We start from the raw sequence: 56247 nt of genomic DNA, 5'->3' as shown, positions 1-56247 counted from the left end.
AGAACAACTTCACACTCTTTATCTAACTGTCTTTCTAAATATTTACTATATAACTCATTAGATAAATCTCTTAGCTCTTTTGCTCTTTCATCTCTTCTATATTCTGGAACTTTATCTTTAGCTTTATATAAAGCTGTATTTGGACGAGGAGAGAACGGAAATACATGAAGTTGAGTAAAACCATATTCTTTTAAGAATTCATAGGTTTCTTTATATTCATCTTCTCCTTCTCCAGGAAGACCAGATATAATATCAGCAGCAATAAAAGGATCATCCTTAATTGATTTCAATCTTTCAACAATATATGTTAAATGAGCTTTATCATATTTTCTATTTACTCTTTTTAAAACAATATCAGAGGCACTTTGAACAGGAATATGAAAATGAGGTTGCATCCTAGGATTTTTTAAAGTATTTAATAACCTATCATCCACATGGTCAGCCTCTAAAGAAGATAATCTAAGTCTAATATTTGGACCTAGAGCTTCTAATAATTTTTCTATTAATCCACCTAACCCATCATTTTCATGATCATACATTGTTAGATTAACCCCTGTTAACATTATTTCACTAAAGCCTTGTTTTTCTAAATCAAGAGCTCTTTCTACAACTATATCACTATCAAGGCTAATAGCTTTTCCTCTTGCAATATGAACTCTACAGAAATAACAATTATTATCACAACCATCTTGAACTTTTAAATAAGCTCTATTGTGATATGAGAAAGAAGCTGCTGCATAATCAAATACTGAAGCATCTTCATCTGTAAATGTTTCTATTGCACTTTTTAAGTTCATTCCACTTTGAAGTGCTGCATTAATATGTTTTGGTAATTCTAATAAATGAGCTTTTTTTGATAAAGGAACTACGACAATTCCATCTGCTAATGATTGTATATCTTTTGCATTTAACTGAGCATAACAACCTGTAACAACACAAACACCAACTTTAGCAAATTTTCTTATCATTCTTCTTGCTTTTTGCTCTGCTTTACTTGTTACAGTACATGTATTTACTATATATATTTCTGCTGATTGCTTATCATTTACAATTGAAAAGCCTTCACTCTTAAAGGCATCAGCTATTCCTTCACTTTCACATTGGTTTAATCTACAACCTAATGTATATACACAAACGTTCACCTAGTCCTCCTGGGATACTAAGTCCTGCATGACATAATCTAAAGCACCCTTTAGTCCCATTCTCATTTGTTTTGCATATGGATTATATTTTTGCAAATCATGAAATAATTGGATTGGGTCATTACAGGTTTGTTCAACAATAGACATCAACCTTCTATAACCTGTAGTAGCAAGTTCAGTAGGTTGAAGGGCAAGTTCATCTAACACTCTACCAACAAAGTGCGTAATACCTTGCGACCAAGCAGCTTCTCTATCATGCGAATCGGGAGACATCTCTAAAACTTCAAGCTGCCAAGATTTAAAATTATTTAATACTTCATTATAAATATCTTTAGGGCAAGATATAGGAAAAATCACAAGAGGTAAACCCTTTACCCCATTTTTTCCTGAATCTGGTCCAAACATTGGGTGAGATGCTATAGAATATACACCTTCAGGAAGATTTTCTCTCATAACTTTAGAGGGATAAACCTTTACAGAACAGGTATCTACGATTACTGTACCTTTCTTTATTTTATCTTTAATAGATATTATTACATTTTCAAATGAACTAATAGCAACACAAAAATATATTATATCTGAAGAAGCTAATAACTCATCTTCACTAACTTGTTTTACACCTTCAATTTCATCTTTTTTATGTCTACTATAACCGAAAACTTCACATTCACTATGTTTAGCTAATTCCTTAGCCCAAAATGCACCAAATCTTCCTAAACCATATACACCAATGTTCATATTTTCTATCTCTTCCTTATTAATGCAAAGATACATCAATAAAAACATATCATTCAAGATGAAAACAAAAATTAAAATATACTTTTATAATTTATTACATATTTTTATAACTATTTTTCATATTTAATCTATTAGAATAAACTTCTAAAACTTCAATTATAATTCACTTTTACTTAAACTTTTACTCTAATTAAATTATAATATAACAATAAGGTTATATTTTTTTATTAACACTACAATTAATTATCTATTTTTCATATTTTTTTATAAAAATAATGAATAAAGGTCATTTCAAGTAATTTATCAATAATTTTCAATATGATAGTATAACAACATTGAACTGTTAAATCTTAGGAGATAAAAATGACATTTGCAGAAAAGATGAAAATGCAAGCAAAAGAAGCAAAAAAGAATCTTGTACTTCCAGAAGGATGTGAAGAAAGAACTTTAAAAGCTGCTCAAAAAGTAATGGAAGAAAAGTTAGCAAATTCTGTTACTCTATTAGGAAAAGTTGAAGAAATCGAAGCTAAAGCTAAAGAATTAGGTGTTGATTTATCTAACTTAACTTTATTAGATCCAGAAAATAGTGAAAAAAGAGAAGCTTATGCTAACGAATATTATGAATTAAGAAAGCATAAGGGAATGACTCAAGAAGAAGCTTATTCTCAAATAGTTGAACCATTAAAATGGGGCTCAATGATGACTAGATTAAAAGATTCTGATGCTATGGTAGCAGGAGCTCTTAATACAACAGGTAATGTATTAAAAGCTTGTTTTACTATTATTAAATGTAAACCTGGAATCAAAAGTGCTTCAAGTTGTTTTGTAATGGCTACTGATAAAACAGATTTAGGAGCTAATGGTTCTTTCATCTTTGGTGACTGTGCAACTATTCCTAACCCTACTGCAGAACAATTAGCATCAATTGCAGAAGCTTCTGCTGAATCTTGTAAAACTTTCTTAGAAGCTGAACCAAAAGTTGCTCTTCTTTCTTTCTCGACAAAGGGATCAGCAAAAGGTGAATTAGTAGAAAAAGTACAACAAGCTACTGAAATGGTACAAGCTAAATGTCCACAATTAGCAGTTGATGGTGAATTACAATTAGATGCAGCAATCATTAAAGAAGTTGGCGAATTTAAAGCTAAAGGTTCTAATGTTGCAGGACAAGCAAACACTTTAATCTTCCCTGATCTACAAGCAGGTAACATTGGTTATAAACTTGTACAACGTTTAGCAGGTGCTCAAGCTTATGGTCCAATTTTACAAGGATTTGCTAGACCTGTTTCTGATTTATCAAGAGGATGTAGTGTAGAAGATATTGTTGTAACAAGTGCAATAACATTAGCTCAAGCAGCTACTTTAAACTAAATTAGATATAATATATAAAATTCCCCTTTATTTGAAATGCAGGTACATATCAAAAGAAGGGGATTATTTTTTATTCATAGAAAAGACCATAAAAGTTGATTAACTTAAATGGTCCTAATTTCTCTTTTCTTTATCATCACTCGATTATTTATATTTTAAGATAATATAAGGTTTGGTAATACCATCGATATCTCTGGTATAAATGTTACTAACATCAATACAATGAAGAGAGGAATAATTAATGGTATAACCTCTTTAAATAATTTATTCATATTAACTTTTGCTATCTTATTAATTACAAATAAAGACATTCCAACAGGTGGAGTAGAAAGACCTATCATAACATTTAAAACAACCATTATTCCCATATGAACTGGATTCATTTCAACAGCTCTAATTAAAGGAATTAAAAATGGTACAATAATTGTTAATATTGATAAACCTTCCATAAACATTCCCATTACTAATAATATTACATTCAATAATATTAAAATTAAATATTTATTGCTTGTAACAGAAAGAATAAATTCAGTTACTAATCTTGGAATCCCCTCAACTGTTAATATCCAAGAAAATGAAGTTGCTGCCCCTATAATAAATATAATTGTTGCACTATTTATAATAGTATTAAATAAAATTCTTTTTAATTCTTTTAGATTCATTTCTCCGTATGCTGTAGATAATATAAAAGCATACACTGTTGCAACTATTGCAGCTTCTGTTGGTGTAATTATACCTGTTAAAATACCACCTACTATGATAACTGGAGATAACATAGGTAAAATAGCTTTTCTTGCTATTTTGACACCTTCTTTAGCACCAATTTTATCTCTTGTTGGATATTTTCTTTTTACAGAAATATAGTAAATCATTGCCATTAATGATAAACCCATTAACAATCCTGGAATAATCCCTGCAATAAATAAAGATCCAATAGAAACCTCAGCCATAGCACCAAAAACAACTAATGGAATACTCGGTGGAATAATTGGCCCAATCGTTGCAGAAGTACAAGTAACAGCAGCGGAAAACTCTTTATCATATCCTTTATCTGTCATCGCTTTCATTTCTATCATACCCAATCCACCAGTATCAGCTACTGCAGAGCCGGACATTCCAGAAAAGATAATACTTGCAACTACATTAGTATGTCCCATACCACCTGGAATTCTTCCAACAATTAAATTAGCAAAATTAAAAATACGGTTAGTAATACCACCAGTATTCATTATTTCTCCAGCTAAAATAAAGAAAGGAATAGATATTAAGACATAACTATCAACACCAGCCACAATTTTATGTACTATTGCTAATGTTGGATAAGAATTAAAAATTACACAAACAGCCATAGATGAGAAACCCATTGCAACTGCTATAGGGATTCCTGAAAGTAAAAAAACAATAAATAATATTAATAGTGAAATTCCCATCATAACTAAACTCCTTTATCTTCTTCAACATGTAATAGTGGATTCTTTTTTTCTAGCAAACCAGAAAAAATATGAATAATTGAAACTAAGGCACATAAAGGGAATGGAATGTAAAACCAAGCTGTTGAAATATCTATAGTATTATATTGTTGAGCCCAAGTGGTTGATATAATTGTTATTCCATTTTTGATTACAACTAATAAAAAAATTATTGTAAAAATATTTCCAAATATTGCAAAGATTTTTTTTAATTTTTTTCTATGATTTCCAAATAAATCAACTCTAATATTTTCTCCTGTTTTAAAGGCCATAGATATGCCGCCAAATATAATCCAAGAAAAAAGGACTAAAGTTAATTCATAAAGCCAAACTAAAGGATTATTAAATAAATATCTAGAAACAACACCTGAAAAAGTTAGAACAGCAAGAACTAATAATAAGATAATATCTAACTCTTTAAATAGTTTATATAAAAAATCACTTAACGAAATAATAATTTTTTTCATCACTTTTCCTTTAAAAAAGCTACAGAAAAAGCACTCTCTCCTTCTGTAGCAAATTAATAATCTTTAAATTAATTACCTTGAGCAGCTTTTACAACTCTGTTAATTAAATCTTCACCTAATGTTGCTTTCCATTCATCATAAACAGAAGCTGTTGCTTCTCTAAATGGAGCTAAGTCTGGAGAATTTAATTTCATACCTTTTGCTTCTAAGTCAGCTCTTAATTCTTTATCTTGATCAGCAAACATTTGACGATTGATTACAGCATATTTCTTTGCAGCATCACTTAATATAGTTTGATATTCAGGTGATAATTTCTTCCAAGTTTCTTCACTAATTATGAAAGGTTTACCTTCATATTTATGGTTAGTGAAACTAATATATTCTTGTACTTCATTTAATTTTGATGCATGAATATTTACAACTGGGTTTTCTTGTCCATCAAATACACCTTGAGATAGTGCCATATATAATTCACTATATGCTAATGGAGCTGGGTTAGCACCTAAAGCTTCAAAAATAGAAATTGTCATTTTGTTATCTGGTGTTCTTATTTTCATACCTTCAAAATCTGAAGGAGTTGTAATTGGTCTTACATTATTAGTTGTTTGTCTTAAACCATTTTCCCAATATGCTAAAATTCTAATACCTTTAGAAGGTAAATCTTTTGCAAGTTCTTCCCCCATAGGTCCATCAAGTAATTTAGCTACTGCTTCATTAGAATCAAATAAAAATGGTAGTTCTAATGCAGCTAATTTTGGTTCATAATTTGCAACAACACCTTGTGGTGCAATTTGCATATCTAAAGTATTCATTTTAACCATTTCTGCCATTTGTTTGTCAGAACCTAAAATTTCAGAAGGGAATAATTCAATTGTAATATTACCATCAGTCTTTTCATATACTTCTTCAGCCATTTGTTCTGCACAAATATACCAAGGATTAGATTCAGGGGAACTGAATCCTAATTTTAATGTCATTTTCTTTGCTTCTGTGCTTCCTTGAGCAAAAACAAACATTGAAGATGCACTAATTATCATTAATCCGACAACCATAGTTTTTAAAATTTTTTTCATAAAAATCTCCTTTTGTAAAAAATAAAAAAAATTGTTTATAATAAAATAATAAAAGCAATATTTTAATTTCGTAAGAATTCAATTTCTATAAAAATAGGTAGATAAAACTATGATTATTATATATTTAATATTCAGAAGGTAGACAATTTTTATATTTTTTAAAAATTTTAGAAAAATGTTTCACATCCTTAAAGCCAACTTCATTAGCAATATTATGAATAAAAAGGTTAGAATTTTTAATTAAAAAACAAGCTTTCTCTATTCTTTTATTTGTTAGATAATCTATAAATCTCATATTCATTTCACTTTTAAATTTTGCACTTAAATAGTTAGGAGAAATACCTATTAAATACGATATCTGTTTAATTCCTATATCTTCACTAAAATGCTCATCAATATAGTTAATAACATCTGAAATTTGTGGGGATAATGATGGTAAAGTATTTAATAATTGAGAATAATTATATTCTTTATTATCATCTACAATATAATAATTATTATCTGATAATAAACACATTAAATTACTAAATATAACATTTGCTAATAGTAGATCTTTTTCTCTAAATTCATTTAATATACTAATTATTTCTTTTAGTTTATTCTTTTTCTCAATCTGTGAATTAGTTTTTGTAATTACTCTATAATTTTCTTCAATTTCAATAGGTATATTTATAGAATAATCATCAACTTTCGATATAGAAAAACTATTTTTACAAATCCAATTTGATGAATAATCAATAAGTTTATTTACAGAATCTAAAAAAATTGTATTTTGTTTCATAAGTTTTAAATTAAACATCCAAAACAGATAATTATCCTTTTTGTTTAATAAGTTATAGATATCATTTACATTAAGATCATCTATTTTATCTTTCTTTGACTTTATAACAAGTAATAAATCCCTTTGAGATATTTTCAATAGAGCATAATCATATTTATTATCATAGAATATTAATAAATCTTCTTTAATCTTTATTTTTAATAATCCCATTTCTCTTTCATCAAGTTTTTCTATATGAATTAACAATAAAAATGCCTTATCTATAATATAATCAACATTTCTACCATGAAGTGCATCTCTAACTTTTTGTTCAAATAATGCATTTCTCCTATTAATTTGATTATTATATTGATTAATTGCTTTCTTTAAAGATTCTTTTAATTTAGTAGGTCTTAAAGGTTTAACTAAATAATCACAAACCCCCATACTTAAAGCTTTTTTAGCATAATCAAATTCAGCATATCCTGTTAATATTAACCACTGTGTTAAGGGAAGAAGTTCTTTTAGCTCTGAAATAGCTTCTAAACCTGTAAATCTTGGCATATTTATATCAACAAAAGCTAAATGAGGACGAAATATAATTGCTTGATTTATTAATTCCTCACCATTAGTAACTTCGCAAATTTCAAAATTTGGAAAAATATCCTCTATCATAGATCTCAATGTAACCCTTGCTAAATGTTCATCATCAGCTATTAATATTCTCATCACAGACCTCCTTTAGTGGAATTAATATTTCAATTTTTGTACCTACTTCAATTATTGATTTAACCTTCATTTCACTTCCAACATATCCAAATTTCAATCTTTCTCTAACATTAGATAACCCTATTCCTCCACCATTTATAGAAGTATCAAAACCATTTCCTTTATCTTCAACAATTATTTGAAGATACTTATGATCGATTTTATCTATTTTTACTCTTACTAATATCGGAACTAATGACTTTTCTACATTATGAACAATAGCGTTCTCAACTAATGGTTGAATCAATAATTTAGGAATTCTATAATCTTTTGTATCTATATTATAATCTAACTGAAATTGTAATTTTTCTTCAAATCTCAACTTTTCAAGATGTACATATTGGCGAATAAAATCAACTTCTTCAGAAATTGAAGACCATCCGCTATTATTTTCATTCGAAAGAGAATAACGCATCATATCTGTTAAATCTAAAATTGCTGTTTCTAATCTTTTTGTATCTTTAAGTCTATTTAAACCCACAATACAATTAAGAGAATTATATAAAAAATGTGGTTTGATTCTTGATTGCAGAGCCCTATATTCTGCTTTTTTTTGACTAATAACCAATTTATATTCTTTTTCTATTAAGTTTTGTAATTCATCAATCATTTGATTAAGTTTTATACCTAAAAGACTTATTTCATCTCTAGATTTATAATTAAAATGAACATTTAAATTACCTTTCTCAACTTCAGCCATTACATGACCCATCTCAGAAAGAGGTTTCAACATATATTTGATACTAATATATCTCAATACACTAAATGAAAATAAAATTGTAATTAATGAAGAAATAATACAAACTAAATAAATCAGTTTTATCCTATTTTCTATATTCTCTGTTGATACTATTATTGCAATAGTCCAATTTCCAATTGGAATTTTCCTATATACTATTTTATTTATATTATTATCAGTTAATAATTCATTATCTCTATTTTTTAAAGATTCTAAAACATTATCGTTAATGTCTTGAGAAGAATAAATTACATTACTATTAGAATCTAATAAAATTGAAGTTGTATTTTCATTCATATTCATAGCAGCAAAAACTCTATTAAATATTGAACTTTCAGAATCTATAATTATAGTACAAAGAGAATCTTTTTCATATGGATGACTAACTTTTTTTACATAAGAAAAAACTTTAGGATTTTTTTCATCAAAATAATCAGAATAATGAGCTCCTAAATAATAAGGATCAACTATATTAGGATTTGAATATTTAGAGAAGTCATAACTCTCTTTTATAGTATTATTTTGATTTCGATGATAATAATAAATATTACTATTTTCAGCAAGAATTATAACACTGGTTATATCGTTATATAAAAACTTCATATAATTAAATACAGAAACTTCACTCGAAAGATTTATTATTGAACTATCGCCTTCTTTAATTAATTGTTCATAAATCTCATTATCTGAATAAGGAAGTATAGATATCTGTTGTAAAGAAAAAACTGTATTCACTAACTCATTAGAAACTGATACAAGTTTACTTTCAACATCATCAAGCAATTGAGTATTCATTTCCCTCCTAAAAAAAGAAGGAATAACCACAATAAAGCAAACAACAGGTATTAATACACTAATTGAAAAAATAATATATAATAAGAGTCTTAGAGTTACTGGTTGCTTTTTCATACTTTTCATAAAAGAAATACTATCCTATGAAAAATGATTAGTCAAATTTTAAATACAAAATTTTTTATAGTGAAGAAAAAATAGGAACAATTAAATCGTCCCTATTTACTAAAAGATATAATTAATTTTCCTTTAATTAAGACTAAACTAAAACTAAGTTAATTTTAAGTTAACTCAATTAATTCTCTATTAATCATTTTCTACTCTATTTATAAAACTTCAACAGCTAAAATAAAAGCAGGCGCAACAATTAATAAAGAAGCCATAAGTGTAATAATTTTACGCACTTTCTTCTCCTAATTACTTTCTATATCTAAATAAGCATTTATATTATAAGCATAAAAGAAGTTTCTGACAATAGAGAATATAACAAAATAGAAATTTTTATATATTTCTAAAAAAATAGAGCACATTTCTATATATAGTAAAGAAATGTGCTATAAAGATGTCTTGTCATAAGAAGAGCTATAGGCCTTTAACTTTAGAAGTTACTTAGCTAACTTGCTAATTTCCCTTGCAATTTCGACAAAATCGCTAATTTTTAATTTTTCAGCTCTAGCTTGTAAAGAAATCCCAGTATTTTCAATTGATTTAATAAGCATTTCTTTCTCATAAAGTTTGCCACATTTTCCACTTATTATATTATTTTTTATAGTTTTTCTTCTTTTTGAGAAAAGGTCTCTTACGACCATAATAAAAGTTTCTCTAATTTCATCATCTACTAAAGAGTTTTTTCTTTTTCTCATTTCGATAACACTACTAATTACATTTGGAACAGGATAAAAAGCTTGATTATTAATATCCATTACTATATTTACTTCATAATCTATTTGAGCCAAAATTGAAAATGAAGAAAACAGCTTACTACCACTTTCTGCACAAATTCTTTGTGCAACTTCTTTTTGAAGAGTATATACCATCATTTTGGGATGACATTTATTTTCTAATAATTTTGCAATACAAACACTTCCAACATTATATGGTAAATTACCACAAACAACATCAGGAACACCTTCTTCTTTAAAAGTTTTTAATGTTGTTTTTAGAGCATCTCCCTCAATCAATCTAAACTTTCCTTCATCTTCAAAAGCTTGATTTGCTAATAAACGGCAAAAACCATGATCAATTTCAAAAGCTGTTAAAAAAACATCCTTTTCTAAAATTATTTTAGTAATTGCTCCAATACCAGGACCTACTTCCCAAACCTTCATATCTTTAGAAAGATTCATATAATTTACGATTTTTTTTCTTACATCTTCTGATAGTAAAAAGTTTTGTCCAAACTTCTTACTCATTGCTAATTCATTTAGTTCTAACAATTCAACAATTGCACTTTTACTTTCATATTGGAAATTCCAACTCATCTATTGCATTGCTCCTATTTTTTGGCTGTCCTTAGAATACAAATACACAATAGTAGAGGTCAATACTATTATAGCAAAGATAAGATAACCTTTATAACTAATTAGCAATTTTGGCATTTTATGATTAATTTTATCAAAGATTTCAAATATTTTTCTAATCAATCTCTCATTATAGTGAATTAAATATTGTAAATAATAATTAACTTCCTTAATTAAGTTTATAAATAGCTTTATTATTGATTCTTTAAAACTAAATATATGTCTAAAATTATAATAAAGCCCAAAATCAACTAATACAGAATTAATTACAACAATTAAAGATATTATCATTTCTAATGTAATAAAAACAGTTAATAAAGGAGCTAAAACAACTGAAAAAATACACCAACTACCACCTAAAGAGATTGATAATGGATAAGTAATTAAAATGGCAAAAACTGTAGTTAAACACATATTTAATATATAATTATTAATATTAAATATCGAAGAATATATAAAGATTGCACTCAATGCACCATAACTAAATAAACACCCCGCACTAATAAAAGTAGAGGGAAAGATAATGGCTTGTATCATTGCAGTAAATAATAATAATTTTTCTTTTTTTATTTCACTTTCTTTAATAATTATATTTAATAAATACATGATATAACTTCTAATTAAACTTGGTATAAATCCTGTAATATATAAAAAATAAGATAATACAATTAAAGAAATATACTTTGCTTTTTTCTTAGTTATAATCTTAGAAAAGAAAAAAATAAAGAACATAGATATCACTGATAAATGCATACCAGAGAGAGCTAATAAATGTGCACAACCTAGAGAAAGCGCGTATTGCTTATATATAAAGCCTTCTTGATCACTTCTTCCTAATATCAACATTCTTGATAATGGACATTTTAAATAAGTTTTTACTTTTTGTATTAAATATTTACGATTATCGCGTACATAAAAAACTGCTTTTTTTTGAAAAGACTTTAATTTCGTAGTTTTAGATAATATTTCTATGTCTTTAACTTTGTATAAATTTATATCATCACAATATTCAACTCTTGCTCTAATAGGAGTTAAAAATAATAAATTATAATCATCTTTTACTAATAAAGAAGTCTGCCCTTTAATACTTATTGAAGTTTTATCACTCAAATAACCTTTTTTACAATTTATCCTTAAATAGTAAGAATCTGATTTAGTTTTACTTTGGTCTTTTATTACATACCCTTCTATTTGTTTAATATCATCAGGTGCAAAAGATGGATTAAATATTCGTTCAGAATTTAAATTTAATACTATTAAATAAAAAATAAATACAAAACTAACAATGAGTATATATTCTTTTTTCGATCCAATAACATTTAGAATTGATATAATTAAAAAAGATATTATTACAAATAATATGGGACAATAAAGAATCTCATTATTATTATAACTCAAATAAAATATAATTATTATTTGAAATAATACATAATAACGAGTTATTATTTTTGCATAAAAAAAGCAATTAGTATTATAAATTCTCATTTACTATACTAACTGCATTCCTTTCTATTTTGCCTTATTTTTCTTTAAAGCTATTAATAGAGCAATTAAAATTAATCCAAATTTATCATTTTTGCCAAATTCAATTAATTTTGAACTTAAGGCTTCATCTTTTTCATTTGATTCTTGTACTTTAATTACTTTATTGAACAATGCTTTTGATGAAGGATATATAGAAAACATTTTATTCTTTAATATTGAGTAAATATTATCTGAAATTAAACTGTCTTCTTCATTTATAATAATTTTATCAAGTTCGCCCTCAACTAAAGTTAATGCATCAGCGATATCTAAATTATCACATGATTGTAATTCATGGATATATGCTTCAATATTATTTAGTATATCTAATTCATTGTATGTTGCTTTATTAACTTGTCTTTTAATTTCTAATTTCTTTTTTTTAGCAATAGCGCTCTTAACATCCTGTTTTGAAAAATACCACCAAGCAAAAATTGCAAAAGCTAAACTTCCAACCATTTCATCAACTAAAGGGATTGGATCGCGAATAACTAAAGATAAAAAGAAATACATTATAAAAAATGCAAAAGCAGAAGCTATTAATCTTCGATAATATCTTTTTTCTTGAATCCATAAATTTACACTAGTATCAATTTCTAAAAAACATTGATTTTCTATATATTCAATATCTTCCTTTGTTAATGTATTTGCGCTATAAACTGTAATTGGTTCTTCACTATCAAGCTCACCAATTTCTTTATTTTTAAAATAAGGATTGAGTAGAATAGGTTTTAAACTCTTTAAATAATATAGGTACACCATTTTTCTTTGCTCCTTACATACATAATATAATTATATAAGTAATAATAAAAGAAAAAAGTGCACCTTTTTATATTTATCTATAAATTTGATTTAAATTCATCAACTATTTTATCTAAATTCATAGTCAATTCGTCTCTCTCTCCAGTTAAGAAAACATAATATTTTATTTTTGGTTCCGTTCCACTTGGTCTAATTACTAGTTTTTCACCTGTTTCAAATTTAATTATTACTACATTAGCTTTAGGGAAACCTGTTCCTTCATTTAATAAATCTTCAACACTTACTATTTTTCTATTAACTAAAGTATCACCAACTTTGATGTTATGGAAAGATGTCATTATTCTATCCATTTCAATCTTTCCGCTTGCACCTTCATAATCTCTTGCAAATACTACTTCTGTGCTAAAACCGTACTTTTCATAAATAGAATCTAGTCTTTGTTGTAAAGTAATATTCTTACTAGCTAAGTAACACATCATCTCAACTGCTAATACAGTAGTAGAAACTGCATCTTTATCCCTTACTTGAGGAACACTTAAGAAACCATAACTTTCTTCACAACCAAATAAGAAATATTTTTCATCATTAGTTTCAAGACTCTTAATTTGTTCAGCAATGTATTTAAAACCTGTTAATACATCTTTAGCTTCCCCACCATTTTGTTCAGTAATTGTTTTTACTAAATCTGTAGTAACTAAGCTTTTTGCTACAAAAGGTATACCTTTTCTATTTTGCTCTTTGCTAGTTTCTAATAAATAATCGCATAATAAAGTTGCAATTTGATTACCACTTAATAATTGATATTCACTCTTTTCTTCATTTTTAGGAATAGCAATTCCTAGTCTATCGGCATCAGGATCTGTTCCTAAAACAATATCAGCTTTTTCCTTAATAGCTAACTCAATTACTTTTTCCATAGCTTGTGCACTTTCAGGATTAGGTAATTTTACAGTTGGGAAATTACCATCTGGTAATTCTTGCTCTTTTACAACTACAGTATTAATCCCTAATTGTTTTAGCATATGTCTAACAGGTACATTACCTGAACCATGTAAAGGTGTATATGCTACAGTAATATTAGATTCATCTACTAATTTTCTTCTTCTAATAGAAGAAATCACCATATTATAATAAGCTTCATCTACTTTTGAATCTACACTTACTAAGTATCCACTTTCTCTAGCCTTATCTTCTTCAACATCTTTGATATCAACAGCTTTCACATTATTAGCCATATCAGCAATACCAATATCATGAGGAGGAGTAACTTGTCCACCATCAGACCAATATACTTTATAACCATTATATTTACTTGGGTTATGAGAAGCTGTAATAACAATACCTGCGCTTGCTTTTAACTCTCTAAGGGCAAAAGATAACATTGGTACAGGTCTAAGACTGTCATACAAATATACTTTTACTTTATTTGCAGCTAGTACCAAAGCTGCAGCTTTAGCAAAATCACTACTATAGTTTCTTGAATCGTATGCGATTGCAATTGAAGGATTATCTATCTTCGAAGTTAAATATGATGCTAAACCTTGTGATACTTTTTTTACCATAAATGTATTTATTCTATTAGTACCACCACCAATAACACCTCTCATTCCAGCTGTACCAAAGGCTAAAGTTGTATAAAATCTGTCATAAAGATCATCAATATCATCCTTTTCAACTGATAATTCAACTTCTTTTCTAAATACTTCATTCTTTTCAGCACTTATATATTCCTGTGCCTTTTTTAAGATTTCTTCCTTATTAATTTTCATTAATAATCCTCCGTAATTGATCTACTGTATCTACTATTAAAGAATCAAACTTAATTAATTCTTCTCTATCTCTATATCCCCAAGTCACTAAAGCAACTTGGCAATTTGAATTCACTGCTGTATTATAATCAACTTCACTATCACCAACAAATAATAAGTTCTTAGTATTTATGTTCTCTTGATTACAAAATTCTATTACACTTTTAGGACTTGGCTTTAATATACCATTTTTTGCCCCAGAAATAAAATTAAAATTAATTTTTGGGAAAACTATAGGGATTATTTGTTGAACTATTTTATCGTCTTTGTTAGATAGAATTCCAAAAGGAATTTTAATATCTTGTAAAAAATCTATAATTCTTTCATAAGGCTTAGAATATTTAGCGGGATTTTGATTATAATATTCATGCAATTCACTAAGAGCAATATCCAGCTCTTTTTCATTTGCTATATATCCACGATCTAAAAAACAACCTTTTATAGTATTTCTTAACCCATTTCCAACATTTTTTCTGCACTCTTCAATAGTTAGTAATTCTAATCCTCTATTTGCCAAAGGAACATTAACTGAAGCTCTTATATCTTCAAGTGTATATAGTAAAGTCCCATCTAAATCAAATAGAACTCCTTTAATTGCAACTTTTTCCATAATGTTATTATTAACAACTGTATTTATTTAATCAACTATTGTTTTGACAATTAAAAGAAAAAACTCTATTCTTTGAACTATGAACACTATTAGTATAAAAAAGGGTAAAGAAAAACAAATTAAAAACCATCACCCTTGGGTTTTTTCAGGTGCAATAGACAGATTAAATTGTGATTCCCCATCAATTTGCACAGTATTAGATTCAAATAATAATTTTATAGCATATGGGTATTATGATAAATTATCACATATTCCTATTCACCTTCTTTCTTGGAAAGAAAATGAAGTAATATCTACTTCTTGGTGGAAAGATAAAGTTACTTCTGCAATTATTAAAAGAAAGAATGTTATTAATTTTAATAATACTAATGCTTTTAGAATTATTTTTTCTGAAGCAGATTTTATTCCTGGAATTGTTGCTGATTACTATAATGGATTTATTAGAGTAATTATTAGCTCTAGATGTGCTTTAGCAATTAGAGATATTGTAGTTGAAACTTTATATGAGACATTAAAACCAAGATTAATAATCATTAATACTGATAAGAACTTTTCTGGTCTTGAAAGAATGAAAGAAGAAACTCTTTATTATAATAAAGATGGATATTTCCATCCTGAAACAAAATTTGAACCTATTGAATTCTTAGAAGAAGGTATTAAATATGAAATTATACCTGGAACAGGACAAAAAAGTGGGTTCTTCTGTGACCAAAGAGATAACAGATTAAAAATTGAAAAATACTGTAATGATAAAGTTGTACTAGATGGTTGTGCTTATTCAGGAGGATTTACACTCCATGCTTTAAAGGCAAACGCTAAACATGTAGACGCTTTAGATTCCTCAAATGTAGCACTCAAATCTCTGTTGAAAAATATACACATAAATATTAACAATAAAATTTTAAGTGAAGGTTCAAGAGAGAAAGTTGAGACTAAAGTTTGTAATATTTTTGAAGAATTGAGAGTAGTTGAAGAAAATTTATACGATGTTATGGTTTTAGACCCACCTAAATTGGCTAAGAAAAAAAGTCAAGTTGAGGGGGCTTCAAGAGCTTATAAAGATTTAAATAGAGTTGCAATGAAAAAAATAAAAAATGGTGGAATAATTGCAACATTTTCTTGTTCTTCAGCTATTTCTCCTGAAATGTTTAAAACTATTTTATCTTGGGCAGCTATTGATAATAACTATGAAATCCAAGTTTTAGAAAGCTTAAATGCAGCAAGCGATCATCCAATCCGTCTCTCATTCCCAGAAAGCGAATATCTTTGTGGTTATATAATAAAAGTTATAAAATAGAAAATATAAAAACCTTTATTAAACAATAAAACCTCCAAAGTCATAAATTTTATTATTTTTCTATGGAGGTTATTATAATTTTAATCAACTTTTATATTAGCTATTAAAAAGTTCATCAAATTCATTTATTTTTTCAATTATTTGTACCTCTAGATGATATTTTATACTTGTTTGTGCATCTAAATATTTTAACAAGCCTCTCTTATCTAAATCACTTAAACCATCTATAAAATTACTTGATGGTTCAAGACCTAAAACATAATCTTTCTTCTTCATCAACTTCCATTCAACAAAGTTATCTAAAGTATCACAATCAATCTTTATTGCAACACCTATATTGATATTAGGATTGAATACACCAAATACAGCATCACCATCTTTATTAGTTTTTAATTTATGATAGTAACATGCTTCTTCATACTCATCTTTAGGTTCTTCGATTTGTTTATACATATCTAATAAATCTTCAGCTCTTTTTGTACGAGGAGTTACCTTTTCACTCTCAAGATACATTTCACTATCTTCAGATAAAAGTGGATACCCAAAATTCATATGATATAAAATATTGTGAATAGCTTTATTATATCCTTCGTTTGTTACAGTATCATCTATTATTAATTTATTTTCTTTATAATAACATTTAATCTTTCTATCTAATCTGAGCTTATCTTCAAAAATACCACTATCAAAAAGAGTCCCATTTAATTCTACAAAACTTCCCTTTTCATCATTATCAAATTTATAATAATAATGATCAGATGGAATATTAGAAATATTGCCATGAAGGCCATAATCTTTTTTATTTAATGTTGTTGGTGTTCCTATTGATTTTAAACCACAAGTTGTAAGAAACCCCACATTAAAGCTTTTTAAAAAGCCTAATCCTTTATCATCAAAATATGCAGGGGCAACATTACCACAAGGAGAAATATAATTAAGATTTATCCCGTTATATCTTAAAGTTGGAATATCAAATCCTCTATCAATATTAACTTCAAAATAAAGTCCTGAACTATTACTAACTTCAAGCATTCTTACATTGTTAGATTTACCTTCAACTAGTTTAACTTCTCTAACACTAAAAAGTTGATCTTTATTACCTACATATTTTAAGTCATCAAACATTATTTATATCTCCTCATTTACATTTACTTTATAATACTATTAAAATCAAATTTTAAAAACAATAAATTATATGTTCTTGATAAAATCAGCAAGATATAAAAAGAACTGTCATTATAACAGTCCTTATTAATACTATGATTATTGTCCATAATAAGCATTTTTTCCGTGTTTTCTAAAATAATGCTTATTTTGAATATTTTTGGGAGCTTCTTTTATATTTTTTTCTATGTTTTCACTAAAGTATGCCATTTTAGCAACTTCTTCTAATACAACAGCATTATGCACAGCATTAATAGCATCTTTACCAAAAGAAAATGGACCATGATTAGGAACTAAAACACTAGGAACTGCTATTGGATCTATATATTTAAATTTATCAGCAATTAAAACACCTGTATTTTTTTCATATTCATCTTCTATTTCACTACTAGTTAAACTTCTAGTACAGGGAATACTACCAAAAAAATAATCAGCATGAGTTGTTCCATAACAAGGAATATCTCGTTTAGCTTGAGCCCATGAAGTTGCATAAGTTGAATGTGTGTGGACAATACCATTAACATTATTAAAAGCTTTATATATTTCAAGATGAGTTGGAGTATCAGATGATGGCTTTAATTTACCCTCTAAAATGTTGCCTTCAATATCTAAAATTACAATATCATCAATACTCATATTATCATAATCTACACCAGATGGTTTTATTGCTATTACATTTTTTTCTCTATCTATTTCACTTACATTTCCCCAAGTGAAAGTAATTAACCCATATTTCGGTAAATCTAAATTTGCTTTTAAAACTCTTTTTTTTAACTCTTTATACATTTTTATCTCACTATTGTAATTTATCTAATATATTTCTTGCTAAAGATGAAGCTTCTTTATTTCTATCTTGCCAATCTTCATTACCAACATACCACAGTTCAGTAACATATCTTCTAATTCCCAAGTCCCATGCCTTATTTAATATAGTATTAAAATCTACACACCCTGTATTAAAAGGGACTTCTCTATATTTTTTAGGTACAGTTTCCTTTATATGTAGAGCAATAAGATGACCTTTACCTTTTTCTAAATCCTCAGATACAGAATGATTATAAGCTAATGCAGAATTATTCAAATTACCTATATCTGGATAGACTCCTAAATATGCTGATTGCATTTTATTTACATAGTTCATAGCTTTTTCAACAGTGTCCATAAATGGAGTTTCCATAGTTTCAAAACCTAGAACAACACCAGCTTGAGATGCTAAGTTAGTAGCATACCTAAGATTTTTTTCAAATCTTTTTAAAGTTATACTAGATGATTCTTGATAATAAACATCATACCCCGCTAATTGAATAACAGGAATTCCTGCTTCAAATGCAAAATTAATAGCCTTTTCCATTATATCTAAAGAAGTTTTTTCATCTTCACCACCTAATGGATATTTTCTATGCCCACTTAAACAAATTGATCCAATCTTCATGTTTTCAAAATTTGCAATGTTAACTAATTGGTGTATTTTTTCATTACTCCATTCAAGTCTAGATAGTTTATTTTCACTCTCATCAATACTCATTTCTATATAGTCAAAACCAGCTTTTTTAGCAAACATAAATTTTGAATCCCAACCATAATCATTAGGCATAGCTTTTTCATATAACCCTAGTTTATATCTTTTGTTCATATATTATACCTATTACCAAAGTTGATTTAATGTTTTAGAAATCTCTTTATATTTTTCATATTTTCTTTTATAAATTTCTCTTTTTTCTGCTCTTGGATATGTTATCTCTCCAACCTTTGACATATTTTTTGCAGCTTCACTCAAATTCTTATAATCACCACAAGCAACTGCAGCACTCATTGCAACACCTAAAGCTCCTAGTTCTTTAATATCAACTACTTCTATTGGATAATTTGTTATATCAGCAAACATTTGTAGCCATACTTTAGAATTTGCAGCACCACCTGCTAATCTTATAGTTTCTAATTCATTATTATTAGATAATAACTTTTCAATATGTACCATATGACAGAAAACTATTCCTTCAAAAACAGCTCTAAGTGAATTTGCTACAGTATCTCTAGAATCATAATTTATGAAACATGCTTTAGATTTTGCATTATAGTTTGATCCATATATATATGGGAAAAAGAATACTTCATTATCTTCAGGTTCTATAGAAGAGACAATCTCATCACACATTTTATAAATATTTTTATCTTTATTATTTAACTTTATTAATTCATTATTTAAAAAGTTTTGAATATACCATTCTAAATTACCAGCAGATGTTGGAGAACATTCTTCTACTAAAAAATAGTCATCCATACAATAATAGGAATTCATCATTACACTATGGTTTAATACTGGTTCTTTCGAAATATACTCATTAATACTCCAAGTTCCAGCTATTACACAAAGATTTTTTGAATCAGTTACATTCATTGCAATACAACAAGAATCTATATCAAACATGCCTCCTGCAACTACAACATCTTCACTTAATCCAGTTTTTTCTGCAATCTCTTTAGTTAAATGCCCACATATATCACTAGATTTTTTTAAAGGAGGTAATGCTTCAAATACTTCTTCAATACCAAAAGTTTTTAATAAATCTTTATCAAAAGATTTTGTTGATAAATTAAGTAAATTTGAGCCCGAATAATCAGTTATTTCAGCATAAGCCTCATTAGTTAAACAATATCTAATGTAATCTTTGCATTCGAATACCCATTTAATATTATTATAATTTTCAATTTCATTTTCTTTCAACCATTTTAAAATTGAAACAGGTTGGGAAGCTAAAACACTTTGATAATTAGTTTTAAATATCTTATCACAAACACCTTCTTCTTCCCATTTTTTAACTATATCTGTAGCTCTATTATCAGTCGATACTATCCCATTTCTAACAGGTTTATTATCTTTGCCCCAAAGATATAATCCTTTACCATGACCACTAATTGATATAGCTTTAATTAAGGATTTATTAATATTCGAATTATTTACAACATCTATAATACATTCTAAATTCTTTTCTAATAATTCACTTAAATCTCTTTCAGTTTGTAGTGGTGCTACTCTTAACATCTCTAGCATTCTACTTGAAGAACATATTTCAGTCCCTTTATTATCAAAAAGAACAGCTTTAGTTGATGTTCCACCATTGTCTAATCCAATATAATAACTTTTATTCATTATTTTCCCTTTATGCTAAGATATCTACAGCAGCTCTTTCAATTGAAAGACCTTTAATAAACCTTTTAAAGAATTCATTAAACCCTTCAACATCTGCTTTCTCTGGAGTAACGATGTTAACATTTGATTCGTTAAATACTTTTTTATTTAAGAAATCTGCTAAAGTTAATTGTTTAGATTTTGCACTAAAAGCTGCTAATATAGCAATCCCCCAAGCACCACCTTCACCAGCTGTTGATAAGATTGCACAAGGTGCATTAAAAGCACTTGCCATTATTTTTTGACCTACACCTTCTGTTTTAAAAAATCCACCATGTCCATTTATATAATCTAAATTTACTTTTTCATCTTCAAATAATATATTCAATCCTACTTTCATCGAACAAAGAGAAGAATATAATTGACATCTCATAAAATTAGCTAAATTAAAATTAGAATTTACGGTTTTAACAAATAAAGGAGCACCTTTAGAAAAACCTGTTACATGTTCTCCTGAAACATAGTTATAAGATAAAAGGCCTCCACATTCTTTATCTCCAGCTAATGCTAGATTTAATAAATCGTCATATAGTTTACTTGTTTTTATAGAGAAACCTGTTGATTCAATTACTTCTTTAAATAAATTAATCCAAGAATCATATTCACTAGTACAATTATTAGTATGTGCCATTGCTACTAACTTCCCATCTGGAGTTGCAACTAAATCAATTTCTTCATAAACTTTTGATAATTCTTTTTCTAATACTACCATTGAAAAAACTGAAGTACCTGCTGAAACATTACCTGTTCTAGGTGATATACTATTTGTTGCAACCATACCTGTTGCAGCATCACCTTCAGGAGGACACATAATAGATCCACTATTTAAATCCCCATCTTTATCAAGTAAAGAAGCCCCTTCAATACTTAACTTTCCAGCAACATCTCCTGCTACTAATACTTTAGGGAAAACATCTCTTATCTTCCAATTATACTTATTTTTAATAATTTCATTATCAAACTTTTCAACCATATTTTGATTATAATCATTTGTGTTAATATCAATTGGGAACATACCTGAAGCATCACCAACACCTACAACTTTTTCACCACTCAATAATCTATGTACATATGTTGATAAAGTTGAAACAAAATCTAGTTTATTTAAAAACTCTTCATTTTTTTCTATTGAATATAATAAATGAGATATACTCCATCTCTGTGGAATAGGATAATTAAACAATTTTATTAATCTTGAAGCTTGATCAGATGTTATATTATTTCTCCAAGTTCTAAAGGGGGATAATAAATTATTATCTTTATCAACTGCTATAAAACCATGCATCATAGCACTAATACCAATTGATTTAATATTTTTTAATACAACTCCATATTTTTGAAAAACATCTTCTTTTAGACTTTTATAACAAGAAGCTAATCCTATTTCTACATCATCTAATGAATAAGTCCAAATCCCATCAATACAAGAATTTTCCCAATCAAAATTTCCTGATGCAATTGGGGTATTTGTTTCATCAATTAATATTGCTTTTATTCTAGTTGAACCTAATTCAATTCCTAATACTGAATTACCTTCTTCAATAACTTTTACTATTGATTTTTTATCCATTATTTATCTCCTGTTTTCAAAAGGAATTTCATGTTTATCAAAAATATCTAACATTTGTTGTTTTAAATAGGGATTTGTGACTAATGGAAAATTAATTACATTTTGCCCCTTTCCTTCCATATCACATACAATAGCGCCAGCTTCTTTTGCAATTAATAAAGCTGCCGCTACATCATATAAATTTACATTCATTTCCCAGCATGCATCTAATTTCCCACATGCTACAAATGCTATATCACTTGCAATTGAACCTAATCTTCTAATACCTTGAACTTGTTTTGCGACATCATTAAATATCTCTAAATTATTTTTCTTCCATTGAGATCTAAGACAACAAAAACCTGTACAAACACATGCTTTATCTAATGTATCTACAAAACTTGGATTTATTTTTTTATTATTTAAAGTAGCACCTTTACCTTTTTCTGCAAAAAACAAATAATTATATGCAGGATTGTAAAGAGCACCTAAGACAACTTCATTGTTAATTGATAAGGCTATTGATACACCCCAATGATGTTGCCCATGTAAAAAAGAAACAGTCCCATCAATTGGATCAATTATCCATTTATAATCATTACCGTTATCTAAACCTTCTTCTTCACCTAATATTGAATGAAGTGGATACCTATTTTTTATTATACCCCTCAAATATTTCTCAACTTCTATGTCAGCATTACTAACTACATCTACTCCTAAACCTTTACTAAAAGATTTATTTTCAATCTCTTTATTAAAATATTCTAATGCTATATTTCCAGCTTCTTTTATAATGGTAAGAAGAAATTCTTTTAACTCTTTCATATAATTAATCCAATTAATTAGCACATTTATATAAGTTTTATGCTTTATTAATCTATATTTAGTTAATAAAGCATAAACTTAATTTCTTAATATTAGAAAGTTAAAGCAACTTTATAATCGCCATATTTTCCTGTAGCATAATCAAAAGCTTTTTCCCATTCTTCAATTTTGAAAACAGAGCTTACAACACCATCAGTTTTTAATGTACCATCTCCAATCTTTTCAATTACATAAGGGAAACAATATGGAGATAAATGAGCACCTAATACATCTAGTTCTTTTCTATCACCAATAATTGACCAATCAAGTGTTGTTTCTTTTCCAAATACAGAGAATTCAACAAATCTACCTAATTTTCTAATCATTTGCATACCTTGAACTACTGATGCAGGGGCACCTGTTGCTTCAATATATATATCACAACCATAGTCATCAGTTAATTTCATAACTTCATCAACTACATTTACTTTACTAGGATTTAATACTAAATCAGCACCCATTTTTTTTGCTAATTCTAATCTTTCATCTTTTAAATCTAATACTATTAATAATTTAGGATTTCTTTGTTTAGCATATGTAACCATACCAAGACCTAAAGTACCAGCACCAGATAATACAACTACATCTTCACATTGAATTTGAGCTCTATCTACACAGTGTTTAGAACAAGCATAAGGTTCTACTAATACTGCTTTTTCCATTGGAATTGTTTTAGGAACTTTATGTATAACGGAACCTTTAGGAAGTTTAACATATTCTGCCATACCACCATTTTCACTATCAAAGAAACCAAAAATATGATGTTTTTGGCACATCCAATAATGTCCATCTTTACAGAATTTACATTCACCACAAGGTACAATTTGATCAGGTGTAACTCTATCACCTAGTTCAAAACCTTTGATATTTTTACCCATTTCAACAATTGTTCCTAAAAACTCATGACCTGGGATAAATGGTGGTTCTACCCATGAAGGTTGTGTTTCATCACCCCAAAACATTGCAGCACCATGCATACACTTTAAATCGCCAGCACAAATACCACAAGCCTCGGTTTTAATAATAACATCATCATCACCACAAACTGGAGTTGGATAATTTTCTTCAAATCTATAATCAGTTTTGCTATAAGCTACTAAAGCTCGCATTGTTTTTGGAATACTCATATTTTTTTCTCCTACTTAATTATTTGTTATTTATTTTTTTGTTTCTCTTTTTGAACTTAAGAAAATAGCTGCAATAATAATCATACCTTTTACAACTCTTTGCATGTATGGTGATACACCCATTAGATTTAGCCCATTATTTAAAACACCAAGCATCAATGCACCTAATAATGTTCCAAATATATGACCTCTACCTCCAGACATATCAGTACCACCTAATACAACAGCTGCGATACTATCTAGTTCAAAACCAACACCAGCATTAGGTTGACCACTCATTAACCTTGAAGTTAAAATCAAGCTACTTGCAGCAGCAGTTAGCCCACTGAATACATAAACCATTAATTTATATTTCTTAACTTTAATACCTGATAATCTTGAAGCTTCTTCATTACCACCGATAGAATATACATAACGTCCAAATACAAATTTATTTAAGATAAAGTATGCTACAATATATAAAATTATCATTAATAAAACAGGTGTTTGAATGCCTAAAACACTTCCTTTACCTATAAAACCAAATGATTTTGGTAGACCACTTAATGGATATCCACCTGTATAAAGAAGAGCTATACCTCTAGCAATTTCCATCATAGCTAAAGTAACGATAAATGCTGGTTGCTTACCATAGGAAATTAAAATACCATTTAAAAACCCAAATACTAATCCAGTTAATAATCCGATAATAACTGCAATGACTGGATTAACACCAGAAAGCATAGCACCGGCCATAAATGTACTAGATAAAGCCATAACTGGTCCAACTGATAAGTCAATTCCACCTGTTAAAATAACCATTGTCATACCAATAGATATAATTGCATTAACTGAAATTTGTCTTAATATATTATTAATATTACCAATTTCAAAGAATGTATCTGAAATTACACCCATAAATATACATAACACTACAAAAGCAATAAATGTAAAAGTTGCAGGCTTTGTGAATAAATCTTTAGCTTTTTCTTTATTTATTGAATTTAATAATGGCTGTATTGTTATCTTTTTTTCATCTTTCATTATTTAGCCCCTCCTGTTGCATAACTCATAATTACTTCAGGATCTATTTCATTTCCTTTTAGCTCTGCAACAATTTTGTCATCTTTTATAGTAAGAACCCTATCACTTAACCCTACAATTTCTGGCATTTCACTTGAAATCATAATAATTGATAAACCTTGTTTAGCTAGGGTTCGAATTAATTCATATATTTCTGCTTTTGCACCAACATCAACACCTCTTGTTGGTTCGTCAAATACTAAAACATCACAATCTGTTGTTAACCATTTTGCGATGGCCACTTTTTGTTGATTTCCACCACTTAAATTACAAACGTATTGTAAAATCGATGGAGTCTTAATATTAATTTTTTTAACCATAGAAGTACTATTTTTGATATTAGCTTCTTTATTTTCAAATACTTTAGCTTTAGCTTCTGTTTCTAATGAGTTGATTACAATATTATCTTTTATTGTAAAAGGTAGTATTAAGCCTTGAGTTTTTCTATCTTCAGGAACTAAACCAATCCCATTATTTAAAGCTTCATTTGGAGTTCTAAGTTTGATTTCTTTTCCATTTTTGATGATTTTTTTATAATAAGCTTTATCAGCACCAATTAATGCTCTAAAGAGTTCAGTTCTACCAGCTCCAACTAAGCCGGCAACACCAAGTATTTCACCCTTTCTTAAGGTAATATGTTGTTTTTCTAACTTAGATAACCTTTGTACTTCAGCCTCTAAACAAATTGGTTGTTTTTCTACTTCTTCAATACTTGGTTTTTGTGGGAACTCTTGTTCTACAGTTCGTCCAACCATCATATTAATTAATTTATCTTGTTTTATTTCTTTTACAATATTTGTTCCAATGAATTGGCCATCTCTAAATACTGTTACATTATCTGCAATTGTATAAATATCATCTAAATGATGAGAGATAAAAATCATTGAAACTCCTCTCTTTTGAAGTCGTCTCATTAATAAAAATAATTGTTCAACCTCTCCTGGAGTTAATGTTGCTGTTGGTTCATCTAAAATTAATACTTTTAATTCATCACTTACAGCTTTTACAATTTCACAAAATTGTTGTTTTGCAATGCTTAAATTTCTTACTGTTTCTTTAGGATCAATATCAACACCTAAATCACTTAATTTTTCAGCTGCAATTTCAATCATTCTTTTGGAATCTAAAATTCCATTTTTTTTCTTTAATTCTCTACCTAAAAAGATATTTTGATATACTTTTAAATCTGGAATTAAACTAAATTCTTGATATATTATTCCAATACCTGCATCTCTTGCTTGTTGAGGATCTAAAAATTTAACTATTTCTGAATTAAATTCAATTGTTCCTGAGGTTGGTTGGTGAACACCTGAAAGAACTTTCATAAGAGTAGATTTACCAGCGCCATTTTCGCCAACTAATGCATGAACTTCACCTTTTAAAACATTCAAATGAACATTTTCTAAAGCTTTTACTCCACCAAAGTGCTTTGAGATATTCGTCAATTTCAATATATATTCACTCATTTTCTCACCTATTACTTTATTTTGTCTGCTAGAATAAATTCTAGCAGACAAATACATCTACATTTGTAATAATCTATTAATTATTTACTACCATGAGAAATCTGCTGAGTTAGTACTATCTAGAAGTACAACATCTACAGGGATTTCTGAAGGAACATTTGCTCCCCAGTATTTAGCTAATGCAATACCTAAACCAATACGAACTTGGTCTCTTGGGAATTGAGCACTAGTTGCTTTGAAAGCACCACCAGCATTAATAGCTTCAACTGCTTCAGGAGAACCATCAACTGATACTAATGCAATGTCTTTACCTGAACCTTCGATTGCTGCTAAAGAACCCATTGAACCACCATCATTAACTGAGAATAAACCAACTAAGTTAGGATTTGCTTGAATCATGTTTTCTGTAACATCCATAGCTACTGAACGTTCTTGTTTACCGTTTTGTTTGTCAACAATTGTAATATTTGGGTAATTTTTCATAGCATCTGTGAAACCTTCTACTCTTTGTAGGATAGGAACAACAGGAATACCATCAAGGATAGCTACATCACCACTACCACCAATTTCTTTAGCTAAATATTCACCAGCCATGTAACCAGCATCATAGTTCTTTGAACCACAGAATGAATCTAATGGACCTGATGCTTGAGCATCAATAGCAACTACAACAACACCAGCTTCTTTAGCTGTTTCAACTGCGCTTTGTACACCAACTGAATCAGTAGGGTTAATTAGTAAGATATCTATACCTTTTTGTACCATATCTTCAATATCACTAATTTGTTTAGTAACATCATGTCTTGCATCAGTTACTAATACTTCAGCTCCCATTGAATCACATGCATCTTCTAGTGCTTCTCTCATTACAACAAAATATAAGTTGTTTAATTCTTGGAAAGACATACCAATTTTTAAATCGGATGCGCTTGTTGTTACCTCTGCCTTTGCTTCTGTTGCAACTGGTGCAGCTTTTTCTTCTGTTTTAGCAGAACATGATACGAAAGTGAGTGAAATTGCAACTACCATCACAAAAAATAAGTTACATAACTTTTTCATTATAAAACCTCCATGTTTTATTCTTTTATTGTTTCTTTTATTCATCAATCCTTCTTAATTAAAAACTTTTCAGTATTTTAACTGAGGTTTTTGAACTTAAATAAACAATATAATGAGTTTTAATTTCTGTCAAGAAAAATTTTACGTAAAATTTTCGTATTTTTTTCCTTGATTTAAATAACCTTTAACAGTTATAATTAAAACAACAGAAAGACGAGGTACTCATAATGAAAAAAAAGAAAAAAGTTCGCTTGCAAGATATTGCCGATAAAACAGGATATTCTATAGCAACAATTTCTCATTTTATTAACAAAACAAGAAAGATTGAAGAATCTACACAACAAATAATAATAGAAGCTATTGAGGAATTAGGTTATAAACTACCCTCAAATAGAAGCTATTCTAAAGGAGATTTAACAATAGGTGTTATCATCTCTGATATTAGGGTAGATTTTTTCACCGACTTAATTAGAGAGCTTGAAGACTTTGCATACGACAATGATATAAATATTATATTTATGGATAGTGAAGAAAATTCAGAGAAAGAAATTCAATGTATTGAGCATATGATTAACCATGGAGTAAAAGGTATTATTTTAGCACCAACCAATACAAAAGCTGATCATTCAAAATATGCACAATTCCCTATTGTACAAATAGATAGAAGAATAGACTCTGATATTTTTGATTTTGTTGGAATTGATAATTTAACTGCATGCTACTTAATAACTAGAAAGCTTTTTGAAGCAAATCATAACAATGTTGGTTTTATAACATTTAATGATGATAATTACTGTGCTAGAGAGAGAAATAGAGGGTATAAATTAGCTTGCATAGATAACGATAAATATAATCCATCTCATATTTTAACAATTCCTTTTGATGCAGGTATTGACGGAAAAAACATTAAAACTTTCTTACTCGAGAACTCTGAATTAAGTGCCGTAGTTTGTACATCAACAAATATTACTAATGAAGTAATTGATGCAATTTATAAACTTGGAGACAAAACTAACATAACAAAAATTAGTACTTTTGATAATAATAAATGGCTTGATCTATTAAAAATACCAGTTGATTCTATACTACAACCCATTAATGCTATTGCAACAACTGCTGTTAATTTACTATTAAATAAAATTAATAATGAAGAATATTCTAAAGAAACAAAGAAAATATTTTTAAACTGTGAGACAATACAAAGAAATTAATTACGTAAAAATTTAACTATTATTTCTTTAAAAACCAACAGACCATTGTAATTATACAATAGTCTGTTTTTTTTGTATATAAATTAAGCGTAAATCAATTTAAAACATATAAGAATTAATTAAATTCTTTAAGTATTCTTGTTTTCCTGAGATTTTTTTACATTCCGCAGTTTCACCCATTTTTGCAAGATCTTCTAATTTAAATTTTCCATCTTCAAAAGCTTTACCATTACCACTATCAAAAGAGGAATATCTTTGTTTTAAGAATTCATCAATTTTACCATCTTTTTCAATTTTATCAGCAATTTCTAAGCCAAGTGCAAAGGTATCCATTCCACCAATATGAGCAATAAATAAATCTTCTAAATCTGTACTATTACGTCTTCTCTTTGAATCAAAATTTAATCCACCTGAATGTAATCCACCATTTTTTTGAATAATCATCATAGCTCTAGTAGTTTCATAAACATCTGTAGGGAATTCATCTGTATCCCATCCATTTTGATAATCACCTTGGTTAGCATCAACACTTCCTAACATATTATTATCAACACATACTTGTAAGTCATGTGCAAAAGTATGTCCAGCTAATGTTGCATGGTTCGCTTCAATATTACACTTAAAATCATTTTCTAAACCAAATTCTTTAATAAAACCAATAGCAGTTTGTGCATCATAATCATATTGGTGTTTAGATGGTTCCATAGGTTTAGGCTCAATTAAGAAAGTCCCATTAAATCCAATACTTCTAGCATAATCTCTTACGATATTATAGAATTTACCTAAATGTTCTCTTTCTCTCTTCATATCTGTATTTAGTAAATACATATATCCTTCTCTTCCACCCCAGAATACATAATTTTCACCACCTAATTTTACATTAACATCTAAACAAGTTTTAACTTGTAAAGCAGCTCTAGTTAAAATATCGAATTCAGGGTTTGTAATTGCACCATTCATATATCTTGGATTTGAGAAAGCATTCGCTGTATTCCATAATAGTTTTATGCCTGTAGCTTTTTGTCTTTCTAACAACAAGTCAGAAATTTCATTAAAGTTTTTCAAATATTCACTAGTATTATTTCCTTCAGGCGCTACATCGGCATCATGAAAACAATAATAAGGTGTCCCTAATTTTGTGAAAAATTCAAAAGCTGCATCTGCTTTATTTTTTGCATTTTGCATTGGGTCTGCATCTGAAAAAGGGAATTCTATAGTCGCATTTCCAAATGGATCAGTACCATTTGCACAAAAACTATGCCAATATGCTGTAGCAAATCTTAAATGGTCTTCCATTGTTTTACCATTAATTACTTTTTTTGCATCATAATATTTAAATGCTAAAGGATTATCACTTCCCTTACCTTCAAATTTAATTTTACCAATGTTCTTAAAATATTCTTTATTTCCTACAAAATAATCCATGTGCTTCTCCTTGTCTTATTTAAATAAATTACTTAATGACGAATCATATTTTTGATATTTTTCATAACCTTTTTTATACAAATCATAATTTTCTTTATTCGGAGTAAAAATCTTCTCCTTGTTAAATTGTGTATGTATATCAGTTATTTCTTTTACACTTTTCTTCTCTAAAGTTGCTAAACTTTGTAAGGCTCCACCAAAAGCTGCTGTTTCTGTAATTAATGGCGTCATAACATCTAAATTAAACATATCAGATACTATCTGTGCCCAAATTTTAGATTTAGCACCACCTCCAATTAATATAATTTTTGCTGGTTTAAAACCTTGTTCTTTAAATGCTTCAAGACCAACTTTCATAGAATAAATAGCACTCTCTAATGAAGCTCTTGCTATATTTGCTCTATTTGTATTTGTCATATTCATGCCAGCGATTACAGCTTCAGCCTTTGGATAGTTTGGAGTTCTCTCTCCATTAAAATATGGTAAGAAAATTATTCCATTAGCACCTGCTTTACTCTCATTTGCAATTAAATCAAGTTCTTTAACACCAAGATCAAGTAAAGTTCTAATTTGCTCTGTAGCAACAGTACAATTCATAGTGCATAGAAGAGGTAAATAACCACCACTGCTTGAAATAAACGCTGCTAATCTATTCTTTTTATCAGCTATGAGCTTTTCACTATAACCAAATAATGTTCCACTAGTGCCAAGACTCATTACTAAATCTCCATCGGATGTACAACCAGCACCAATAGCACCCATCATATTATCGCCACCACCAACAGAAACTATAGCATCTTTATTAATTCCTAATTTCTTAGCAACTTCTTCTCTAATAGTTCCAACCACTTCAGAAGTCTTTAATATTTTAGGTAAAGTTTCTTTTAAATCTCTCTCACTATCGATTGCTTTTAATACTTCATCTGACCATTCTCTTTTTTCTACATTATAGAAAGCAGTACCACTAGTATCACCATCCTCCATAACATATTCACCTGTTAAATAGTAGTTAATATAATCATGAGGTAATAATATATGGGCTAGTTTAGAATATAAGTCAGGGTGATTTTCTTTTAGATATAATACCTTTGATGCCGTATAACCTGCTAATATTTGGTTTTGAATTAATGAAAAAACTTTTTCTTCTCCACCTAATCTTTCTGTCAAAATGTCACAATAATTAGCAGTAGATGTATCACACCATAATTTAACATTATAAAGAGGGTTGCCATTTTCATCTAAAGGAACAAAACCATGTTGTTGACCAGAAACCCCAATTGCTTCAACTTTTTGTTTAATTTCACTAGGAATTTGGTTAAAACAAGTTATAAGTGCATCTATATACCAAGATGCCTCTTGTTCTCTAGTTCCATCTTCTTTTGAAATCATATCATGAGGGGCTGTAGTAATTGAAATTACTTCCTTCTTAATTGAATCATAGCATAAAACTTTTGTACTCTGAGTACCACAATCAATACCTAGTGTTATAGCCATTTTTGCTTCTCCTAATATTTTATATCCTTATATAAACATAGAAAAAATGAAAAAAACATGGACAAAATATATATTATATATATAATATTAACTTATGGATATTTTAGATTGTGTATCAGTATTACAGCTTCATGAAGAAGAAGCCTTAGCATGGCATCAAAGATTACATTCTCACAAAAAGAATCAATTTGAGGTACATTACTTTTTAGAAGGCGATGGTATTTTCTTAACTAATAAGAAAAAATATAGGATTAAAGAAAATCAAGTATATATTACCTCTGAGTATGTTGATCATAAAATCACAGCAGAAAAGGATTCTTTCATTTCTTATTATGCTGTATTAATGGAATTTAATGAAACTGATAAAGATTTAATTACTTATTTAAATTCTTTAGGACCTATTACGCTTACTGAAAACAGAAGATTTTTCTTTGAATGGATTAAAGATAATGGTATGAGTAAAAATAAAAACCTTAGATTAGCAAGTTGCCATAAATTATTAGGATTTTTATACAGCTTGAATCAAAACTACGTAGAAGAAGAAAGTATTAATGTACCTGTTGAAAAAGCATTAAAATATATGAGATTACATCTCTTTGAAAGTATAACCCTAGAGGAATTAGCTTCTTATGTTTGTCTAAATCCTATATATTTCAATAGATTATTTTGCAAAAAGATGAGTTATCCACCAATAAAATACTTTTCAATGCTAAAATTAGAAGCTGCTAGATCACTTCTAGCTACAACTTCTTTAAGCATAAAAGAGATTTCAGCTAAATTAAATTATAATAGCCAATTTCATTTTTCAAAATGTTTTAAAGACAATACAGGACAATCTCCTTCCTTTTATCGAAAAACACATTATCAAATTATTGGTGAGAATAAGTAAAAATTTATTGCTTTAATAAAGGATATAATATTTTATTAAATAAAAATTCATCATTAATTTTATTTGCTATTATTGCCTTCATACATTTAGGTTTATATTCTTTATAAGCAAAAGCTTTTGAATAATTTGAATTTAATTCAGTTTCTATATCAATATATACACCTTTCTTTTCTTTATTGTTATCATTATTCCAAGATATAACAATAGAGGGATTAATAACATAAGAGGCAGCTAAAACATCCCAAATATTAAAAGGAGCTACCATACCATTACTTTTTAACAATAAAGTTTTAAATTCAGGATAAGTTTCTTTTAATATCTTTTCATATAATGCTTGAGGCATTCTTTTAGTATTTAATGCTGTTTCTAGAGAAAATATTATTTGATTATTAAAATCATTTTCTTCTTTTCCCCACTTCGAATTTATACATATTTTAGTAGCATCAGGATCAAACCACCAATTAAACTCGGCATTTTTAGTTGAATTACCATCAACAAAAAAAGCTCCACCCATATATACAATTTCTTTTACTTTTGAGGGAAATGAGGGATCTTTCTTTATTGCTTTTGCTATATTTGTTAATGGACCAATTGATAATATTGTTATTTCATTAGGGTATTTATTTACTTGATTTATTAAAAAATCAACAGCATTATCAATTCCTTTTTCATCTACTTTATTAGGGTAGTAAATATTTTTATAAGTACATTCATTTTTATAAAAGAAAGAATATACTTTTTTAAAATCGGGAAATTCAATCTTCTCTTTAGAATTTATATATGAAGTCAAAAATCCAGAATATCTTATCTTACTTACAAGATTTTCTTCTTCTCTAAAAAAATCATATTTATATCTATTTTCATTTATTCCTAAAAGATTACCTTTATAAATAGGAGTAGTTGAATTTATTATTTCTAATTGTTTTATTGCTGTTGCAATAGATACTTCAACATTAGAATTACCACTTACTGTGGTAACTCCAAGTAAATCAATATTAGAGGCTTTTTCCAAAAGCAAGAGTGCAACTCCATCGTCAAAACCCTCTACCATATCTGAATCTAATATTACTTTTTTCAAAACTTAACCTCATATAAAATAATTAAAAATATATTAATCATGATAATTGTTTTTTAAGTTTTTTCTTTTTCTTTTTATCTTTTTTATGCTTTTCTTCTATCGAATTGGCTCTTTCTACTAAAGAAGTATTACGTTTATCTGAGATGAACCAAGATCCAATTATTGCAGAACAGATACAACCTACCAACAACCAAAACCATACAAAAGGTATTGTTGAAAATGGTAATTTTACATTCATTCCATAGAAACTTACGATAAAGGTTGGGAACATGAGTGCAATAGAAATTATTGTTAATCTTTTCATTATCACATTCATATTATTACTAATAACAGAGCCAAAAACATTCATTGTACCAGCTAATAAGTCAGAATAAATATTAGCCATAGAAATAGCCTGTTTATTATCAACTATGGTATCTTCTAAAAACTCAACTTCTTCTTCACTTTCTAACTTAAAATATGGTGATTTTTGCAATTTTTCTAATAATAATTCATTAGTAGTTAAACTAGTTTTAAAGAAAACTAAACTTTTTTGAATTTGCATAAGTTGTAATAACTCTCTATTCATTACAAATCCAGAAAGCTTCTCTTCAACTTGGTTTTTTTGTCTATTTATATATTTTAAAAGTCTGATGTAAACTAAAGCAGCTCTCTCCATTATAGAAATAACAAAACCTTCTTTAGTTTCAACAGGATATTGTCTAAACCTTTTTCTTGCAAAATCTTCTAATACTACTGAATCACTTTGACAAATTGTAATAACCATATTTTTATATAGGATAATACCTAAAGGAATGGCATATTGGTTTACCCCTTCACAATCATCATCCTTAGCAGGAAGTCTAACAATCAAAGCGGTATAATCATCTTCTTTTTCAATACGTGCTTGTTCATCTGGGTCCATAATATCTGCAAGAAGTTCACTATCTATAGCATATTCTTCTTCTAAAATAACAATATCATCTCTATTGATATCTCTAGCATCAACCCATACATAATCTGTTTCTTTTGGAGTATCACCTGGAACGCGTGATACTACATTATTTCTAATTGTAATCATTTTTTGTCCTCCAAGACGTTTCCTCTTAAAGAACAATCAAAAAAAACTTATATTAATTTGAAAGAGGAAACGGTGAATTTATTAGTTATATGTCTAGGCAAAGGACTGCCACTATCATCTGACATCTATTTTCCTCCTCTAAAGATTATTTAAAAATTTATTATAAAATAATATCCCTTAAAAACAATATATTATAAAGTTTTTATATTTTCAACCTCAAACAAAATAGAATTAGTTAGTTGCGAATAATTAGCTTGTTTTATTTTTAATAAAAATATTTGAGACACTTAAAATATTAACTAAAAATGCCTAAATATAAGTTATAAACAGTTTTTACTTAGATTATAATACTTGTTTACTCTGTTATCTCACTATCTTTTTCTTTGCTTATTTTTTTCTTAGAAAGTTCTAACCTTTGTTGTTTTTGTATTTTCTTTTCTCTTTTTATTCTTCTTCTTTCAAGCTGTTGAGTTAATTCATAACTAGTAGGTATTGATTTATCATTCATTTCTTTAACATACAAAATACCACTATAATCTAAAACAACTAAATAATGATAAAATTGGCTCTCTTTTTTATTTATTTTATCCTCAATAATTAAATGAATATGATATACACTGTTATTTGGTTCATTAATATTGTCTATATCTAAATAATTATCAATCATTTCTTTAAACCAATCATCCATTCTTATATGATCAACTAATGCTATATTAGTTAGCCAAGGCCTTATATATATATCTTTATTCTTAACTAAAGGATATATTTTTAAATAATGAGAAAATTTCACAACTGATTCTTCTCTAAACATTTTATAAAATGGATTTTTACTAATCTCCCTTCTTACATCTCTCACTTTTTTATTTACAGTATTTTCAGTTTTATATTGTAGATTATTTTTTGCAGAACAAACTTTTTTACCAGTTCTAGGAGATATATATGAGTATATTTCATCAGCAACAAGACTTGGTTGAAATATATTAAATATTCTTTTTATCGCATCTTTGATTCTATCTTTAAACACATAAATGATAATTACTAATAATTCCCAACGAATTGTCTTTTCAGCAAAATAAGATTGAGCAAAAAAAGTTGCAATCAAAGTAAAGGTCATAGCTAATGATGCAGCAACTCCTGCTACTATTTCATTTATCCGTTTGGGAGTTTTAGAAACCATGGGTTCAAGTCTTAATACACTTTTACTCCATTTTCTAAGAGATTCTCTTCGATAAGCTAAAGATTCTAAATCTTTATTACTTTCATACCCCATATTTTTTCTTCGTCTATTTTCATGATTAATAATCTTAGATAAAATATTATTTACTTTTCTATATTCTTCATTTTTTTCACAAATACCAAGTATTTCACTAGTGTATTGTTCACTTGTTAAACTACAAGCTTCATCTGCCCATAACAAAGCTTGCAAAAACATATTGTTTTTTAATTTTAATTGCTTAATATCATTAATTAATAGAGTAAATTTAGATTCAATAATCTTACGTTTTTTTCTACAATCTTTGATTTTTAAATATAATTCATCTTTCTTTTTTTCTTTAATTAAACAATAACAATCAGATTTTAAATTAACTAATTGATGTCGAATTGTATTTACTGTAGCTTGAGCTTCATGTGTAAATTCAATATCACTTATTTCTAAAGTTTCCCCAGATTTTAATAAGTCGATATACTCGTTTAGCTTAAATAAAGGACTAATTTTATTATTTTCATTAATTAATTCATCTAAAGATAACTCAGGTGAAGCATATCTTCCATGTGTTTTGAATTTATGCCTCATAGATTCTAAAGAAGTTGTAGTTGCATTTACATTTAATTGATCTGGAGTAAAAAGATAATAAGTTATATTTTTTTTAAGTACTTTCTTTTTTGCAAAAGGTAAAATAAACTTTATCTCTAAATGCCTTGATGAATATTTTCTAACTTCAACCATCATTATTTCTCCTCTCTTTTTATTATTTAAGAGAAAAAATATTTCAAATTATCTTCTTTGAGATTGAATTTACTAATAGTTCTGTTACTTATTTCTCAAAGAAATAAATGCATCATAAGGATATTCTTTAGAAGCTTCATTTGATATTTCTCTTAATTTAAAAGCTTGCTTAACATTAAAATTTACACCTTCTTTATCAAGATTGAATATTTTATAAACATTTCGTCCCATTAAATCTTTTATTCGATTTTTAGAAACTTTTTTTCCCATTAATTTTTCAATCAGCAATAAAGTTGAAGAAAATCCTGGTATACCACTAGCTCCATTTTTCTTATCTCTTATTGTATGTGGAGCATGATCACTTTCGATAAAATCAATACTTCCATCTTCTAACCCTAACATTAAAGCTTCATTATCTTCTTTTTCTCTTAAAGGGGGGTTCATTTTAGCATACGAAATGTTATTAGCACTTTTTTCATCTAATAATACATGATGAGGAGTTACTCCGCAACAAATTTTAAAAGACAAATTTTCCATCTTTGCTTGTTTTACAAGTTCTAATCCTTCTTTTGTGCTGATATGTGCTATATGAATAGTTCCTTCAAATTCTGCTTCTTTTGCAAAATTAATCATATCTTTAATACTTTCTATTTCAGCTATTCTAGGTCTAGCAATACTTTGGGTTGAAAAATCACTTTTGTTAAATTTTGAATTATCTAATAAAGATTCTTTTTCACAATGTATTGCTAATACACCTTTATAGTTTTCTTTTTTTAATACTTCAAAAATATGTCTTTGTTTTTCTTCATTAATTATCCCCATATTCCCTGTAGAATGACCTGCAAATAACTTTAACCCTATAACCATAGGAAATAATTCATTATATGTTTTAACTATTTCTTTTATTTGAGTTTCATCATTTGTTACACCCGCATAAACATGATAAAAAATATCTTTCTTTTTTAATTCCATAATTGCCAAATTAGCATCTGACAACCTATCTAAAATAGTTTCTCTATCAGTTAATGGAGGATTAGTGTTTGGCATATCAAAAACTTCATTAATTCCACAATCATATGCTACTTTTAAGCCATGAAGTATTGTTTCTTTTTCACTATCATTCCAATCTCTTAAATGAACATGGGGATCTACCATAATTACCTCTTTATTGTGTCTGCTTCAAATTCTTCTAAATATTCATATTTTACAAAAGTTCCGTTTTGACAAGTTAATGACTCTCCACATACGCACTCTCCACACATGCCGACACCACATCTTGTGCTTTTTTCCATCGATAAATATAATCTTGATTTATCAAATCCTCTAGCAATCAACTTATTAGCAGCTACAGACATAAATATTTCTGGACCTACTAGATATATATTAGTATCTTCTAAAATTTCAAAATTATCAATTTCATTTAATACTCTTGCAACAACACCATTATCACAAACACATTTAAAAGGGCCATATGGAGTTAATGCATATTCTAACAAAGCATCTTTTGCATTCTCTTCTGTTGTTCCAACATATGTTCTTATTGAAGTATTTTCTTTTTTTAATTTTTTACATAGGGCAGGAAGAACAGCAACTCCAGTTCCACCAGCAATTAATATAGCATTTTTACTAGTTTCGTTTTGAATTTCTTTACCGTAAATACCTCTTACATATATTTTATCATTTACTTTTAAATCCCAAAGAGCTTTAGTAAATTCTCCACGTCTTTTAATAACAAAAGTAACAGGACTATCATTAGCTAATGTAAAAGGTTTTTCACCAATCCCTGGTAACCAAAGAAAAGCAAACTCACCTGCCTTGCATTCTAAATCTTTGTCTAATTCAATTATTATAGTATCTTTGCCATAATAACAAATTTCTTTAACAAACATCTCTTTGTATTCCATTTGTCTTTCATTAATTAAAAAATCTTGTGAGACTAATTGTTTAGTAGAATATTCTTGTTTTACTAATGATAAGAATTTGCTCCAATTTGGTTGTTTTACTCTAGCAAAAGCTGAACCTATTCCTACAGCATCACAACCGGCTTCAACCATTTTTCTAGCTTTAATACCATTATCAACACCACCCATACCTAATATAGGGACTTCATCACCAATATATTCTCTTATTTCTTTAATGCATTCAATTGCTCTATCATAAACCCAATTACCACTTTTACCACCTTTACCACCTAGTTTGTTTTGTAATATAGGAGTATTAGATAATGGATCCATATGAACTATAGGACCTACAGTATTAATTGCTACAATACCATCAGCACCATTGTTAACACAGGCTTTAGCAATTTCTCCAATATTGTCAACATTTGGAGTCAATTTAATAAATAATAAACTACTGAAATCTTTTATGCTTTTTTTTATTTCTTTGACATATGTACTTGCAATATTTAGATCACATCCAATTGAAGCTCCAAATCCTTTTGAAGCATGAGGACAGGAAAAATTTAACTCTATTGAATCAGCTAAACCATTAAAAGCTCTACATAATGTTATAAAATCTTCTATTGTACTAGCTGATACACTAACATTTAAAAAAGCATTTAAATTATTAGCTTTAAGTGTTTTTACATCTTCAATAGCAACATCCAAACCTGGATTTCTTAACCCTACAGAATTACCAAAATTTCCAGCCTCTGTCTCACATAGAATTGGTTCTCGATTTCCTAAATTTGGTGTAACTTGATAACTTTTTGTAGTAATAATATCAATTTCTTTAACATTTTTATCAACAAATTTAATAATTTTTTTGTTGGTAGTTATTACTCCACTTACAGTTGATAAATATAATGGAGCATTCTCTTTACAATGGTTTTTATATAATGTTTCTAATAGTGTCTTTTTCATAATGTTATAATTTTGTCTCTTCTAATAAATCTCTTATTTGTGTAATACATAAATCCAACCAATTTTCAGGAGCATATCCTTTTTTCCAAGGATGAGTTAATGCACTAGAACTATTTATTCTTGCTAAATACAATGGATAATTAGCTTCATTTAAATTAGCAATTACTTCTGTTGCACTTCCCCCTTGAGATCCAACACCTGGAATTAACATTGGTATCTCTTTATCACTATAATATGTTGAAATATCTAATAGTTCCTTCATTGAAGTTGCACCAACTACAGCACCAATACCTTTTTCTTTTTCACTCCAGCTGACAATTTTCTCACTAACATTTAGATATAATGGTTTATCATTTTCACAAACTAAATTTTGTAAATCCTTTCCACCTGGATTACTTGTTCTATTTAATACATATAATCCTTTATCCTTAACTTGGAATGGAGAAACTGAATCACTTCCCATATAAGGAGATACTGTAGTTGCATCACAATTCCATGTATCAAAAGCTTCAATTGCATAATTTAAACTACTTCTTGCAATATCTCCTCTTTTAGAATCTAAAATAACAGGAATAGATGGGAAATAATTATCTAACATATCTAATACATCGCCTAAAGCTAATGATCCATCAAAATTCTCATCTCTAGGTTTATCAAGAGCTTGATAATATCCAATATTAGGTTTAAATGCAGAAGGGATTAAACCAGATAAACTCATCCTTCTAAATAGTTGATAAAAATGTTCACTTATTTTTTCTCTAACATTTTTGTCGGAATCTTCTAATACTTCAATTTTAGGATCTAATCCCATACATGCTATATTATTAACATGTTTTGCACTTTCTTCTAATTTTTGTATGTAATTCATTATAAACTCCTATTTTTCAACTTTTTTAAAGCCACGATTTATTCCCCAACTAAAAGGATCTTCTCTCCATTCTCTTAAATCTTTAGCCTCTTCTTCATTTATATATTTTATTTCTACAGCTCTTTTAATCATTGTATCATAATCTAAAATTGTAAAAGCTTCACATTTAGGATCTAATGAATCAAATGCTTTTAATGAAGCATCAAGACCATAAGTAAAAATAGCTAGAGTATATGGGCAAACTCCGTTAGTTTCAACTATTGCTTTAACTGCATTAATTGAAGATCCACCTGTTGAAATTAAATCTTCAATTAATAGTACTTTCTTACCTTCATAGCTTTTAGAATTACCTAAACCTTCGATTTTTTGATTTAATCCATGATCTTTTGATGATGATCTAACATAAGATAAGCTTTTACCCATTTTATCAGCTAGAGTTGTTGCATGAGGTATACCAGCAGTTGCTGTTCCTGCAATATTATCTGGATCAAAATCTAAGGCTTTTGCCATTTTTTCAAAAGCACTAGCTATTAATAATCTAGCTTCAGGACTTTGTAATAATCTTCTATTATCATTATAAATTGGCATCCTATATCCACTAGCCCAAGTAAAAGGATCTTTTACTTGTAATTTAATAGCACCTAATTCTAATGCAATATCTACTAACTTATTCGCATATTCACTTTTTATTTCTTCAATTTTATTCATTTTTTTCTCCTACTTTTTTATTTCTATTTAAATATTTCTTTAAAACTATGAGCTTTACCACAGTAACTACAAATAAACTTATGATCTTTAGTTCTAAAGAACATTGCCTCTACATCTTCCCCTTGTTTTGGATTAGATATACATGCTTCATTTTTACAACACATGTTTTCAAAGTTATAAATTCTAGGTGGCATTGTTGTTCTATATTTTTCTACTACAACATTATCTTTGATAATATTAAGCGTACAACCTGGAGCAATAGCTGCTAACCTTTTCAATTCTTTTCTAGTAAAGGTCTTATTTCCAGGTCTAAACAATATTCCTTTATATTGATTATCAGAGCCCATGCTTACCCATTCACCACCTTTAGAATCATCAATATCCATAACTCTACTAATTAAAGCCATATGCTCTCTAATTTCTTTAGGACTATCGCCTTTACAGATATGATCAATAACAATTCCTGTGTGTATTGGGTTAACACCTTCACTATAATCTTTTTTCTTAGTGCTTTTTCCAACTTTATCTACACTAAAAATATATTCTTCATCAATATATTTTGGAGTTTTTGATAATGTTGGATTAAAATCATTACCTAGAGAACCACCTAACAAACCTAATAGAATAATTCTTACATACATTCCATTGATTGATTGTTTTTCCCATCCGTTTAATGTTGTTTTATCTAAAAATGTTGGAATTGTTGGAGTTAATTTATGACGAGGTAAAGGATGATAAAATTTTGTATTTTCTGGAAGTTTTTCTATAAACTCTTTTCTAAAAGTTATGGATGCTCTTAATTCTGTTTGTCTCTTTAAGATTTGTTCCCCCATTCTTTCTAATTGAGGTCTTGTGAAATACCACTTATTAGCAACATTACCACTATTTATGTATTCATCTATTGAAGAGTAAATATTAACAGTAAAACCATTCTCATTCATAATATTTATATAAGTTTCAGGCATTGCTAATTCTATAGGTGCAACTAAATCAATTGTAACATTTTTAAATATTTTTAAACCATTAGCTTTTGAATGAACTGTTCTTCCATGAAATAAATCACCAACTAAAGCAATATGTATATCATCATAGTTAAATTCATTATCTTCTAAAAAAGTATATTCATCTAATAACTCTTGGGTAGGATGTTCATGTTTTCCATCTCCAGCATTAATAAAAGAAGGTTTAATTAAATTATTTCTTTGAGCAAACAATGAACATTCATTTTCTAAATGAGCACAAACACCTTCAACTTTACTTCTGATAATGAAGATGGAATTAGAGTAACCAGCTAAAGTATTAAAGGTATCACTAAAACTTTCCCCTTTATTAAAAGAAGATGTAGATGTTGCTAATTCACTAACTTTAGTTTGATGGAATTTAGCTGCATTTTTAAAGGATTCTTTAGTTCTAGTAGAATCTTCTAAAAAGACTTCGTAGATACCAAAATCTGGATCATTAATCCTAAAATCATCTAATTTTGCTTTGTCTTTATTACTCATAGCAGCTTTTAAACTTTTTACTTTATCAAATAAGTAAGCCCTCTCTTCAATATTAAAATCATCAATAACACACAAAGATCTTCCAACAAAATAATTGTCCATATTTTCTCCTCACAAAAAAAAATCAGTCTAATAAAAGACTGATTTAACAAATAAATAAATAGATAATAGAAGTAAATAAGTTATTATATAATCTTTTATATAAGTGCTTTAAAAGTTTCATTTACTTACTCCTACAATAATCATAATCCAAATTTTTTTCATACTATAAAAAAACTTAGTCAAAATCAAGGGCAAAATTAGTATTTTCTAATTTATATTAAAATTTATTCCTTATTTTCCCCGTTTTGTTGTGTTTTTTTTATTTTCCCTTTTGAAGATGGGTCATTTTCTAAGAAAGTAAAAATATCATCATAATTTACTTCCTTGTTATTTAAATTTTTATCTGATTTGGAACTATTCAAATCTTCAGGTTTTTTCCAATTAGCTTGCATATTTGCAATTGGTGCTGTTGGCCTCTTCTTTTGCCAATCAGTATCTCTAATTTTTCTATATTTTAAACTTTGTTTATATACCCTAACAGCTTTATGTCTTGAAGTAACAGCTCTATTATTTTTACTCTTTTCAGAACCATAAAAATATTTACTACCATACTTACTTCCATAACCATAACCATATTTAGAGCTAACATTAGCAGTAGTTTCAGCATCTTTAGGTAAACAAGAATTTAGGACAACCCCTGAAATCTTATTCTCTACCCTATTTAAGGATTGTAATAAAGTATTAAGAGCTAATTTTGTAGTAATATTTGCTCTAATATTTATTACTAATGAATCAAATCTTTCTCCAAAAGTCATAACTTCAGAAGCATATTCTAGTGGAGGTGCATCAATTAAAATATAGTCATAATATGGTCCAATCAAAGAATTTAGGTAATCCATTTTTGGACTAGTCAATACTGCAATAGGAACTAAAGGTAATCTGCCAGGTGGTAAAATATGTAATAATGGCATTTCCTCAATAGGTTGAACAATAACATCCTCAAATTCAAGATTTTCCTCTTGAATTAAATTTACTAACCCAACTTTTGCTCTTGAATAACCAAACTTAGCTTCAATAGATGGCATTCTAAAATCACCATCGACTAATAAAACACGACTTCCCATATTTGCTAAACATAGAGCCATATTAGCAATTAATGTACTTTTACCTTCACTAACATCACAAGAAGTAACTGTGATACTTCTGTTTTTATTTACACCTGATGCATATATAATATTAGAAACAATAGCCATGTATTTTTCACTTTCAAAAGCTATTGGATCTTCATATACAGATAAGTTTTGATATCCTATATTCTTTTTCCCTGTTGGATTTAGTGTTTTATCTTTAATTAAAGGAATCCAACCCAATAATGGGATTGTGGTGTGTTTTAGCATTTTTCTCAATTGCTCAGTTGTTTTAATAGTATTATCTGTCATATCAACAACTAAAGCTAATAAGAAACCTAATGCAGCACCTAATAAAATAGCAACAGCAAGAATTAACAATTTGTTTGGACTAACAGGGTTAATAGGAACAATTGCTTTATCAACTATTGTTACATTTCCTGAAACTGCTGCTTCAATAAGTTTTACTTCTTCAAGCATTGTTCTAAGTTGTACTCCAATTTGTTGAAGTACTGTAACATCTCTTTGGAGCTCTAAAACTCTTCTCTCTATAATAGGTAACTGATCTAATTCTTCATTAAATTGTAAAGATCTTTCTTCTAATACAGATAAGCCTACTTCACAAGAAGCTTTAGATAATATTGATCTAGCATATTCACTAATTAATGCATTAGAATATATATCATCAGTAGAATAAGTTACTAATTCTTGATTCAATGTATCTAACATTATCTTACTTTTTTGAGATATTGTACTTGTTAATTCACTTGTTCTAGAATTTATTGTATTAAAATCATCACTAGAGGACGCTGAAGTTAATACAGCTTCATACATTATTAGCTCAGCTTCTGAAACTTTATATTGATCACTTAGTTGAAGAAATTCATCACTATTTACCAATTGATTATAATCAGGCAAAACAATATTTTTATCAAGCATTGCTTTTTGAATATTTTCTATTTTACTTTCAGCTTCAACTATTTGAAGTTTTAAAGGTTCTTTTCTTAGTTCATAATAAGATATTTGATCTACTAAAGAAGAAGATTTTTCTGTTAATTGAAGAACACCTGACTCTTCTTTATAATCACTTAATTTATTTGAAGCTTCATTTAATTCAATTTCATTTATAGGGATTTGTTCTTCTAAGAATTCTTTCTGTGTTGTTTTAGAGTTTTTAGCAATACTTGTTAATAGAGTATCATAGCTTGTAGATAATGCATTAGCTAAATCAGCTGCAAATTCAGGATTTTCATCAGTAACTGAAATAGAAACTAATTGAGTATCTTTTACAGAGGATACAGATATTGAATCACTAGTAGGGCCTATTTTATAGAATTCACTATATGGGATTCCAACTGAATCTTTATACTGAGACAAATCTAATAGAGATAGAGCACTATTTATATTCGCTCTACTTTTTATCAACTCAACTTCAGTAGATATTTTAGAAGAACTAGAACTAAGATTAGACATCATTAAATCATCTAAGGAGGATGAAGTAGTTATAGGTTCTACTAATACTGTTACAGTTGATGAATACTGAGGTATAACATATTGAAGATAGATTACTGCTGCTACAATAACTAATATCATAGTAGAAATAAACCAAGAGAACCTCGCTTTAAATATTTCCCATAATTCTGATATACTTATTCCTTCTTCATTTATATTATTTTCATGATTTAAATCCACAAATTTCTCCTTAAAAAGCTAAATTAAAATAAGCTTACAGTATTACTTACTATTAACGTAGTATAATACACAATTGTAATGATAGAAGAAACTAGAGCTATATTAGCTACTAAATTATCCTCTTTTACATAAATAGTTGAATCGTATGGAATATCAGAATCTCTATCAATTCTATTACCATTTGAATCTGTTACTGTAATTTTATCAGAAGCATCAGAAGTATATCCACCTGCTAAAGAAATATAATATTCTAATTTTTTATTTGGTTCATATACGAAGGTTCCGCTTCTTTCAACTTCACCTTGTACGTTAACATATTTATTATCAAAAGGAATGATTATTCTATCTCCCGCTTGAAGAGTAACATCATCATCTATATTTTGAGTTATATAGTCTAATATGTTGATACTTATCTTCTCGTCATTTCTTATTAAATAAGAATGAGATAAATCACTATTTGCTACAAATCTCACAGAAATGGTTTCTAACATTTCTTCTAGAGTTTCTTCTGGATAAAAATTATAAATTATTTTATTCTGACCTGAAGATATTTGAGAATATGCATTTTCATTTGTAATAGAGCTATTAGAAATAGCACCTTCAATAAATACACATTCTTTTTCTATTTGAATGCTTGGAATAATAATAGTATCTAAATTATTAATTGTTATATCATCATCAATATCAAAATCTATTTCATTATATGTATTAGATTCATTATTATATCTACTTATATAAAGAGAATCTTTATCTGCTTTAGGTAATATACCATCTGCATAAGTGTCAATAATTTCTTTTAAAGTTTCACTGTCTTTAACCTGATAAGTTCCAGGTTCATAAACATTTCCTACAATATTAACTACTTTATTAGCTTTCTTTAATATTACAGTATCACCAACTTTTAATAATGGATTTTGATCTAATTGACCTTCTTTTAATGCAGAATATAAATCATAATGATTAATGTTACCATTTTTATCTTTTATTTCAATATCACGTGTGTTTGCTCTATCAGAAGCTATATAAACAACATCACTAAGTCTAGCTAATCCATTTACTGCAAAACTAGTAGAAGATAAAACCTCACCAATTACATCAACAGAAAAAATACCTAAAGAAATAAAGGATACTTGAGGAGAAGAAAAAGCATAATATTTAGATATACTATTCTTAATTAATTCTTTAATTTCAACTAAATTCTTTCCCTCAGCATTTATAATTCCAATTAACGGAATTGCTAGATTATATTCACTATCAACTCTTAATATGATTTCTTTAGATTCATTTCCTTCTAAATAATCAACTTGAAAAGTATCTCCAGGAGTAATTGAATAATTTGAATCACTTATTGCTTGTAATAAGTCTAATTCAGAGTTTAGCAACATTTCACTTTGCTCAAATATTCCTAATTGCTCATTAAATGTTTGAGTTTCATTGGCATATTCTTCAATTATGTTACTATTATCACTAAAATTAGTATATAAAGGTGAATCAATTACAAACCCAGTAAAATCTTCATTTAATTCTATAGAATATATATTTGTAATAGCAAAAAAACTAATTAAAATTATAACAATAATGTGCTTTTTAAAAGTAGAATACACAATTATCTCCTTTAGTGAATTTCTATATCATATATTGACTTATAAAAGTGTAAAAGTCTAGTACTTATAAGATTTTTACTAGGCATAAAAAATTTTATTAAAAAAATAAATAATAACATTTTTATCATACAAAAACAATTTTACTCTACGTATGATAAGCTAAAAAAAATTAATTGAATGATTACTAGAATTACAAATAAGTCATATTTTTCAAAAAATTCACGACAAAAACCTTTATCTTCAATCCGATTATAACATAAATAACAACAAATATGTTGCATATAGTTTTTTTTATAAATATTTTTTTATTTATTGTTGCTTTTTTTTAAAAAATTAACAACAATTAACTTGTATATCTTATTATTTTTGAACATAACAATAAAAAGTTTTTTTGACAACAATAAGGTAGTGCCCTATACTTAAATGTGATATTTATATCGCAATTAGTTCATTATAAGAAGGAGAAAATGATGAAAAAATTAACTATTTTGTTAACTTGTGCTCTATTAACAATCGCTCCAGTATTTGCAGGTGGAGAAACTGAAACTGCTGAAGCTGCTGGTGATTCACCTCTAAAAGTTGGTGTTATCTATATAACAGCCCCTGGAGATTTTGGTTATTCATATATGCATGACCAAGGAACAATTGCTGCTGAAGAATATTTTGGCGATAAAATTGAAGTTATTAGAATGGAAAACATTGCTGAAAACGAAGAAAGCGAAAGAGCAATGGAATCTCTAATCGATGAAGGTTGTAAAATTATTTTTGCAAACTCATACAACTATCAACAATATATGCAAAATGTTTCTAACGAACATCCTGATGTATATTTCGAACACTGTTCAGGTTACTTAGATAATGATAATATGTCTAACTATTTTGGACGTATGTATCAAATGCGTTATTTATCAGGTGTTATTGCTGGTACAATGAGTGAAACTGGAAAAATCGGTTTTGCAGGTGCTTACAACACTCCTGAAGTTGTTCGTGGTATTAACGCATTCACACTTGGTGCAAGAAGCGTTAATCCTGATGCTACTGTTACTGTTGTTTGGACAAATACTTGGTTTGATCCTTCAAAAGAAAGACAAGCAGCTGATTCTTTATTAGATGGAGGTTGTGATGTTATTGCTCAACACCAAGATACTACAGAACCTGCTAAAGCAGCTATCGAAAGAGGCGCTTATGCAATTGGTTACAATGCTAACTTCATGGACTTAACAGGTAGTGACCATGTATTAGTATCACCAATGTGGAACTGGGGTAGCTATATGATTCCTCAAATTCAAAAAGTAATGGATGGAACATGGGAATCTCAAGCATATTGGGGTGGTCTTGATGATGATATGATTTTATTATCACCTATTTCACCTTTAGTACCAGCTGATACAGTTGCTGACATTGAAGCAATTGAACAAGACATGAGAGATGGTTCTTTTGATGTATTCTGGGGTGAACTAACTGATAACACAGGTGCAAAAAGACAAAATGCTGGTGAAAAAATGGAAGATGGCGCTATGTTAACTATGGACTGGTTCGTAGAAGGCGTTATTGGTTCAGCTAAATAATTTACCATAAGTACAATGGTTTGTAGGGGTAGGAAATCTCTTTCTACCCCTATTTTTAAAAAATACAAAAAAATAATAAAAAGATATAGGGACTAATTATTATGGAAAGACCTCTCGTAGTTGAGATGAAAAACATTACAAAAACATTTCCAGGTGTAATTGCTAATGAAGATGTAAACTTACAACTTCATAAAGGTGAAGTTTTGGCCTTATTAGGTGAAAACGGAGCTGGTAAATCTACATTAATGAATATGCTCGTTGGCTTGTATAGACAAGACAAAGGAGATATTTATGTAAACGGAAAACATGTTGTTATAAATTCACCTCAAGACTCAATGGCATTAGGTATTGGTATGATTCACCAAGAATTTATGTTAGTTGGCAATTTATCAGTTGCTGAAAATATTATTCTAGGTTTAAAAGATTTACCTACAGTGCCTCCACTTTCAGAAATTAATGAAAAAATTATAGAATTAAGCAAAAAATATGAATTAAAAGTTGATCCAACAAGACTTGTTGAGACTTTAACCGTTGGGGAACAACAAAGAGTTGAAATTCTAAAACTATTATATCGCGGTGCTGATATTTTAATTTTGGATGAACCAACAGCAGTTTTAACACCTAAAGAATCTCAAGAATTAAATAAGATTCTAAAAAAAATGTTAAGTGAAGGTAAAAGTGCGATATTCATTACACATAAAATGATTGAAGTACTTGAATTTTCGGAAACATTAATGGTTTTAAGAAAAGGTAAATGTGTTGGTGTAAAACCTACTAATACTATAAAAGAATTATCTGAAATTGCTAATTTAATGGTTGGACGTCCTGTTTTATTTGAACTTGAAAAAGGTCCCTTTAATCCAAAAGATGTCAGAGTTGAATTAAAAAACGTTAGTGTTAATTCAAAAAACCAAGCAAGAAAAACATTAGATAATATTTCTTTTTCTATTAGAGGTGGTGAAATATTTGGTATTGCAGGTGTTGCAGGGAATGGACAACAACCTCTAAGTGAAGTTATTACTGGATTATTAAGAATCAATGAAGGTAATATCTTTATTGATGGAAAAGACTACACTAATAAAACTCCTTTGCAAATAATTAACGCTGGAGTAAGTCATATTCCTGCCGATAGAGGTAGAATGGGCATAGTTGGAGATATGAGTGTAGGAGATAATTTAAGTATGAAAAAATATCGTACTGAAGAATTATCTCATAACCATATGATTAATAAGTCAAAAGTAAGAACTTTTGCAAAGCGATTAATTCAAAAATTTGTAATAAAAACCCCAAACCAATTCACAAGTGCAAAATTCTTGTCAGGTGGTAATATTCAAAAAACTATTCTTGCAAGAGAAATTAACTCATGTAAAGGTATTTTAATAGCAGTTTATCCTTCAAGAGGACTTGATGTTGGAGCAATAGAAGCTGTTAGACAAAATATTATTGAACAAAGAGATAAAGGTTCTGCAGTTCTTTTAGTAAGTGAAGAATTAGATGAACTTAGAACTGTTTGTGACAGAATAGCCGTTATGTTTGAAGGAAAGATTATGGATATCATGGATGCAGAAACTGCTTCTACTGAAGAAATTGGCCTTCTAATGGCTGGTGTACAAAGGAGTTAATTTATGGCATTCGTAATTGAAAAAAGAAACGAGAAATCAAAAAAAATGCAAATATTAATTCCTATATATTCATTATTGATTTCTTTCGTATTAGGAGCAATTGTTTTACTTTTATCTGATGCAAACCCAATTGCTACTTATAGAGCTATTTTTAGAGGAGCTTTTGGATCAAATACTAAAATACAGTATACCCTTGTAAAAATGATTCCTTTATTAATGTGTGGATTAGCTGTTGGTATAGCATTTAGATTAAGATTCTGGAATATTGGTGCTGAAGGTCAATATGTAATGGGTGTAATAGGTATTACATGGGTAATGCAATTTTGGACTTGGTTACCAGGAGCATTATTATTACCAATTGGCTTAATTATGGCTATTCTTTTCGGTGGTATTTGGGGAGGAATTCCTGGTGCACTAAAAGCCCAATGGAAAGTTGATGAAACATTAACGACCCTTATGATGAACTATATAGCTATTGGGATTGCTGAATACTTATATATTTCAGCTTGGAAAGCTCCTAAGAATAATATGGGTACTGTTAAATACCCTGAAGTTGCATGGATAAATAGAATATGGGGAAAAGTTCACTGGGGAATTTTTATTGCTTTAATCTTAGTAGTTATTCTTTATTTTATTCTTTATAAAACACGTTGGGGTTTTGAATTGAATATGATAGGTAAAAACAGTGAAGCTGCAAGATGCCAAGGTGTTTCAATCAAAAAAAATATCATTTTAGCAATGTTTTTCTCAGGTGCAATTGCAGGCTTAGCTGGTGGTATAGACTCAGCAGCTGTAACACATTGTTTAACTAAAGGTGTTAACAGTGGATACGGCTTTACAGGTATTATTGTTGCTTGGATGAGTGGACTAAATCCTTTTGTTTCTATAATTGTTGCATTATTTTTAGCTGCATTAGAAACTGGTGCTGACGCTTTACAAATAACAATGAAACTTCCTTCTGCCATGGGCGAAGTATTACAAGGATTAATTCTAATTCCTCTATTAGCTGGAAATATTTTTATTGATCACAGATTAAAAAAAGCTCCTAGAGTAAAGGAGGAAAAATAATGAATACAATAGATTTAATTACAAAATTATTAGCAGCTACTTTAGCGATGGGAACAAGCTTAACTTATGCAACTCTTGGTGAAGTGTTTACTGAAAAATCAGGAGTATTAAATTTAGGTGTTGAAGGTACTATGTTAATGGGTGCCCTATCTGGTTTCGCAATGACTTATCATACTGGTAGTTTATTCTTAGGTATTATCATTGCCATGTTAGCCGGTGGTGTATTTAGTTTAATTCATGCATTTCTTACTATTTCTTTAAGGTCTAATCAAGTTGTTACAGGACTTTCCATCACAATGTTTGGAACAGGTTTAGCAAACTTCTTAGGAAAAAGACTAGGCCCTGTTGAAAATAGTCTAAACTTAGTTGGATTAAATTTACCAAGCAAATTTGAGAATATTCAAATACCTTTCTTAAATGAAATTCCTATTATTGGTGCATTATTCGATGTTTCAATACTTACTTATATGCTATATATTTTACTTCCTCTAGCTTGGTATTTTATGTATAAGACAAAATATGGCCTAGCATTAAGAAGTGTAGGAGAAGCTCCTAGAACAGCAGCTGCAATGGGTATTAATGTAAATAAAACTCGTTATATTTATACTGTATTCGGAGGTATATTCTCTGGTATAGGAGGAGCAGCTCTTTCATTAAGTTTTACTCCTTCTTGGAATGATAGCATGACTGGCGGTATCGGTTGGATTGCAATCGCTTTAGTTATTTTCTCTGCTTGGAATCCAGCAAGAGTTGCAATTGGTACTCTTGTATTCGGTGGAATTACAAGTTTACAGTTCTTCCTACAAGCTGCAGGCTTTAAGATGATTATTCCAGCACAGTTTTTAGCAATAGCTCCATATTTTATCACTATTATTACATTGATATTTATGACAATTAACAGTCTTAAAAAACGTGGTAGTTTTGCATCCCCTTCCGCTTTAGGTACACCTTTTGCAATTGATGAAAAATAATTATTATTTTTATTAATATTAAAAACCCTTTAGAATTTTCTAAAGGGTTTTTCTATATTTACTCATTTTTTCAATTGTTTTATTATATGAAATATGAGTGATATTAAAAAAACCAACGCAATGAGAATACTTGAAAAAAATAATATTGAATATGAATTATTCTTATATGAAGTTGATGAAAATAATCTTGATGCTATTCATGTTGCACAGTCAGCAAATCTTGATATAGATTTAGTATATAAAACTATTGTTTTTGTTAATGAGAATAAGGAAAATTTTGTGTTTTGTTTACCTGCTGAATTTAATGTTAGTTTAAAAAAGGCAAAAGCTATTACTCATTCAAAAAGTCTTGAACTTATAAAAGTTAATGAATTAAAAAAAACAACAGGATATATTAGAGGTGGGTGCTCACCTATTGGGATGATAAAATCATATGAAACTTTCATCTCAGATTTTGCCCTTATGGAAGATCAAATTTATATAAGCGGCGGAAGGAGAGGCTTACAAATAAAAATAAACCCTACAAAATTAGCAAGATGTATTGATGCCTCATTTGAAGAGTTTATATAATTATTATTCTATAAAAAGAAATTTATATTTTATTTAACTAAAGCAACAGCTTCAATTTCAACTAAAACATCTTTAGGTAATTTTGCAGCTTGTACAGCTGAACGAGCTGGTTTAATACCTTCATTAAAGAATTTAGCATAAACTTCATTCATTGCAGCAAAATCGCCCATATCTTTTAAGAAAACAGTAGTTTTAACAACATGTTCCATATCACTACCACCTGCTTCAATTACAGCTTTTAAATTAGTTAATGATTGAGTTGTTTGTTCAACAATACCACCTGTTATTTCTCCAGTTTTAGGATCTGCAGGAATTTGGCCTGATGAATATACAAAAGGACCTGCAACAATACCTTGACTGTATGGACCAATTGCTGATGGTGCATCTTTTGTTGAAATTTCTGATTTATTTAGTTTTTCCATAGTTTTCTCCTTAAAATTCTACATATTCTTTATTTTTTTTAAAATAATTTATATTTATAGTATATATGATAAAATATCTTTTGGGCTAGTAGCAATTCCAATCATTGTTGAAGATACTTGAGTTTTTTTAGTAAAACCAAATCCATAATTAACCGCTAAAAATTTTATTTTTGCTTCTTTTGCGGCTGTTTCATCATGGTATGTATCACCAATTAAAACTGTATTATTTTTTTCTATATTAAAATGTTCTACAATTTCTTCTAAGATTTGAGCTTTGTACTTAGTTCCTTCAATATTAGTTCCATCTATATATTCAAAATATTTAGCTAAATTTAAATGCTCTAACATACTTAATACGATTTCTTTGTATTTCATTGTTGCAATTGCTAAAATATAACCTTTTTCTTTTAACTCAATTAATACATCCTCTATTTTATCAAACACATTAACTTCATACTGACCTTTCTCAAAATATCTACCACGATAAATATTGCAAGCGTCATCAATTAATTCATCTTCTAAATTAAATGTAAATTTAAAACAATCTTTTAATGGAGGGCCAATGAATTTATTTAATTGATCTATATCGGTTTCTTCTTTTTTCCCTAGTTGTTTAACTGTCCAATTAGCCGTATTATAAATTCCAGGAGACGAATCAACAATAGTTCCATCAAAATCAAAAATTATTAATTTTAAATTACTCATTTTACCTCATTTTTTAATATATGTTCTTCAAACCAATTAAATAGTTCAAAATTTGTCGCAACTAAATTATATTTTTCTTCTATTTTAGCTTTTTCGAAATAAAATTTACCACCTGCTTCATCTAGAATAACTTTCCCTGCTGCAAAATCATAATATCCTAAAAACAATTCGTAATATCCGTCTATCGATCCATTTGCAATATAACATAATTCGAGGGCACAAGAACCATATGATCTAATATCACTACAATGTTTTCCTATATAATGAGATTTCTTAACATAATCTTTATATACTTCTTTATATCTATGAGGGGGCACACAAACATTAATAGAATATTTAATATCATTAATACTTGATACTTGAATTTTCTTACCATTTTGATATGCTCCTAATCCCTTTGCAGCATAAAAAATATCATCAAAAACCGGAGCATATACAACACCTATTATTGGATTTCCTATTTCTTTCTCAAAAGCTATACTAACAGCCCAATTTGCTAAATTCCTAAAATAGTTTGTAGTTCCATCTATTGGATCTACTACCCACCGACCTTCTCCTAATATTTCATCGCTTTCTTCACCTAAAAAACCATCACATGGAAAAGCTTTCTTTAATTCTGAATAAATTAATTGCTCTGTTTCCTTATCTGCTGTTGTTACAAAATCATTCTCTTGTTTTTCAGATACAGTAAAATTATTATTTTTACTTTTTTCAAGGGCAAACTTACCTGCTTTCTTTGCAATATCAATTGCAACATTTAATCGTTGGTTCAATAAGTCATCCATTTTATTTTCTTTTCATCCTATTTACAGTAGATACAACAAATTTCCAATCTGCAGCATCAAAATCTTTTTCAGCTATTTCAATTTGTTCAACACTATATAAATTACCATTGTTATTATATTTTAAAACCAATGCATTCCAGCTATCCTTTTGCTGAGAATACATAACTGCACCTAAATTATTTTTTCTTTCCCACAATTTTAAATTATCACTATTTTCTAAAGCAATTACTAAAGTTAAATTATATCCAGGGATAGTAAACATTTTTTCTTTTTTATCTTTTCTTTGTTTTGTTATTGCCTGATTTAATAAGTAATCAATACTTGTTAATAAATCATATTCATTTTCTTTACAGATATTAAAAAATGAGCTCTTTTCTTCATCAACAAAAGAAACAATCTCATAAACTCTCTTTGGTAATAAATCTTCTAAAGTATTATATTGAGTTTCAAATATAGCATTTTGTAAAATTGCATTAGAATTTTTAATGTCAACATTGATTATTTCTTTTTCAATATTGGCTTTAGGTTGTTCTATATTTTCAACAATTTCATTAGCTTCAACAATTTCATTAGCTTCAACAATTTCATTAGCTTCAACAATTTCATTAGCTTCAACAATTTCATTAGCTTCAACAATTTCATTAGCTTCAACAATTTCATTAGCTTCAACAATTTCATTAGCTTCATCTATTTCATTAGCTTCATC

At 28.2% G+C, this 56247-nt stretch carries 47 protein-coding genes; 9 read left to right on the top strand and 38 right to left on the bottom strand.

Annotated features, from left to right (window positions below; all coding sequences use genetic code 11):
• A partial coding sequence (mtaB, locus tag ACPKM0_RS11435; protein ID WP_472476086.1) for a tRNA (N(6)-L-threonylcarbamoyladenosine(37)-C(2))-methylthiotransferase MtaB occupies positions 1–1142 on the bottom strand: 1142 nt, incomplete at its 3' end.
• Positions 1143–1916, bottom strand: a complete 774-nt coding sequence (locus tag ACPKM0_RS11430; RefSeq protein ID WP_472476087.1) for a prephenate dehydrogenase/arogenate dehydrogenase family protein — start codon at positions 1914–1916, stop codon at positions 1143–1145.
• A gap of 327 nt (positions 1917–2243) precedes the next feature.
• Here ACPKM0_RS11430 and pta point away from each other — a divergent pair, with 327 nt between their 5' ends.
• Positions 2244–3248, top strand: a complete 1005-nt coding sequence (gene pta / locus ACPKM0_RS11425; protein ID WP_472476084.1) for a phosphate acetyltransferase — start codon at positions 2244–2246, stop codon at positions 3246–3248.
• 155 nt (positions 3249–3403) lie between these two features.
• On the opposite strand, the gene ACPKM0_RS11420 is transcribed toward pta, so the two are convergent.
• The 10 genes from ACPKM0_RS11420 to ACPKM0_RS11375 form a co-directional block, all read right to left on the bottom strand.
• A complete protein-coding gene (locus ACPKM0_RS11420; protein WP_472476082.1) occupies positions 3404–4681 on the bottom strand; it encodes a TRAP transporter large permease in 1278 nt (425 codons plus the stop codon).
• A gap of 2 nt (positions 4682–4683) precedes the next feature.
• On the bottom strand, positions 4684–5184 hold the full coding sequence (locus ACPKM0_RS11415; RefSeq protein WP_472476080.1) for a TRAP transporter small permease: 501 nt from the start codon (positions 5182–5184) through the stop codon (positions 4684–4686).
• 68 nt (positions 5185–5252) lie between these two features.
• Entirely contained in the window at positions 5253–6257 is a 1005-nt protein-coding gene (locus ACPKM0_RS11410; RefSeq protein ID WP_472476078.1) for a TRAP transporter substrate-binding protein, read from the bottom strand.
• Positions 6258–6381: 124 nt separating this feature from the next.
• Complete coding sequence (locus tag ACPKM0_RS11405; protein WP_472476076.1) at positions 6382–7746, bottom strand: response regulator; 1365 nt, start codon at positions 7744–7746, stop codon at positions 6382–6384.
• Entirely contained in the window at positions 7727–9319 is a 1593-nt protein-coding gene (locus ACPKM0_RS11400; protein ID WP_472476074.1) for a sensor histidine kinase, read from the bottom strand. Before ACPKM0_RS11400 ends, ACPKM0_RS11405 begins: the two co-directional genes overlap by 20 nt.
• 602 nt (positions 9320–9921) lie before the next feature.
• Positions 9922–10797 (bottom strand): 16S rRNA (adenine(1518)-N(6)/adenine(1519)-N(6))-dimethyltransferase RsmA, encoded by an 876-nt coding sequence (gene rsmA / locus ACPKM0_RS11395; RefSeq protein WP_472476072.1) that lies wholly within the window; start codon positions 10795–10797, stop codon positions 9922–9924.
• Positions 10798–12234, bottom strand: a complete 1437-nt coding sequence (locus tag ACPKM0_RS11390; RefSeq protein ID WP_472476070.1) for a ComEC/Rec2 family competence protein — start codon at positions 12232–12234, stop codon at positions 10798–10800.
• A 111-nt stretch (positions 12235–12345) separates the two neighbouring features.
• Entirely contained in the window at positions 12346–13122 is a 777-nt protein-coding gene (locus ACPKM0_RS11385; protein WP_472476069.1) for a hypothetical protein, read from the bottom strand.
• Positions 13123–13199: 77 nt separating this feature from the next.
• The gene (locus ACPKM0_RS11380; RefSeq protein WP_472476067.1) at positions 13200–14891 is read right to left on the bottom strand and encodes a phospho-sugar mutase; all 1692 of its coding nucleotides are present in this window, start codon (positions 14889–14891) and stop codon (positions 13200–13202) included.
• Positions 14881–15540 carry an HAD family hydrolase gene (locus tag ACPKM0_RS11375; RefSeq protein WP_472476064.1) on the bottom strand — a complete coding sequence of 220 codons (660 nt, stop codon included), beginning with the start codon at positions 15538–15540 and terminating at the stop codon, positions 14881–14883. Before ACPKM0_RS11375 ends, ACPKM0_RS11380 begins: the two co-directional genes overlap by 11 nt.
• A gap of 79 nt (positions 15541–15619) precedes the next feature.
• On the opposite strand from ACPKM0_RS11375, the gene ACPKM0_RS11370 reads away from it, so the two are divergent.
• Positions 15620–16837, top strand: coding sequence for a class I SAM-dependent rRNA methyltransferase (locus tag ACPKM0_RS11370; RefSeq protein ID WP_472476063.1), 1218 nt, complete (start codon positions 15620–15622; stop codon positions 16835–16837).
• A 96-nt stretch (positions 16838–16933) separates the two neighbouring features.
• Here the strand turns inward: ACPKM0_RS11370 and ACPKM0_RS11365 are convergent, their stop codons facing one another.
• From ACPKM0_RS11365 to ACPKM0_RS11320, 10 genes are all read right to left on the bottom strand, one after another.
• Positions 16934–17962: an aldose 1-epimerase family protein gene (locus tag ACPKM0_RS11365; protein WP_472476061.1), complete on the bottom strand. Its 1029-nt coding sequence runs from the start codon at positions 17960–17962 to the stop codon at positions 16934–16936.
• A 138-nt stretch (positions 17963–18100) separates the two neighbouring features.
• Positions 18101–18787: an L-ribulose-5-phosphate 4-epimerase gene (locus ACPKM0_RS11360; RefSeq protein ID WP_472476059.1), complete on the bottom strand. Its 687-nt coding sequence runs from the start codon at positions 18785–18787 to the stop codon at positions 18101–18103.
• Between the two features lie 10 nt (positions 18788–18797).
• Positions 18798–19634, bottom strand: a complete 837-nt coding sequence (locus ACPKM0_RS11355) for an L-ribulose-5-phosphate 3-epimerase (protein ID WP_472476057.1) — start codon at positions 19632–19634, stop codon at positions 18798–18800.
• A gap of 12 nt (positions 19635–19646) precedes the next feature.
• Positions 19647–21152: an FGGY-family carbohydrate kinase gene (locus ACPKM0_RS11350; RefSeq protein WP_472476055.1), complete on the bottom strand. Its 1506-nt coding sequence runs from the start codon at positions 21150–21152 to the stop codon at positions 19647–19649.
• 10 nt (positions 21153–21162) lie between these two features.
• Positions 21163–22761: a xylulokinase gene (locus ACPKM0_RS11345; protein ID WP_472476053.1), complete on the bottom strand. Its 1599-nt coding sequence runs from the start codon at positions 22759–22761 to the stop codon at positions 21163–21165.
• 3 nt (positions 22762–22764) lie between these two features.
• Positions 22765–23565 (bottom strand): inositol monophosphatase family protein, encoded by an 801-nt coding sequence (locus ACPKM0_RS11340; protein ID WP_472476051.1) that lies wholly within the window; start codon positions 23563–23565, stop codon positions 22765–22767.
• A gap of 92 nt (positions 23566–23657) precedes the next feature.
• On the bottom strand, positions 23658–24731 hold the full coding sequence (locus ACPKM0_RS11335) for an alcohol dehydrogenase catalytic domain-containing protein (protein ID WP_472476049.1): 1074 nt from the start codon (positions 24729–24731) through the stop codon (positions 23658–23660).
• Between the two features lie 30 nt (positions 24732–24761).
• Complete coding sequence (locus ACPKM0_RS11330) at positions 24762–25754, bottom strand: ABC transporter permease (protein ID WP_472476047.1); 993 nt, start codon at positions 25752–25754, stop codon at positions 24762–24764.
• Positions 25754–27259 (bottom strand): sugar ABC transporter ATP-binding protein, encoded by a 1506-nt coding sequence (locus ACPKM0_RS11325; protein ID WP_472476045.1) that lies wholly within the window; start codon positions 27257–27259, stop codon positions 25754–25756. The genes ACPKM0_RS11330 and ACPKM0_RS11325 overlap by 1 nt, the downstream gene beginning before the upstream one ends.
• Positions 27260–27346: 87 nt before the next feature.
• Positions 27347–28318, bottom strand: coding sequence for an ABC transporter substrate-binding protein (locus ACPKM0_RS11320; RefSeq protein ID WP_472476044.1), 972 nt, complete (start codon positions 28316–28318; stop codon positions 27347–27349).
• A gap of 227 nt (positions 28319–28545) precedes the next feature.
• Between ACPKM0_RS11320 and ACPKM0_RS11315 the strand changes: the two genes are divergently transcribed.
• Positions 28546–29529 (top strand): LacI family DNA-binding transcriptional regulator, encoded by a 984-nt coding sequence (locus ACPKM0_RS11315; protein WP_472476042.1) that lies wholly within the window; start codon positions 28546–28548, stop codon positions 29527–29529.
• Between the two features lie 99 nt (positions 29530–29628).
• Here the strand turns inward: ACPKM0_RS11315 and xylA are convergent, their stop codons facing one another.
• Together xylA and xylB are read right to left on the bottom strand one after the other, a co-directional pair.
• Positions 29629–30954 (bottom strand): xylose isomerase, encoded by a 1326-nt coding sequence (gene xylA / locus ACPKM0_RS11310; protein ID WP_472476040.1) that lies wholly within the window; start codon positions 30952–30954, stop codon positions 29629–29631.
• A gap of 15 nt (positions 30955–30969) precedes the next feature.
• The gene (xylB, locus tag ACPKM0_RS11305; protein ID WP_472476039.1) at positions 30970–32448 is read right to left on the bottom strand and encodes a xylulokinase; all 1479 of its coding nucleotides are present in this window, start codon (positions 32446–32448) and stop codon (positions 30970–30972) included.
• 94 nt (positions 32449–32542) lie between these two features.
• Between xylB and ACPKM0_RS11300 the strand changes: the two genes are divergently transcribed.
• Complete coding sequence (locus ACPKM0_RS11300; RefSeq protein WP_472476038.1) at positions 32543–33337, top strand: AraC family transcriptional regulator; 795 nt, start codon at positions 32543–32545, stop codon at positions 33335–33337.
• Between the two features lie 4 nt (positions 33338–33341).
• Here the strand turns inward: ACPKM0_RS11300 and ACPKM0_RS11295 are convergent, their stop codons facing one another.
• The 10 genes from ACPKM0_RS11295 to ACPKM0_RS11250 all read right to left on the bottom strand — a co-directional run bounded on the left by ACPKM0_RS11295 (position 33342) and on the right by ACPKM0_RS11250 (position 47830).
• Positions 33342–34415: a nucleoside hydrolase gene (locus ACPKM0_RS11295; RefSeq protein ID WP_472476037.1), complete on the bottom strand. Its 1074-nt coding sequence runs from the start codon at positions 34413–34415 to the stop codon at positions 33342–33344.
• Between the two features lie 37 nt (positions 34416–34452).
• A complete protein-coding gene (locus ACPKM0_RS11290) occupies positions 34453–35475 on the bottom strand; it encodes a magnesium transporter CorA family protein (protein ID WP_472476036.1) in 1023 nt (340 codons plus the stop codon).
• Positions 35476–35830: 355 nt separating this feature from the next.
• The gene (locus tag ACPKM0_RS11285; protein WP_472476034.1) at positions 35831–37426 is read right to left on the bottom strand and encodes a hypothetical protein; all 1596 of its coding nucleotides are present in this window, start codon (positions 37424–37426) and stop codon (positions 35831–35833) included.
• Between the two features lie 81 nt (positions 37427–37507).
• Positions 37508–38578 carry an amidohydrolase family protein gene (locus ACPKM0_RS11280; RefSeq protein ID WP_472476033.1) on the bottom strand — a complete coding sequence of 357 codons (1071 nt, stop codon included), beginning with the start codon at positions 38576–38578 and terminating at the stop codon, positions 37508–37510.
• 2 nt (positions 38579–38580) lie between these two features.
• Positions 38581–40287, bottom strand: a complete 1707-nt coding sequence (locus ACPKM0_RS11275; protein WP_472476031.1) for a dihydroorotate dehydrogenase — start codon at positions 40285–40287, stop codon at positions 38581–38583.
• Between the two features lie 4 nt (positions 40288–40291).
• The gene (pyrF, locus tag ACPKM0_RS11270; RefSeq protein WP_472476030.1) at positions 40292–41155 is read right to left on the bottom strand and encodes an orotidine-5'-phosphate decarboxylase; all 864 of its coding nucleotides are present in this window, start codon (positions 41153–41155) and stop codon (positions 40292–40294) included.
• 9 nt (positions 41156–41164) lie between these two features.
• On the bottom strand, positions 41165–41863 hold the full coding sequence (locus ACPKM0_RS11265; RefSeq protein ID WP_472476028.1) for an orotate phosphoribosyltransferase: 699 nt from the start codon (positions 41861–41863) through the stop codon (positions 41165–41167).
• 23 nt (positions 41864–41886) lie between these two features.
• A complete protein-coding gene (locus ACPKM0_RS11260; RefSeq protein WP_472476027.1) occupies positions 41887–43467 on the bottom strand; it encodes a bifunctional aspartate carbamoyltransferase catalytic subunit/aspartate carbamoyltransferase regulatory subunit in 1581 nt (526 codons plus the stop codon).
• Between the two features lie 224 nt (positions 43468–43691).
• A complete protein-coding gene (locus tag ACPKM0_RS11255; protein ID WP_472476026.1) occupies positions 43692–46226 on the bottom strand; it encodes a GumC family protein in 2535 nt (844 codons plus the stop codon).
• Positions 46227–46249: 23 nt separating this feature from the next.
• Entirely contained in the window at positions 46250–47830 is a 1581-nt protein-coding gene (locus tag ACPKM0_RS11250) for a polysaccharide biosynthesis/export family protein (protein WP_472476024.1), read from the bottom strand.
• Positions 47831–48300: 470 nt separating this feature from the next.
• Here ACPKM0_RS11250 and ACPKM0_RS11245 point away from each other — a divergent pair, with 470 nt between their 5' ends.
• From ACPKM0_RS11245 to ybaK, 5 genes are all read left to right on the top strand, one after another.
• On the top strand, positions 48301–49398 hold the full coding sequence (locus ACPKM0_RS11245; protein ID WP_472476022.1) for a BMP family ABC transporter substrate-binding protein: 1098 nt from the start codon (positions 48301–48303) through the stop codon (positions 49396–49398).
• A gap of 101 nt (positions 49399–49499) precedes the next feature.
• The gene (locus tag ACPKM0_RS11240; protein ID WP_472476020.1) at positions 49500–51020 is read left to right on the top strand and encodes an ABC transporter ATP-binding protein; all 1521 of its coding nucleotides are present in this window, start codon (positions 49500–49502) and stop codon (positions 51018–51020) included.
• Between the two features lie 3 nt (positions 51021–51023).
• The gene (locus ACPKM0_RS11235; protein ID WP_472476018.1) at positions 51024–52088 is read left to right on the top strand and encodes an ABC transporter permease; all 1065 of its coding nucleotides are present in this window, start codon (positions 51024–51026) and stop codon (positions 52086–52088) included.
• Positions 52088–53059, top strand: a complete 972-nt coding sequence (locus tag ACPKM0_RS11230; RefSeq protein ID WP_472476016.1) for an ABC transporter permease — start codon at positions 52088–52090, stop codon at positions 53057–53059. The genes ACPKM0_RS11235 and ACPKM0_RS11230 overlap by 1 nt, the downstream gene beginning before the upstream one ends.
• 93 nt (positions 53060–53152) lie before the next feature.
• Positions 53153–53629, top strand: coding sequence for a Cys-tRNA(Pro) deacylase (gene ybaK, locus ACPKM0_RS11225; RefSeq protein WP_472476014.1), 477 nt, complete (start codon positions 53153–53155; stop codon positions 53627–53629).
• A gap of 29 nt (positions 53630–53658) precedes the next feature.
• On the opposite strand, the gene ACPKM0_RS11220 is transcribed toward ybaK, so the two are convergent.
• The 4 genes from ACPKM0_RS11220 to ACPKM0_RS11205 form a co-directional block, all read right to left on the bottom strand.
• Positions 53659–54051: a RidA family protein gene (locus ACPKM0_RS11220; protein WP_472476012.1), complete on the bottom strand. Its 393-nt coding sequence runs from the start codon at positions 54049–54051 to the stop codon at positions 53659–53661.
• Positions 54052–54105: 54 nt separating this feature from the next.
• Positions 54106–54756 carry an HAD-IA family hydrolase gene (locus ACPKM0_RS11215; protein WP_472476010.1) on the bottom strand — a complete coding sequence of 217 codons (651 nt, stop codon included), beginning with the start codon at positions 54754–54756 and terminating at the stop codon, positions 54106–54108.
• Complete coding sequence (locus ACPKM0_RS11210; protein ID WP_472476008.1) at positions 54753–55541, bottom strand: inositol monophosphatase family protein; 789 nt, start codon at positions 55539–55541, stop codon at positions 54753–54755. The genes ACPKM0_RS11215 and ACPKM0_RS11210 overlap by 4 nt, the downstream gene beginning before the upstream one ends.
• A 1-nt stretch (position 55542) precedes the next feature.
• On the bottom strand, positions 55543–56247 hold a 705-nt coding region (locus ACPKM0_RS11205), incomplete at its 5' end, for a hypothetical protein (protein ID WP_472476007.1).

The sequence above is a fragment of the Pleomorphochaeta sp. genome, from assembly GCF_050031695.1.
GTDB lineage: Bacteria > Spirochaetota > Spirochaetia > Sphaerochaetales > Sphaerochaetaceae > Pleomorphochaeta.
The sequence above is the reverse complement of the archived record's forward strand: the minus strand, read 5'-3'. Positions and strand labels throughout refer to the sequence as shown.

What these genes read in the sequence shown, in the direction of transcription:
- rsmA (WP_472476072.1), bottom strand. Translation starts at nt 10,797, where the DNA reads ATGAGTTGGAATTTCCAATATGAAAGTAAAAGTGCAATTGTTGAATTG.
- ACPKM0_RS11290 (WP_472476036.1), bottom strand. Translation starts at nt 35,475, where the DNA reads ATGATTACAATTAGAAATAATGTAGTATCACGCGTTCCAGGTGATACT.
- ACPKM0_RS11340 (WP_472476051.1), bottom strand. Translation starts at nt 23,565, where the DNA reads ATGAAAGAGTTAAAAGAATTTCTTCTTACCATTATAAAAGAAGCTGGA.
- ACPKM0_RS11220 (WP_472476012.1), bottom strand. Translation starts at nt 54,051, where the DNA reads ATGGAAAAACTAAATAAATCAGAAATTTCAACAAAAGATGCACCATCA.
- xylA (WP_472476040.1), bottom strand. Translation starts at nt 30,954, where the DNA reads ATGGATTATTTTGTAGGAAATAAAGAATATTTTAAGAACATTGGTAAA.
- ACPKM0_RS11285 (WP_472476034.1), bottom strand. Translation starts at nt 37,426, where the DNA reads ATGATGGTTGAAGTTAGAAAATATTCATCAAGGCATTTAGAGATAAAG.
- ACPKM0_RS11330 (WP_472476047.1), bottom strand. Translation starts at nt 25,754, where the DNA reads ATGAAAGATGAAAAAAAGATAACAATACAGCCATTATTAAATTCAATA.
- ACPKM0_RS11350 (WP_472476055.1), bottom strand. Translation starts at nt 21,152, where the DNA reads ATGAATAAAAGTTATTATATTGGATTAGACAATGGTGGAACATCAACT.
- ACPKM0_RS11325 (WP_472476045.1), bottom strand. Translation starts at nt 27,259, where the DNA reads ATGAGTGAATATATATTGAAATTGACGAATATCTCAAAGCACTTTGGT.
- ACPKM0_RS11320 (WP_472476044.1), bottom strand. Translation starts at nt 28,318, where the DNA reads ATGAAAAAGTTATGTAACTTATTTTTTGTGATGGTAGTTGCAATTTCA.
- ACPKM0_RS11215 (WP_472476010.1), bottom strand. Translation starts at nt 54,756, where the DNA reads ATGAGTAATTTAAAATTAATAATTTTTGATTTTGATGGAACTATTGTT.
- pyrF (WP_472476030.1), bottom strand. Translation starts at nt 41,155, where the DNA reads ATGAATTACATACAAAAATTAGAAGAAAGTGCAAAACATGTTAATAAT.
- xylB (WP_472476039.1), bottom strand. Translation starts at nt 32,448, where the DNA reads ATGGCTATAACACTAGGTATTGATTGTGGTACTCAGAGTACAAAAGTT.
- ACPKM0_RS11335 (WP_472476049.1), bottom strand. Translation starts at nt 24,731, where the DNA reads ATGAGTATTCCAAAAACAATGCGAGCTTTAGTAGCTTATAGCAAAACT.
- pta (WP_472476084.1), top strand. Translation starts at nt 2,244, where the DNA reads ATGACATTTGCAGAAAAGATGAAAATGCAAGCAAAAGAAGCAAAAAAG.
- ACPKM0_RS11275 (WP_472476031.1), bottom strand. Translation starts at nt 40,287, where the DNA reads ATGAAAAAGACACTATTAGAAACATTATATAAAAACCATTGTAAAGAG.
- ACPKM0_RS11240 (WP_472476020.1), top strand. Translation starts at nt 49,500, where the DNA reads ATGGAAAGACCTCTCGTAGTTGAGATGAAAAACATTACAAAAACATTT.
- ACPKM0_RS11315 (WP_472476042.1), top strand. Translation starts at nt 28,546, where the DNA reads ATGAAAAAAAAGAAAAAAGTTCGCTTGCAAGATATTGCCGATAAAACA.
- ACPKM0_RS11430 (WP_472476087.1), bottom strand. Translation starts at nt 1,916, where the DNA reads ATGTATCTTTGCATTAATAAGGAAGAGATAGAAAATATGAACATTGGT.
- ACPKM0_RS11370 (WP_472476063.1), top strand. Translation starts at nt 15,620, where the DNA reads ATGAACACTATTAGTATAAAAAAGGGTAAAGAAAAACAAATTAAAAAC.
- ACPKM0_RS11245 (WP_472476022.1), top strand. Translation starts at nt 48,301, where the DNA reads ATGAAAAAATTAACTATTTTGTTAACTTGTGCTCTATTAACAATCGCT.
- ACPKM0_RS11405 (WP_472476076.1), bottom strand. Translation starts at nt 7,746, where the DNA reads ATGAGAATATTAATAGCTGATGATGAACATTTAGCAAGGGTTACATTG.
- ACPKM0_RS11360 (WP_472476059.1), bottom strand. Translation starts at nt 18,787, where the DNA reads ATGTATAAAGAGTTAAAAAAAAGAGTTTTAAAAGCAAATTTAGATTTA.
- ACPKM0_RS11235 (WP_472476018.1), top strand. Translation starts at nt 51,024, where the DNA reads ATGGCATTCGTAATTGAAAAAAGAAACGAGAAATCAAAAAAAATGCAA.
- ACPKM0_RS11420 (WP_472476082.1), bottom strand. Translation starts at nt 4,681, where the DNA reads ATGATGGGAATTTCACTATTAATATTATTTATTGTTTTTTTACTTTCA.
- ACPKM0_RS11365 (WP_472476061.1), bottom strand. Translation starts at nt 17,962, where the DNA reads ATGTTTGATGACTTAAAATATGTAGGTAATAAAGATCAACTTTTTAGT.
- ybaK (WP_472476014.1), top strand. Translation starts at nt 53,153, where the DNA reads ATGAGTGATATTAAAAAAACCAACGCAATGAGAATACTTGAAAAAAAT.
- ACPKM0_RS11230 (WP_472476016.1), top strand. Translation starts at nt 52,088, where the DNA reads ATGAATACAATAGATTTAATTACAAAATTATTAGCAGCTACTTTAGCG.
- ACPKM0_RS11415 (WP_472476080.1), bottom strand. Translation starts at nt 5,184, where the DNA reads ATGAAAAAAATTATTATTTCGTTAAGTGATTTTTTATATAAACTATTT.
- ACPKM0_RS11400 (WP_472476074.1), bottom strand. Translation starts at nt 9,319, where the DNA reads ATGAATACTCAATTGCTTGATGATGTTGAAAGTAAACTTGTATCAGTT.
- ACPKM0_RS11380 (WP_472476067.1), bottom strand. Translation starts at nt 14,891, where the DNA reads ATGAAAATTAATAAGGAAGAAATCTTAAAAAAGGCACAGGAATATATA.
- ACPKM0_RS11375 (WP_472476064.1), bottom strand. Translation starts at nt 15,540, where the DNA reads ATGGAAAAAGTTGCAATTAAAGGAGTTCTATTTGATTTAGATGGGACT.
- ACPKM0_RS11355 (WP_472476057.1), bottom strand. Translation starts at nt 19,634, where the DNA reads ATGAACAAAAGATATAAACTAGGGTTATATGAAAAAGCTATGCCTAAT.
- ACPKM0_RS11300 (WP_472476038.1), top strand. Translation starts at nt 32,543, where the DNA reads ATGGATATTTTAGATTGTGTATCAGTATTACAGCTTCATGAAGAAGAA.
- ACPKM0_RS11385 (WP_472476069.1), bottom strand. Translation starts at nt 13,122, where the DNA reads ATGGTGTACCTATATTATTTAAAGAGTTTAAAACCTATTCTACTCAAT.
- ACPKM0_RS11210 (WP_472476008.1), bottom strand. Translation starts at nt 55,541, where the DNA reads ATGGATGACTTATTGAACCAACGATTAAATGTTGCAATTGATATTGCA.
- ACPKM0_RS11410 (WP_472476078.1), bottom strand. Translation starts at nt 6,257, where the DNA reads ATGAAAAAAATTTTAAAAACTATGGTTGTCGGATTAATGATAATTAGT.
- ACPKM0_RS11260 (WP_472476027.1), bottom strand. Translation starts at nt 43,467, where the DNA reads ATGGACAATTATTTTGTTGGAAGATCTTTGTGTGTTATTGATGATTTT.
- ACPKM0_RS11345 (WP_472476053.1), bottom strand. Translation starts at nt 22,761, where the DNA reads ATGGATAAAAAATCAATAGTAAAAGTTATTGAAGAAGGTAATTCAGTA.
- ACPKM0_RS11280 (WP_472476033.1), bottom strand. Translation starts at nt 38,578, where the DNA reads ATGGTAGATCCCCATGTTCATTTAAGAGATTGGAATGATAGTGAAAAA.
- ACPKM0_RS11265 (WP_472476028.1), bottom strand. Translation starts at nt 41,863, where the DNA reads ATGAATAAAATTGAAGAAATAAAAAGTGAATATGCGAATAAGTTAGTA.